53 protein-coding genes (1 of these 53 only partly in view) are annotated in these 56,364 nt (G+C 71.0%); 29 read left to right on the top strand and 24 right to left on the bottom strand.

Annotated elements, in window-relative coordinates; translation table 11 throughout:
* Positions 1–904: the 5' portion of a LacI family DNA-binding transcriptional regulator gene (locus SOM35_RS07525; protein WP_320514947.1), read on the bottom strand. 95 nt of this gene lie to the left of the window's left edge; only the first 904 of its 999 coding nucleotides appear in the window; it begins with the start codon at positions 902–904; the stop codon falls past the left edge of the window.
* A gap of 166 nt (positions 905–1,070) precedes the next feature.
* On the opposite strand from SOM35_RS07525, the gene SOM35_RS07520 reads away from it, so the two are divergent.
* The 4 genes from SOM35_RS07520 to SOM35_RS07505 all read left to right on the top strand — a co-directional run bounded on the left by SOM35_RS07520 (position 1,071) and on the right by SOM35_RS07505 (position 6,392).
* Positions 1,071–3,080 (top strand): glycoside hydrolase family 127 protein, encoded by a 2,010-nt coding sequence (locus tag SOM35_RS07520; protein ID WP_320514946.1) that lies wholly within the window; start codon positions 1,071–1,073, stop codon positions 3,078–3,080.
* Between the two features lie 4 nt (positions 3,081–3,084).
* Positions 3,085–4,392 carry an ABC transporter substrate-binding protein gene (locus SOM35_RS07515; RefSeq protein ID WP_320514945.1) on the top strand — a complete coding sequence of 436 codons (1,308 nt, stop codon included), beginning with the start codon at positions 3,085–3,087 and terminating at the stop codon, positions 4,390–4,392.
* Between the two features lie 76 nt (positions 4,393–4,468).
* Positions 4,469–5,434: a carbohydrate ABC transporter permease gene (locus tag SOM35_RS07510; protein ID WP_221852307.1), complete on the top strand. Its 966-nt coding sequence runs from the start codon at positions 4,469–4,471 to the stop codon at positions 5,432–5,434.
* Between the two features lie 4 nt (positions 5,435–5,438).
* On the top strand, positions 5,439–6,392 hold the full coding sequence (locus SOM35_RS07505) for a carbohydrate ABC transporter permease (RefSeq protein ID WP_320514944.1): 954 nt from the start codon (positions 5,439–5,441) through the stop codon (positions 6,390–6,392).
* Between the two features lie 75 nt (positions 6,393–6,467).
* On the opposite strand, the gene SOM35_RS07500 is transcribed toward SOM35_RS07505, so the two are convergent.
* Entirely contained in the window at positions 6,468–7,526 is a 1,059-nt protein-coding gene (locus SOM35_RS07500) for a LacI family DNA-binding transcriptional regulator (RefSeq protein WP_146248131.1), read from the bottom strand.
* Between the two features lie 185 nt (positions 7,527–7,711).
* On the opposite strand from SOM35_RS07500, the gene chvE reads away from it, so the two are divergent.
* The 3 genes from chvE to mmsB all read left to right on the top strand — a co-directional run bounded on the left by chvE (position 7,712) and on the right by mmsB (position 11,678).
* The gene (gene chvE / locus SOM35_RS07495) at positions 7,712–8,845 is read left to right on the top strand and encodes a multiple monosaccharide ABC transporter substrate-binding protein (protein WP_320514943.1); all 1,134 of its coding nucleotides are present in this window, start codon (positions 7,712–7,714) and stop codon (positions 8,843–8,845) included.
* 114 nt (positions 8,846–8,959) lie between these two features.
* Positions 8,960–10,510, top strand: a complete 1,551-nt coding sequence (gene mmsA, locus SOM35_RS07490) for a multiple monosaccharide ABC transporter ATP-binding protein (RefSeq protein ID WP_320514942.1) — start codon at positions 8,960–8,962, stop codon at positions 10,508–10,510.
* Positions 10,497–11,678 carry a multiple monosaccharide ABC transporter permease gene (mmsB, locus tag SOM35_RS07485; RefSeq protein ID WP_111074771.1) on the top strand — a complete coding sequence of 394 codons (1,182 nt, stop codon included), beginning with the start codon at positions 10,497–10,499 and terminating at the stop codon, positions 11,676–11,678. Before mmsA ends, mmsB begins: the two co-directional genes overlap by 14 nt.
* 111 nt (positions 11,679–11,789) lie before the next feature.
* On the opposite strand, the gene SOM35_RS07480 is transcribed toward mmsB, so the two are convergent.
* Complete coding sequence (locus SOM35_RS07480) at positions 11,790–13,154, bottom strand: alpha-amylase family glycosyl hydrolase (protein ID WP_320514941.1); 1,365 nt, start codon at positions 13,152–13,154, stop codon at positions 11,790–11,792.
* Positions 13,155–13,246: 92 nt separating this feature from the next.
* Between SOM35_RS07480 and SOM35_RS07475 the strand changes: the two genes are divergently transcribed.
* Positions 13,247–13,645 (top strand): DUF3253 domain-containing protein, encoded by a 399-nt coding sequence (locus SOM35_RS07475; protein WP_221852294.1) that lies wholly within the window; start codon positions 13,247–13,249, stop codon positions 13,643–13,645.
* Positions 13,646–13,782: 137 nt separating this feature from the next.
* Entirely contained in the window at positions 13,783–13,959 is a 177-nt protein-coding gene (locus tag SOM35_RS07470; protein ID WP_221852292.1) for a CsbD family protein, read from the top strand.
* Between the two features lie 106 nt (positions 13,960–14,065).
* Here SOM35_RS07470 and SOM35_RS07465 read toward each other — a convergent pair whose 3' ends face one another.
* The gene (locus tag SOM35_RS07465; protein WP_320514940.1) at positions 14,066–15,139 is read right to left on the bottom strand and encodes a spore photoproduct lyase family protein; all 1,074 of its coding nucleotides are present in this window, start codon (positions 15,137–15,139) and stop codon (positions 14,066–14,068) included.
* Between the two features lie 60 nt (positions 15,140–15,199).
* Between SOM35_RS07465 and SOM35_RS07460 the strand changes: the two genes are divergently transcribed.
* The 3 genes from SOM35_RS07460 to SOM35_RS07450 all read left to right on the top strand — a co-directional run bounded on the left by SOM35_RS07460 (position 15,200) and on the right by SOM35_RS07450 (position 16,530).
* A complete protein-coding gene (locus SOM35_RS07460) occupies positions 15,200–15,511 on the top strand; it encodes a biopolymer transporter Tol (RefSeq protein WP_320514939.1) in 312 nt (103 codons plus the stop codon).
* Positions 15,508–15,969 (top strand): hypothetical protein, encoded by a 462-nt coding sequence (locus SOM35_RS07455; RefSeq protein WP_320514938.1) that lies wholly within the window; start codon positions 15,508–15,510, stop codon positions 15,967–15,969. The genes SOM35_RS07460 and SOM35_RS07455 overlap by 4 nt, the downstream gene beginning before the upstream one ends.
* 258 nt (positions 15,970–16,227) lie before the next feature.
* Positions 16,228–16,530 carry a hypothetical protein gene (locus tag SOM35_RS07450; protein ID WP_320514937.1) on the top strand — a complete coding sequence of 101 codons (303 nt, stop codon included), beginning with the start codon at positions 16,228–16,230 and terminating at the stop codon, positions 16,528–16,530.
* Between the two features lie 78 nt (positions 16,531–16,608).
* Here SOM35_RS07450 and SOM35_RS07445 read toward each other — a convergent pair whose 3' ends face one another.
* The 4 genes from SOM35_RS07445 to SOM35_RS07430 all read right to left on the bottom strand — a co-directional run bounded on the left by SOM35_RS07445 (position 16,609) and on the right by SOM35_RS07430 (position 21,993).
* Positions 16,609–18,504 (bottom strand): glycoside hydrolase family 35 protein, encoded by a 1,896-nt coding sequence (locus SOM35_RS07445; protein ID WP_320514936.1) that lies wholly within the window; start codon positions 18,502–18,504, stop codon positions 16,609–16,611.
* Between the two features lie 94 nt (positions 18,505–18,598).
* Entirely contained in the window at positions 18,599–19,933 is a 1,335-nt protein-coding gene (locus tag SOM35_RS07440) for an ABC transporter substrate-binding protein (RefSeq protein WP_111074780.1), read from the bottom strand.
* Positions 19,934–20,086: 153 nt separating this feature from the next.
* The gene (locus SOM35_RS07435; RefSeq protein WP_111074781.1) at positions 20,087–21,049 is read right to left on the bottom strand and encodes a carbohydrate ABC transporter permease; all 963 of its coding nucleotides are present in this window, start codon (positions 21,047–21,049) and stop codon (positions 20,087–20,089) included.
* Positions 21,046–21,993: a carbohydrate ABC transporter permease gene (locus tag SOM35_RS07430; RefSeq protein WP_111074782.1), complete on the bottom strand. Its 948-nt coding sequence runs from the start codon at positions 21,991–21,993 to the stop codon at positions 21,046–21,048. The genes SOM35_RS07435 and SOM35_RS07430 overlap by 4 nt, the downstream gene beginning before the upstream one ends.
* A gap of 306 nt (positions 21,994–22,299) precedes the next feature.
* On the opposite strand from SOM35_RS07430, the gene SOM35_RS07425 reads away from it, so the two are divergent.
* A complete protein-coding gene (locus tag SOM35_RS07425; protein ID WP_320514935.1) occupies positions 22,300–23,280 on the top strand; it encodes a LacI family DNA-binding transcriptional regulator in 981 nt (326 codons plus the stop codon).
* An 832-nt stretch (positions 23,281–24,112) separates the two neighbouring features.
* On the opposite strand, the gene arfA is transcribed toward SOM35_RS07425, so the two are convergent.
* A complete protein-coding gene (gene arfA / locus SOM35_RS07420) occupies positions 24,113–25,615 on the bottom strand; it encodes an arabinosylfuranosidase ArfA (protein WP_111074784.1) in 1,503 nt (500 codons plus the stop codon).
* A gap of 231 nt (positions 25,616–25,846) precedes the next feature.
* On the opposite strand from arfA, the gene SOM35_RS07415 reads away from it, so the two are divergent.
* Genes SOM35_RS07415 through SOM35_RS07405 form a run of 3 tightly spaced genes read left to right on the top strand, consistent with a single transcriptional unit; the run spans position 25,847 to position 29,136 of the window.
* Positions 25,847–27,208 (top strand): extracellular solute-binding protein, encoded by a 1,362-nt coding sequence (locus SOM35_RS07415; protein WP_320514934.1) that lies wholly within the window; start codon positions 25,847–25,849, stop codon positions 27,206–27,208.
* A 45-nt stretch (positions 27,209–27,253) separates the two neighbouring features.
* Entirely contained in the window at positions 27,254–28,219 is a 966-nt protein-coding gene (locus SOM35_RS07410; protein WP_221850850.1) for a carbohydrate ABC transporter permease, read from the top strand.
* A gap of 2 nt (positions 28,220–28,221) precedes the next feature.
* A complete protein-coding gene (locus SOM35_RS07405; RefSeq protein ID WP_111074787.1) occupies positions 28,222–29,136 on the top strand; it encodes a carbohydrate ABC transporter permease in 915 nt (304 codons plus the stop codon).
* A 111-nt stretch (positions 29,137–29,247) separates the two neighbouring features.
* Here SOM35_RS07405 and SOM35_RS07400 read toward each other — a convergent pair whose 3' ends face one another.
* From SOM35_RS07400 to SOM35_RS07390, 3 genes are all read right to left on the bottom strand, one after another.
* Positions 29,248–29,631, bottom strand: a complete 384-nt coding sequence (locus SOM35_RS07400; RefSeq protein ID WP_320514933.1) for a VOC family protein — start codon at positions 29,629–29,631, stop codon at positions 29,248–29,250.
* Positions 29,632–29,685: 54 nt separating this feature from the next.
* Entirely contained in the window at positions 29,686–30,486 is an 801-nt protein-coding gene (locus SOM35_RS07395) for a hypothetical protein (RefSeq protein WP_320514932.1), read from the bottom strand.
* Positions 30,487–30,572: 86 nt separating this feature from the next.
* Positions 30,573–31,397: a siderophore-interacting protein gene (locus SOM35_RS07390; RefSeq protein WP_320514931.1), complete on the bottom strand. Its 825-nt coding sequence runs from the start codon at positions 31,395–31,397 to the stop codon at positions 30,573–30,575.
* A gap of 28 nt (positions 31,398–31,425) precedes the next feature.
* Here SOM35_RS07390 and SOM35_RS07385 point away from each other — a divergent pair, with 28 nt between their 5' ends.
* The 4 genes from SOM35_RS07385 to SOM35_RS07370 all read left to right on the top strand — a co-directional run bounded on the left by SOM35_RS07385 (position 31,426) and on the right by SOM35_RS07370 (position 35,587).
* The gene (locus SOM35_RS07385; RefSeq protein ID WP_320514930.1) at positions 31,426–32,505 is read left to right on the top strand and encodes a FecCD family ABC transporter permease; all 1,080 of its coding nucleotides are present in this window, start codon (positions 31,426–31,428) and stop codon (positions 32,503–32,505) included.
* A complete protein-coding gene (locus tag SOM35_RS07380; RefSeq protein WP_320514929.1) occupies positions 32,502–33,653 on the top strand; it encodes a FecCD family ABC transporter permease in 1,152 nt (383 codons plus the stop codon). The genes SOM35_RS07385 and SOM35_RS07380 overlap by 4 nt, the downstream gene beginning before the upstream one ends.
* Positions 33,650–34,501 carry an ABC transporter ATP-binding protein gene (locus tag SOM35_RS07375; protein ID WP_320514928.1) on the top strand — a complete coding sequence of 284 codons (852 nt, stop codon included), beginning with the start codon at positions 33,650–33,652 and terminating at the stop codon, positions 34,499–34,501. The genes SOM35_RS07380 and SOM35_RS07375 overlap by 4 nt, the downstream gene beginning before the upstream one ends.
* A 69-nt stretch (positions 34,502–34,570) precedes the next feature.
* On the top strand, positions 34,571–35,587 hold the full coding sequence (locus SOM35_RS07370; RefSeq protein ID WP_320514927.1) for an ABC transporter substrate-binding protein: 1,017 nt from the start codon (positions 34,571–34,573) through the stop codon (positions 35,585–35,587).
* Positions 35,588–35,696: 109 nt separating this feature from the next.
* On the opposite strand, the gene bla is transcribed toward SOM35_RS07370, so the two are convergent.
* On the bottom strand, positions 35,697–36,665 hold the full coding sequence (gene bla / locus SOM35_RS07365) for a class A beta-lactamase (protein WP_320514926.1): 969 nt from the start codon (positions 36,663–36,665) through the stop codon (positions 35,697–35,699).
* A gap of 145 nt (positions 36,666–36,810) precedes the next feature.
* Here bla and SOM35_RS07360 point away from each other — a divergent pair, with 145 nt between their 5' ends.
* The 5 genes from SOM35_RS07360 to SOM35_RS07340 all read left to right on the top strand — a co-directional run bounded on the left by SOM35_RS07360 (position 36,811) and on the right by SOM35_RS07340 (position 42,317).
* Entirely contained in the window at positions 36,811–37,446 is a 636-nt protein-coding gene (locus tag SOM35_RS07360; protein ID WP_221850868.1) for a TetR/AcrR family transcriptional regulator, read from the top strand.
* Between the two features lie 79 nt (positions 37,447–37,525).
* A complete protein-coding gene (locus tag SOM35_RS07355; protein ID WP_320514925.1) occupies positions 37,526–40,237 on the top strand; it encodes an MMPL family transporter in 2,712 nt (903 codons plus the stop codon).
* 202 nt (positions 40,238–40,439) lie between these two features.
* Positions 40,440–40,883 carry a MarR family winged helix-turn-helix transcriptional regulator gene (locus SOM35_RS07350; RefSeq protein WP_111074796.1) on the top strand — a complete coding sequence of 148 codons (444 nt, stop codon included), beginning with the start codon at positions 40,440–40,442 and terminating at the stop codon, positions 40,881–40,883.
* A gap of 61 nt (positions 40,884–40,944) precedes the next feature.
* A complete protein-coding gene (locus SOM35_RS07345; RefSeq protein WP_111074797.1) occupies positions 40,945–41,157 on the top strand; it encodes a hypothetical protein in 213 nt (70 codons plus the stop codon).
* A 41-nt stretch (positions 41,158–41,198) separates the two neighbouring features.
* Positions 41,199–42,317, top strand: coding sequence for an alkene reductase (locus SOM35_RS07340; protein ID WP_320514924.1), 1,119 nt, complete (start codon positions 41,199–41,201; stop codon positions 42,315–42,317).
* A gap of 77 nt (positions 42,318–42,394) precedes the next feature.
* On the opposite strand, the gene SOM35_RS07335 is transcribed toward SOM35_RS07340, so the two are convergent.
* From SOM35_RS07335 to uraD, 4 genes are read right to left on the bottom strand one after another with little or no spacing between them, the layout of a single operon-like run.
* Positions 42,395–43,069: a nucleotidyltransferase family protein gene (locus SOM35_RS07335; protein ID WP_320514923.1), complete on the bottom strand. Its 675-nt coding sequence runs from the start codon at positions 43,067–43,069 to the stop codon at positions 42,395–42,397.
* 9 nt (positions 43,070–43,078) lie between these two features.
* Positions 43,079–44,044, bottom strand: coding sequence for a factor-independent urate hydroxylase (gene pucL, locus SOM35_RS07330; RefSeq protein WP_320514922.1), 966 nt, complete (start codon positions 44,042–44,044; stop codon positions 43,079–43,081).
* A gap of 5 nt (positions 44,045–44,049) precedes the next feature.
* A complete protein-coding gene (uraH, locus tag SOM35_RS07325; RefSeq protein WP_320514921.1) occupies positions 44,050–44,403 on the bottom strand; it encodes a hydroxyisourate hydrolase in 354 nt (117 codons plus the stop codon).
* Positions 44,400–44,942 (bottom strand): 2-oxo-4-hydroxy-4-carboxy-5-ureidoimidazoline decarboxylase, encoded by a 543-nt coding sequence (gene uraD / locus SOM35_RS07320; protein WP_320514920.1) that lies wholly within the window; start codon positions 44,940–44,942, stop codon positions 44,400–44,402. The genes uraH and uraD overlap by 4 nt, the downstream gene beginning before the upstream one ends.
* Positions 44,943–45,158: 216 nt before the next feature.
* On the opposite strand from uraD, the gene SOM35_RS07315 reads away from it, so the two are divergent.
* Genes SOM35_RS07315 through SOM35_RS07305 form a run of 3 tightly spaced genes read left to right on the top strand, consistent with a single transcriptional unit; the run spans position 45,159 to position 49,818 of the window.
* Positions 45,159–46,013 (top strand): FAD binding domain-containing protein, encoded by an 855-nt coding sequence (locus tag SOM35_RS07315; RefSeq protein WP_320514919.1) that lies wholly within the window; start codon positions 45,159–45,161, stop codon positions 46,011–46,013.
* Positions 46,013–48,820: a molybdopterin-dependent oxidoreductase gene (locus SOM35_RS07310; RefSeq protein WP_320514918.1), complete on the top strand. Its 2,808-nt coding sequence runs from the start codon at positions 46,013–46,015 to the stop codon at positions 48,818–48,820. Before SOM35_RS07315 ends, SOM35_RS07310 begins: the two co-directional genes overlap by 1 nt.
* Positions 48,820–49,818, top strand: coding sequence for an XdhC family protein (locus SOM35_RS07305; RefSeq protein WP_320514917.1), 999 nt, complete (start codon positions 48,820–48,822; stop codon positions 49,816–49,818). The genes SOM35_RS07310 and SOM35_RS07305 overlap by 1 nt, the downstream gene beginning before the upstream one ends.
* Before the next feature lies 1 nt (position 49,819).
* Here SOM35_RS07305 and SOM35_RS07300 read toward each other — a convergent pair whose 3' ends face one another.
* From SOM35_RS07300 to SOM35_RS07290, 3 genes are all read right to left on the bottom strand, one after another.
* Positions 49,820–50,299 (bottom strand): NUDIX hydrolase, encoded by a 480-nt coding sequence (locus SOM35_RS07300; RefSeq protein WP_320514916.1) that lies wholly within the window; start codon positions 50,297–50,299, stop codon positions 49,820–49,822.
* A 78-nt stretch (positions 50,300–50,377) separates the two neighbouring features.
* Complete coding sequence (locus SOM35_RS07295) at positions 50,378–51,931, bottom strand: sensor histidine kinase (protein WP_320514915.1); 1,554 nt, start codon at positions 51,929–51,931, stop codon at positions 50,378–50,380.
* Positions 51,928–52,611, bottom strand: coding sequence for a response regulator transcription factor (locus tag SOM35_RS07290; protein WP_320514914.1), 684 nt, complete (start codon positions 52,609–52,611; stop codon positions 51,928–51,930). The genes SOM35_RS07295 and SOM35_RS07290 overlap by 4 nt, the downstream gene beginning before the upstream one ends.
* A gap of 144 nt (positions 52,612–52,755) precedes the next feature.
* On the opposite strand from SOM35_RS07290, the gene SOM35_RS07285 reads away from it, so the two are divergent.
* Entirely contained in the window at positions 52,756–53,364 is a 609-nt protein-coding gene (locus tag SOM35_RS07285) for a hypothetical protein (RefSeq protein WP_320514913.1), read from the top strand.
* A 77-nt stretch (positions 53,365–53,441) separates the two neighbouring features.
* Here SOM35_RS07285 and SOM35_RS07280 read toward each other — a convergent pair whose 3' ends face one another.
* From SOM35_RS07280 to SOM35_RS07265, 4 genes are all read right to left on the bottom strand, one after another.
* On the bottom strand, positions 53,442–54,122 hold the full coding sequence (locus tag SOM35_RS07280) for a hypothetical protein (protein WP_320514912.1): 681 nt from the start codon (positions 54,120–54,122) through the stop codon (positions 53,442–53,444).
* Between the two features lie 135 nt (positions 54,123–54,257).
* On the bottom strand, positions 54,258–54,776 hold the full coding sequence (locus tag SOM35_RS07275; RefSeq protein WP_320514911.1) for a hypothetical protein: 519 nt from the start codon (positions 54,774–54,776) through the stop codon (positions 54,258–54,260).
* Between the two features lie 210 nt (positions 54,777–54,986).
* Entirely contained in the window at positions 54,987–55,217 is a 231-nt protein-coding gene (locus SOM35_RS07270; RefSeq protein ID WP_320514910.1) for a hypothetical protein, read from the bottom strand.
* A 193-nt stretch (positions 55,218–55,410) separates the two neighbouring features.
* Positions 55,411–55,980, bottom strand: a complete 570-nt coding sequence (locus tag SOM35_RS07265; protein ID WP_221852686.1) for a manganese efflux pump MntP — start codon at positions 55,978–55,980, stop codon at positions 55,411–55,413.
* Positions 55,981–56,364: the final 384 nt, after the last annotated feature.

The raw sequence follows: 56,364 nt of genomic DNA, 5'->3' as shown, positions 1-56,364 counted from the left end.
CGGCGACCCGGCCGAGCTCCTCGAGCCGCAGGTCCACCGTGGTCAGCGGCGGGCGACTCGCCAGGGCCATCACGTCCCAGTCGTCGAAGCCGGTCACCGCGACGTCGCCGGGTACGGACCGTCCGGTCTCCCGCAGTCGGTCGCACACGCCACGGGCGATCTGGTCGCTGCCGCAGACGATCGCGTCGACGTCGGGCGCCTGGCGCGCGAGGACGTCCACGGCCTGTCGCCCCCAGCGCTCGGACCACTCGCCGAAGAGCGGCGGTGTCACCAGGTGCGACCCGAGCACCGACGACGCGCCGTCCGTCCGGCGCACCGCGGACCGGTGCCGTCCGGGTCCGGTGACGACGGCGACCCGCTGGCGTCCGAGTGAGCGGACGTGTGCGGCCACGAGCGCCGAACCGGCGGCGTCGTCGAGGGTGATCGAGACGTCGGCGTCGTCGGTGGAGGGCGTGAAGGCGTAGACGACCGGCATCGACACGTCGATCGGGGGCCGGGCGTCGGCGGAACGGCCGGTCACGATGACGCCGTCGACGCCCCGGGCCGCCAGGGAGCGCAGGTAGTGGGCCTCGCGCACGTGGTCGTCGCGGGTGTCGCAGAGCAGCACGGCCATCTGTCCGGCGGACAGGGCGTCCTCGGCACCGAGCAGCACCGGGATCGAGAACCGACCGAACGAGTCGGTGGTGATCATGCCGACCGTGTAGGTCCGCCCCGAGGACAGCGCTCGGGCCCGGGCGTCACCGACGAACCCGAGCTTCTCGGCGGCGTCCTTCACGCGCTGCCGGGTGGTGTCACGCAGCTGTCCGGTGCCGTTGAGCGCCTTCGACGCGGTGCCGATCGACACCCCGGCGAGCGCGGCGACGTCGGTGATCCGGATCGGCTGACCGGTGCGTTCGAGCGTCACGGCAACCACCTTTCCGAGGTTCTGGACGTTCGAATGATCATACGCAAGCCGGTGCACGAAGCCCTTGCGCGCCTCCCGTCCGTGTCGTAACGTCCACCGCAGAAAGCGTTTTCCGTCCCGCGACGATGCAGTCCGGACGGCACCAGTCACATCGCAAGGAGGCGACATGACCACCACGCTCGCGACCGACCGCGGCGCGCACACCGCGACCCCGGTCCTCCCGACCGCCGAGGCGCGCCTGACGCTCCGGCCGCTGCCCACCGGTGACGCGCGGATCACCGGGGGCTTCTGGGCGCTCCGACAGCAGCGCAACGGCCGCGACGCGATCCGCGGCGCCCACGCCCTGCTCGAGGCCGCCGGGAACTTCCGGAACCTCCGGATCGCCGCCGGGCTCGAGGAGGGCGAGGCGGTCGGGCCGGTCTTCATGGACTCCGACGTGACGAAGTGGCTCGAGGCAGTGGCGTGGGAGTACGGCCGCGCCCCGTCGGACGACCTGCTGGCGCTGCAGCGCGAGGTCACCGCCCTGTACGCCCAGGCGCAGGCCGACGACGGCTACCTCGACTCCGTGCAGCAGATCCGGGGGAAGGGCGAGCGGTACACGGACCTCAAGTGGAGCCACGAGATGTACTGCGCCGGGCACCTGTACCAGGCGGCCGTGGCCCAGCACCGCGCCACCGGGGACGACGCGCTGCTCCAGGTCGCGATCCGGAACGCCGACCACCTGGTCCGCACGTTCGGCGACGGCACCGCACCGGACGGCACGCCGAAGACCCGCGACGTCGACGGCCACCCCGTCGTCGAGATGGGCCTGGTCGAGCTGTACCGCGAGACCGGCACCCGCGCCTACCTCGACCTGGCGCACTGGTTCGTCGACGCCCGCGGGCACGGCATCATCGAGCGGGCCGGCGGCGAGCCGACGTACTTCTCCGACCGGGTGCCGACCCGGCAGGCCACGACGGTGGAGGGCCACGCGGTCCGTGCCGTGTACCTGGCGGCCGGTGCGGTCGACGTCGCGATCGAGACCGGGGACACCGAGCTCCTCGCGGCGAGCGAGCGGCAGTTCGCGGACATGATGGCGACGAAGGCGTTCATCACGGGTGGCCTCGGCGCACGCTGGGACTGGGAGGCGTTCGGCGACCCGTACGAGCTGCCGACCGACCGCGGTTACGCCGAGACCTGCGCGGCCATCGGCGGGGTGCAGTGGGCCTGGCGCCTGCTGCTCGCGACCGGCAAGCCCGCCTACGCCGACGCGATCGAGCGCCTGCTGTACAACGCGTTCCTCGCCGGCGTGAGCCTCGGCGGCACCGAGTACTTCTACGTCAACCCGCTGCAGCAGCGCGACCACGCGCACCAGGACGAGAACCGCTCCCCCGCCCACGGCCGCCGCGGCTGGTTCGACTGCGCCTGCTGCCCGCCGAACATCATGCGAACCTTCGCCAGCCTCGACGGGTACCTGGCGACAGCGACCGACGGCGGGCTGCAGGTCCACCAGTACGCGACCGCCTCGCTCGGCGTCGTCGAGGTCGAGACCGGGTACCCGCACGACGGCCGGGTGCGCATCACCGTCACCGAGGACGGACCACTCGCCCTCGGACTCCGGATCCCCGCCTGGTCGGACACCACGACCGTCACCGGCCCGGACGGCCCGGCGAGTCAGGCGAGTCCGTCGGCCGGCACCCTGCACGTCATCGACCGCGAGTGGTCGGCCGGCGACACCGTCGAGCTCACCTTCGACACGACGCCGCACCGCTACGTCGCCGACGCGCGCATCGACGCCGCCCGCGGGCAGGTCGCCATCGAACGCGGTCCGCTCGTCTACGCCGTCGAGCAGGCGGACCAGCAGGGCTTCACGGTCGACGACCTGACGGTGGACCCGGCGGCGCCGATCACCGAAGAACACCGCGACGACCTGCTCGACGGGGTCGTCACGCTACGGGTCCCGGGGCACGCACCGGCCGAGCACGTGCAGCCGGCGTGGCCGTACCGGCGGCTGGACGGGCCGGGAGGGACAGATCGCGCGGGCGAGGCGACCAGCGTCGACGACGTGGCCGGGTCCGACGACCGCGCCCCGCGCCTCCCGGCCGGATCACCGGTCACCGCGACGGCCGTCCCGTACTACGCCTGGGCGAACCGAGGGGCCGCGCCGATGCGCGTCTGGCTCCCGCTGGCACGGTGACGTCGTGGACCGCAGGTCGTTCCTCGTCGGCGGGGTCGCCGGTGCGGCAGCCTTCGCCCTGGCCGGGTGCTCCGGCAGCCTGCCGAAGGTCGTCGCGAAGCCGGCCGTCTTCGGCAAGGGCGCGACCGGCACCGTGCAGGTCTGGTGCCGGTCCGCGACCCAGGCCGGTCTGACCTCGGCCGTCGCCGGGTTCAACCGCGCGAACCCGGGGTTGCAGGTGCAGCTCACCCCGGTGCCGGACGCGCAGTACGTGACGAAGCTCGCGACCGCGATCCGTGGCGGGACGCCCCCGGACGTCGTCGACATCGACGACATCAACTCGCAGCTGTTCATCTTCCGCGACGCGTTCGCCGACCTGACCGACGTGGTGCAGGACCTCGACTACGTCGATGCGATCTCGCCCGGCCACCTGCGCCTGCTCGAGTACCGCGGCCGGTACTACGGGTTGCCGTACCTGGCGGACAACTCGCAGCTGTTCGTGAACACCGAACTGTTCGAGCGGGCTGGCCTCGACGTCCAGGAGTCGACGAAGGACCTGTCGACGCTGCTCGACGCGGCGAAGGCGATCCGGAAGACCGGCGACGACGTGTACGGCTGGTCGATCTCGGGCAACGCTGCTGGCATCATCGGCTTCGTCACCCAGCCGCACGTGTGGGCGACCGGCGTCGACATGATGTCCGGCGAGGTCGGCTCGCAGCGGGCGAACATCATCGGCAACGAGGCCCTGGAACGGATGCTCGAGTTCTACCGGCAGCTCTGGGAGGACGGGGTGCTGTCGAAGGCGACCTACTCCGATGCCGGCACCACGTGGGGCGCGGACTTCCGGGCCGGCAAGGTCGGCATCTTCCCCACCTCGTACGGGGCCACCGTGCCCGCGGCGACGAAGGCGATGCGGGCGAAGATGCAGACCGTGCTCATCCCGTCGTGGGACGGCAAGCGGTCGTTCTTCGACGGCGGCGACAACATGTGCATCCCGAACGGGGCGGCGAACCCGTCCGGGGGTTGGGCGTTCATGCAGTACGCGAACGGGCTCCGGCAGCAGCAGGCGCTGCCGGACGGCGGGTACTTCCCGACCCGGTCCGACGCCGCCACGCCGGAGTACCGGAAGCGGTTCCCGCTGGCCTCCGGGCCGCTGGACTCCTTCGAGAAGGGCTACGCGCCGCGGACGCTGGCGTACAACCTGCTCAACAACCAGCCGTCGTCGCCGTACTTCGCGATGTTCCGCGAGGCCGTGTTCGGGTCGGGGAGCGCTGCCGCCATGCGGACGGCGCAGTCCGACTACCAGCGGATCCTCGACCAGGTCCAGGCCTGAGCCTCCTCGTCCTGCTCCCGCTCGTCTCGCTCGTCTCGCTCGTCTCGCTCTCGTTGATGCACAGAGAGGTGCACGCATGTCGACCATCTCCACCCGGCGCCCCGCCGGCCGGACCGGCGTCGGCCGTCCCACCGTGGGCCGCGGCCCCGGTGGCGGCCCGGCTCGGCCCCGCAACTCACTCACCCACCCGCCCCGGACCGGCGCGGTGCTCGTCGCGCCAGCGATCCTGTTCGTCGCCGTCTTCGTGCTCGCGCCGCTCGTGTTCGCGCTGTACATCTCGTTCACGAACTGGCCGCTGATCGGGTCGTACCGGTTCATCGGGTTGCAGAACTACCTGACGCTGTTCCAGGACCCGACGTTCGTGCACGCGATCCTGTACACGCTGCTCTACACGGCGATCGTGACCCTGCCGATCCTGGCGCTCGGGTACTTCCTCGCCGTGCTCGTCCGGGCCCGCCGCCGTGGCAGCACCGTGCTGCGGACGGTGTTCTTCCTGCCCTACGTGGTCGGGCTGACGACGCTGTCGTTCATGCTCGTCCTCGAGGCGCAGCCGAACTCGGGCGCCGTGAACCTGGTGCTCCGCTGGCTCGGGATCACCGACGGCAGCACCGCGTGGCTCGTCAACGGCCCGCTGGCGACGGTGCTCATCTGCGTGCTCGTGGTCTGGGCGGTGTCCGGGCTGACGATGGTGCTGCTCATGTCGGCGATGCAGGGCGTCCCCGACGAGGTCTACGAGTCCGCGCAGCTCGAAGGCGCGTCGTGGTGGCAGACCGAGCGGCTCATCACCATCCCGATGATCCGCTCGACCATCGCGCTGAGCGTCATCATCTCGGTCATCGGGTCGCTGCTGGCCTTCAACCAGTTCTACATCCTGACCCAGGGCGGGCCGGGCACCGAGACCACGACCATCGTCAACGCGATCTACAACCGCGGGTTCGTGAACCTGCAGCTCGGGGCCGCGACCGCCCAGTCGATCGCCCTGGTCGTGGTGATCGCCGCCGTCACGGTGGTCCAGTTCTGGGCACTGCGAGAGAAGGACTGACGCCATGAGCACCACGACCTCCCGTGCCGCCCTCGGGGCGCCGGACCTGTCCACGCGCACCCTCACCACCACCGGCGACGGGCGTCGTCGCCGCCACCAGCAGGGCAGCGTCCAACACCCGCGCGACACCGCGGTCAAGCGCACCCTCTACGCGATCGCCGGCGTCGGGTCCGCGCTGGTGTTCGGCGTCCCGCTGCTCTGGTCGATCCTGCGGGCGTTCCAGTCCGAGGCCGTCATCACCCAGGCACCCGACCCGGCGACGTTCTTCCAGCTCGGGTGGCAGAACTTCGCCGCCGTGTTCTCGTCGTCGTCACACCTGCTGACCGGTGTCGTCAACTCGCTCGTCGTGTCGATCGTCACGGCGGTGCTCACCGCGGTGATCGCGACGATGGCCGGGTACGGGTTCGCGCGCTTCCGGTTCCGCGGGTCCGGTGTCGTGTTCGGGCTGGTGCTGCTGACGATGATGGTGCCGTTCCAGGCCATCCTGACGCCGCTGTACCTCGAGCTGAACGCGATGAAGCTCACGAACTCGCTGCTCGGGCTCGTGCTCTTCTACACGACGGTGAACCTGCCGTTCGGGGTGTTCGTGATGCGGAACGCCTTCCAGTCGATCCCGACGGAGCTCGAGGACTCCGCCTTCGTCGACGGGGCCTCGCGCTTCCGGGTGGTCGTCTCCGTGCTCCGCCCGCTGCTCCTGCCCGGGGCGGCGACCGCGGCGCTCTACGCGTTCCTGGCGTCGTGGACGGAGTTCCTCGGAGCGCTGACGTTCCTGACGAAGGACTCGCTGTACACGCTGCCGGTGGCGCTGCTCAACCTGCAGACCGGGGCGTACGGGCAGGTGTCCTACGGCAACCTCGTCGCCGGGTCAGTCGTGGCGATGATCCCGTGCATCGCGCTCTACGTCGGACTGCAGCGGTTCTACGTCGCCGGGTTGTCGTCGGGCGCGTTGAAGGGCTGACGACCGGGCCGGCGAGACCGGTCGGACGAGCAGCAGGGGCGGGCACCGGTCGGTGTCCGCCCCCGCTGCGTGCGCTCACGTGCTGCGCCGGACCACCAGCTCGGGCTGCAACAGGGCGTCGTCGTGCTGACCGCCCTCGAGCAGCGCCCGCGCCGAGGCGAGCACCCGCTCCCCCATCGCCTGGAAGTCCTGGCGGACGGTCGTCAGCGGCGGGGTGAAGTGCGCCGCCTCCGGCACGTCGTCGAAGCCGATCACCGCGACGTCGTCCGGCACCCGCAGTCCTTCTTCGGCGAAGGCGTGCAGGACGCCGAGCGCCATCTGGTCGTTCCCGGCGAACACCGCGTCGACCGCGGGGACGTCCATCGCCCGGCCGGCCGCGAAGCCACTCGCCGGGGTCCAGTCGCCCTCGAACACGACCGGGGTCAGGCCACGGGCACGCATGGTCCGGTCGTAGGTCGCACGACGCACCTCGGCCTCCTGCGAGACGGTCGGCCCGGCGATGTGCACGATCCGGCGGTGCCCCAGGGCGAACAGGTGCTCCAGCGCCAGGGTCGCACCCGCGGCCTGGTCGATGGCGACCGCGGAGATCGTCGCTCCGCCGCTGCCCGGCACGACCAGGTCGGTCGGCAGGGCGTCGCGCTGGACGGCGTTCGCGACGACGACGGGCACCGTCACCGGCAGCGTCAGCGACGCGAGGGCGTCGAGCACCCGGTTGTCGGCGGCGACGAGGACGACCGCGGCGACGTCCTGCGCCAGCAGGGTCGACAGCGCTTCGGAGAGGTCAGCGGGCTTCGGGTCGTCCGGCAGGGTCGAGAGGAGCACGTGGTACCCGGCTGTCCGGGCGGCGCGTTCGAAGCCGATCGCGGTGCTCGACGGTCCGTAGAGCGCATCGCCCGCGCTGACCAGTCCGAGGGCTCGGCTACGGCCGCCGGCGAGGGCCCGGGCCGCTGCCCGGGGTCGGTAGCCGAGGGCGGTGACGGCGTCGGTGACCTTGGTCCGGAACTGCTCCCGGACGGTCGGGTCCCCGTTGATCACGCGGGAGACGGTCTGGTGGGAGACGCCGGCCCGTTCGGCGACGTCGAAGATCGTCGGGGCCTTGCGTCCCCTGCCGTTCGGCGTCGCGGTCGTCGTCATCCGGTCACCGTACCGCGACACCAGTTCGGGGACACGACATCCCGATCCGGTCTCGACGAGTTGACACCGCTCGGCGGAGACCACATGATGTGAGCGCTCACTTGGAGCATCACATCCCCAGCGGGACACAGCAGCCCCGCACCTGAACGCGTCGATGTCGACGCGAGAGGAACAGAGGTACTTCGATGAAGAAGCGCAGGATCGTCGCGGGCGTCGCAGCCCTCGGCCTCGCTCTCTCCCTGGCCGCTTGCTCCGCCGGCGGTGGTCGTTCCGCGACCGGCGACGGTGGCAGCAGCACCGACAACAAGGGCGCCCTCGTCGGCGTCGCGATGCCCACGAAGGTGTCGGAGCGCTGGATCAAGGACGGCAACGCCGTCAAGAGCGACCTCGAGAAGAAGGGCTACAAGGTCGACCTCGAGTACGCAGACAACAAGATCCCGCAGCAGGTCCAGCAGGTCAGCAACATGATCACGAAGGGCGCGAAGGTCCTCATCGTCGCGTCCATCGACGGTGGTTCGCTGTCCGACCAGCTCGACGCCGCTGCCAAGGCCGGCATCAAGGTGATCTCCTACGACCGCCTCCTCACCGGCTCGAAGAACGTCGACTACTACGTCTCGTTCGACAACGAGAAGGTCGGCGTCGACCAGGCCACCTCGCTCCTCACCGGGCTGGGTGTGCTCGACGCGGACGGCAAGAAGACCGGCAAGAAGGGTCCGTTCAACATCGAGGTGTTCGCCGGCTCGCCCGACGACAACAACGCCACGTTCTTCTTCAACGGCGCGATGAAGACCCTCAAGCCGTACATCGAGGACGGCACCATCAAGATCGGCTCCGGCCAGGACGGCTTCACGCAGGCCGCCACGCAGCAGTGGGACCCGGCGACCGCCAAGGCCCGCATGCAGAACCTCGTCGCGAAGTCCTACTCGGGCGGCACCACGCTGAACGGCGTGCTCTCCCCCTACGACGGCATGTCGATCGGCATCATCTCGGCACTGCAGGGCGCCGGCTACGGCACCAGCAGCCGTCCGCTCCCGACCATCACGGGTCAGGACGCCGAGGCCGCGTCGGTCAAGTCGATCATCAACGACCAGCAGTACTCGACCATCTACAAGGACACGCGCAAGCTGGCGACCGAGTCCGTGAAGATGGCTGACGACCTGCTGACGGGCAAGAAGCCCGAGGTCAACGACACCAAGAGCTACGACAACAAGGTCAAGGTCGTCCCGACCTACCTGTTCCAGCCGACGGTCGTCACGAAGGACAACTACAAGAAGGTCCTCGTCGACTCCGGCTACTACAAGGAATCCGACCTCCAGTAGGTCGCACCCCTCTGACGGACCGGAGGCGCGGCGCGGTCCCGCACCGCGCCTCCGGTCTGTCCTCCCCCTATCACTTCGAGCGCGCACCAGCGCGCGGAACGGAAGGCGGTCGACGTGGCGGACACCATCCTCGAGATGCGCGACATCACCAAGACGTTCCCCGGTGTGAAGGCGCTGCAGGGCGTCTCCATCGAGGTCGAACGCGGCCAGGTCCACGCGATCTGCGGCGAGAACGGCGCCGGCAAGTCGACGCTGATGAAGGTGCTGTCGGGCGTCTACCCGGCCGGCACGTTCGACGGCGAGATCCTCTTCGAGGGCCAGCAGGTCCGGTTCTCGAACATCAACGACTCCGAGGAAGCCGGCGTCGTCATCATCCACCAGGAGCTCGCCCTGAGCCCGTTCCTGTCGATCGCCGAGAACATCTTCCTCGGCAACGAGCGGTCCAAGGCCGGCTTCATCGACTGGAACAAGACGAACCTCGCCGCGGCCGAACTGCTCAAGCGGGTCGGTCTCAAGGACAACCCGATCACGAAGATCGTGGACATCGGTGTCGGCAAGCAGCAGCTCGTCGAGATCGCGAAGGCGCTGTCGAAGAAGGTGAAGCTCCTCATCCTCGACGAGCCGACCGCCGCCCTCAACGACGACGACTCCGCGCACCTGCTCGAGCTCATCAAGTCGCTGCAGGCCGAGGGCATGACGGCGATCATCATCAGCCACAAGCTGAACGAGATCAAGGCGATCGCGGACAAGGTCACGATCATCCGCGACGGCCAAACGATCGAGACGCTCGACATGCACGCCGACGAGATCTCCGAGGACCGCATCATCCGCGGCATGGTGGGTCGCGACCTGTCCAGCCGCTACCCGGAGCACGAGTCGAACGTGGGCGAAGAGCTCCTCCGCATCGAGGACTGGAACGTCCACCACCCGCTCGACGCCTCGCGCCAGATCATCCACGACGCGAACCTCATGGTCCGCGCCGGTGAGATCGTCGGCATCGCCGGCCTGATGGGCGCCGGACGCACCGAACTCGCGATGAGCGTCTTCGGGCACTCGTACGGCACCGGCATCAGCGGCACCGTCTACAAGCGCGGCGTCCCGATCAAGACGAACACGGTGTCGGCGGCGATCGACAACGGCATCGCCTACGCCACCGAGGACCGCAAGCGCTACGGCCTCAACCTGATCGACGACATCAAGCGCAACGTGTCGGGCTCAGCCCTCGGCAAGCTCGCCAACTGGGGCTTCGTCAACAGCTCCGAGGAGACCACGGTCGCCCGCGGCTTCCTCAAGAACATGAACATCAAGGCCCCGACGGTGAACGCCGTCACGGGCAAGCTCTCCGGCGGCAACCAGCAGAAGGTCGTCCTGTCGAAGTGGATGTACGCCGACCCGGACGTGCTGATCCTCGACGAGCCGACCCGCGGCATCGACGTCGGCGCGAAGTACGAGATCTACACGATCATCAACGCACTCGCCGACCAGGGGAAGGGGATCATCGTGATCTCCTCCGAACTCCCTGAACTGCTCGGCATCTGCGACCGCATCTACACGCTCTCCGAGGGTCGCATCACGGCGGACGTCCCCCGCTCCGAAGCGACGCCCGAGACCCTCATGCAGTACATGACCCAGGAACGGGAGACCCCAGTCAATGAACGCGCTTAAGTCCGCCGCCAGCTACCTCACCGGGCAGCTCCGACAGATCGGCCTGTTCATCGCGCTGATCGTCATCGTGATCTTCTTCCAGGCGACGACCGGCGGGATCACCCTCGCGCCGATCAACGTCTCGAACCTGGTGGTGCAGAACAGCTACATCCTGATCCTCGCCATCGGCATGGTGATGGTCATCATCGCCGGCCACATCGACCTGTCGGTCGGTTCCGTCGTCGCCTTCACCGGTGCGATGGCCGGCGTCATGATCACCCAGTGGCACATCCCGTGGCCGATCGCGGTCGTCCTCTGCCTGGTCCTCGGCGCCCTCGTCGGTGCCTGGCAGGGCTTCTGGATCGCCTACTTCGGTATCCCGGCGTTCATCGTGACCCTGGCGGGCATGCTCGCCTTCCGCGGTGCCGCCCAGATCGCCCTGCAGAACCAGCAGATCTCGCCGTTCCCGGAGGGCTTCCGCTCCCTGGGCTCCGGCTTCCTGCCGGCCTTCGGCACTTCGGGCTACGAGCCGCTCACGATGATCCTCGGTCTCGCCGCCTCGGTGATCCTGGTCATCACGGCGTTCCGTGGTCGCGCGACCCGTCGCAAGTACCAGCTCGAGGACGAGCCCTTCGCCTGGTTCATCACGAAGCTCGTCTTCACCATCGCGCTGGTCATGTTCGTCGCGGTGCTGCTCGCCAGCTACAACGGCACCCCGATCGTGCTCGTCATCCTCGGCGTCCTGGTCATCGTGTACTCGATGGTCATGCGCAGCTCGGTGTTCGGCCGTCACATCTACGCGATCGGCGGCAACCCGCTCGCCGCGCAGCTGTCCGGCGTCAAGACGAAGCGCGTCACGTTCCTGCTCTTCGTGAACATGGGCGTCATCGCGGCCCTGGCTGGTGTGGTCTTCACCGGTCAGCTCAACCTGGCCTCGCCGAGCGCGGGCAACGGGTTCGAGCTCGACGCCATCGCGGCCGTCTTCATCGGTGGCGCTGCCGTCACCGGTGGCATCGGTACCGTGCCGGGCGCGATCGTCGGTGGTCTGATCATCGGCATCCTGAACAACGGCATGTCGATCCTCGGTGTCGGCACCGAGTACCAGCAGCTCATCAAGGGCCTGGTGCTCCTCGCTGCCGTCGCGTTCGACGTCTTCAACAAGCGTCGCGCGGCCAGCAGCCGCAAGTAGCAGTACCGCCGCCGAGACTCGGGCTGGGCGACAGGACGCGCATCATCTGATGCGCGGAACGTCGCTCAGCCCGAGTCTCGTTTCTGTCCGCGCTTGCGTTCGCGTCTCCGGTCAGCGGGTCAGGACGGCCCAGCCGGCGGCCGGGAGACGCACGGTCCCGTCGCGCAGGTCGCCCGCGCCCGCCTCCACCCGCGTCGCGTCGGCGGCGGGCAGCACCACCGGATCAGGCGAGAGGTTCAGGGCGGTGACCACGGCCTCCCGGTCGGTGGCGGTGCGGAGGACGAGGGCCGTGTTGTCCAGGTGCACCACGTCGGTGTGGGCGCGGTGCAGCCACGGGTGCCGGCGGCGGAGCGCGACGAGCGTCTGGTGGGCGTGCAGGACCTCAGCGGCCGTGCCGCTGACCTGCGGCGGGCCGGGCGGGAAGGTCGGACGGACGGCGTCGTCGCCGCCCTCACGGTCCTCCTTCACGCCGGTCCAGGCGAACTCGTCACCGGCGTAGACCGACGGGGTGCCGGCGACCGTGAAGAGCACCGCGATGGCGTGGCCGACGAAGCGCTCCCCCACCGCCGAGGCGATCCGCGTGACGTCGTGGTTGCCGACGAAGGTGCTCGGTGCGAAGGTGGCGAGCAGTTCGTCGTGGCGCTCGATCGCGTGCGCGAGCTCGTAGCAGTTGCGGTCCGCGATGCCGTGCCAGATGCCCTGCCACAGTTCGTACTGGGTGGTGGAGTCCATCGTCGACTCGCGGACGATGCGCGCGGTGTCGCCGTGGATGACCTCGCCCGAGAACCAGGCGTCCGGGAACCGCTCGCGGACGCGGGGCAGCACCGTCGCCCAGAACGCCGGCGGCACCGCGTAGGCCGCGTCCAGCCGCCAGCCGTCGACGCCGCGCTCGAGCCAGTGCGTCATGACCTGGACGACCAGGTCCTCGGTCGCGGCCGCGGTGTGGTCGAGCGCGACCAGGATGTCGTGCCCCTCGAACGACCCGACGGGGACCGGCTGCCCGGGCTGCCACCCGGACCAGTCGACGGCGAAGAGCGGAGCGGTCTCGGCGTCGGGCCCGTGCTCGGCGAGGGCCCGGAAGGCAGGGTGCTCGCGGCCGACGTGGTTGAAGACACCGTCGAGCAGGACCCGGATGCCGCGGTCGTGGGCGGCGGTGACGAGTCGGTCGAAGTCGTCGTCGTCGCCGAGCCGCGGGTCGATCCGGAAGTGGTCGACCGTGTCGTAGCCGTGCGTCGAGCTGGCGAAGACCGGACCGAGCAGCAGGCCGTTGAGGCCGAGGTCGACGACGTGGTCGAGCCACCCCTCCAGATGTCCGAGGCGGTGCTCCACCGGGCGGTCGGCGCCGCTGTCGGTGCTGCTGTCGGTGCTGCTGCTCGGGCGGATCTCCGCTCCGACGAAGCCGAGCGGGTAGACGTGCCACCACATCACGTGCTCGACCCAGGCGGGCTCGGGAGTGCGGTCGACGTCGTGGTCCATCCCTGCATGCTGCCAGCCGGGCCTGGCCGGAACCGCGGATCGGGGTACCACCAGCCTGGAAGCGCGTCGGTGACGAGGACGATCATGGGTGCATGGGACGAGCCATCCGCACCGAGGACGACGCACGCCGACTCGACGCCGCACATGCCGAGCGCACCTGCGCCTCGTGCGGCCGCCGGATGCCGGACTCGGCGAGCCCGGACGCGAAGTGGTGCTCCGACGCCTGCCGTCGGCACAAGCTCGACGACACCGACCGGACCCTCGAGCGCACCATCGACGAGCTGCTCGACGCCCGTGCCGCGACCTCGAGCATCTGTCCCTCGGACGCCGCCCGTGCGATCGGCGGTGACGACTGGCGGGACCTGATGGAACCCGCCCGCCGCGCTGCCCGACGCATGGTCGCCCGCGGCGAGGTCGAGATCACCCAGGGTGGGAACGTCATCGACCCGTCCACCGCCAAGGGGCCGATCCGCATCCGCCGTCCGCGCTGAACGACCATCCTGCGCCCGGCGTCAGCGCCGCCGGGGTACACGACCCTCGGCCCCGGCCGTGAGCGGCGGGATCGAACGGATTACCGTCAGCAGCACGCGCCGGGGACCCTCGGCGGATCCCCGCAGGAAGGAACACCATGTCGCTCGCAGACAAGGCCAAGGACGCCACCCAGAAGATCGTCGGCAAGGCCGAAGAGGCCGTCGGCAAGCACACCGACGACGCCGAGCTCACCGCCCAGGGCCACAAGGACCAGGGCATGGGCGAAGCTCGCATGGAGACCGAGAAGGCCAAGGACGCCGTCGACGGCAAGTGACCGCCGGCACCACCACGTGACGCCCGTACCGCTCGCGGTGCGGGCGTTCGTCGTTCCCGGGCTTGTACCGCGGATCGGTACACGTGTACACGGATCGTGTACACCGTCAGAAGGCGTACCGGATTCGGCAGGACGGCAGGTTCTCGGCGACGAGCTGCCGGAAGCGTTCGAGGTGCCGCGCCTTCATCGCCGCGCGGTACCGGATGTTGACCGCACCGTTCTGGGACAGCTTCTGCTCCTGCAGCTCCGGACGCCAGAGCAGGTCCTCGGCCTTCGGGTGCCAGCCGAGGTTCACCTCGTGCAGTTGCTCGTTGTGCGTGAGGAAGATGACCTCGGCCGCCAGCTGGGCCTTCGCCGCGGGCGACAGGACGTCGTCGACCTCCCGCAGCATCGCGGCCCAGTCGGCTTCCCACGTCGGGGTGAGGATGACGGGCGAGAAGTTCAGGTGGACCTCGTACCCGGCATCGACGAAGTCGTTGACGGCGGCGATCCGTTCGGCGATCGGCGAGGTGCGGATGTCCGTCACCTTCGCGGTCTCGTGGGGCATGAGCGAGAACCGGATCCGGGTGCGTCCCATCGGGTCCCAGTCGAGCAGGTCCCGGTTGACGTACTTCGTCGCGAACGATGCCTTCGCGGTCGGGGTCATCCGGAACAGGTCGCAGAGGTCGCGGACGTTGTCGCTGAGCATCGCGTCGACCGAGCAGTCGCTGTTCTCGCCGATGTCGTACACCCACGCGTCGGGATCGCACTGGTTCGGTTCGGTCTTCGGACCCTGCTTGTGGATGTTCCGGGCCAGGTGCTTCGTGATCTGCTCGATGTTCGCGAAGACGGTGATCGGGTTGCTGTAGCCCTTGCGCCGCGGGACGTAGCAGTACGCGCACGCCATCGCGCAGCCGTTCGCGGTCGAGGGCGCGATGAAGTCGGCGGAGCGACCGTTGGGCCGCGTGACGATCGACTTCTTCACACCGAGCACGAGCGCCTCGGTCTTGATCCGGACCCACCGCGCGACGTTGCGCTCGTCGCCGTGCACCTCGGGGATCTGCCAGTGCGACGCGACCGGGACGATCTCGGCGTCCGGCCAACGCCCGATGATCTCCTGGCCCCGCGGCAGTTCGAGGGCGGCGTCTTCGGCGTAGATGCGTGTGACGTCGAGCAGCGGGCGCATGCGGGAGTCGGTCATCGCAGTCCGTTGTACCCGCCACCACCGACAGCTCTGACCTCGCTCGGGCAGACTCGGGGCATGACCGCTGGCGTGGAGGACGACCACTTCTTCGTCGTGAACGGACGACGGTGGCGGCGGACGGACCCGGCGCTCCCCGAGGACGTCGCTGCTCGGCTCCGGTCCCACCTCCGCCGCGGGCGGAACGGGGTGAAGCTGGCGAAGCGGGCCGGGGACGAGGACGCCGTCGCGCGGGCCCGACACCGGAACGGCCTCGCCAAGCACGGGCTCGGCGAGCGGGGGCCGGAGTGGTGGACCCGACCCGAGCCCGAGCGGCTGACCCAGGCCGAGCAGGCCCTCGCGGACCTCGACTGGCTCGACGAGTCGCCGTGACCGACGACGAGGTCATCCGTGCTCCCGCGTGGGAGCGGAGCGCGAACACCGCCGCACTCGGTCCCCTGCAGATCGTGGTCGGCGCTGTCCTCATCGCGGTCGCCTTCGTCCCGGAAGCGTCGGCTCGCGTGTTCATCGTGGCCCTCGGGGTACTGATGGTGGGCTTCGGCGCGTGGACGACCGCTCGTGCTCGGCGGGTCGCGGTGCGCCTGGGCGACCAGGAGCTCCGCTACGACGGGTACGTCCTGAGCTGGTCGGTGCCGCGCGCGCAGATCACGACCGTGCTCGACGACGGGTACGTCGAATGGGTGGACGAGACCGGGCACCAGCGCCGCCGACAGATCGGGCTCCTGACGAAGGCCTACGAGGACGACGGCACGAAGTTCGCCCCGTACTGGATCTGGCGTCGGGAGGGCCTCCTCCGCGTCCGGGAATGGGCCGGCGCCCGGGCGTTCTGACGCAGTACCCGTCAGCCGAGGTCGCACGTTCTGCCGCCCGGGGACCGCCGACCCGGCCGGTCGTGCGACTTCAGCGACCGGGCGACGGCGCGTCGTGCAACCTCGGCGCCCCCGCGCGGCAGCCACGGCGCACCGCGCCCCCGGCTCACCCGTCCGATGGACGCGGCTCCGGCGATTCCCCACCTTCCGGATGAGGTGCGAGCGATCCTCGCCGCCGTAGGCTCGTCGCGGCGAGGACGCCGAGGACCGAGGGGGACCATGAACGACATCACGCACACGGGCGCACTGGTGGGGCTGCGCACCGGCACGACGACGGCCGAGGGACCGGCCGGCGCCCGGGTCGGCGTGCTGCTCGAACTCTGCTCCGAGGACGCCGCGGGCGTCCGCCGACCGTGGGAGCTCCTGGTGACGCCGGCGCAGGCCGCCGCACTCGTCGAAGCCGAGCGGACCGAGCCCGGGGTGCTCGTCCGCTTCGCCGGTGAGCGTCTCGGCGACCGCAGTGGCGTCCCGGTGGTGCGGGTCGGCCGGATCGCGGTGCTCGTGCCGGAACCGACCTGCTGACGACGAGCGACTGCGCACCACACGACGAACGGCCCCGGGCATCCCGGGGCCGTTCGTCGTGCGGGCGGGTCAGACCACTCAGCCCTCGGTGTGCCCGAGTGACGGTTCGACGCACAGGCACACGGTGCGCGCCGCCGAGGCGTGCACCTCGAACACGACGACCTCGTTCCGACCCGCCCGGAGCACCGGCCCCGGCACGGCCAGCGTGCGCTGCGGCCCACGCGACCAGTACCGGCCCAGGCAGAAACCGTTGACCCAGGCGACGCCCTTCCGGAACCCGTCGAGCGCCAGGTAGCGGTCGAGGTCCGCGCCGCGCTCCGGCAGCTCGAACGAGCCCATCGCGAACACCGGACCGGCGAGGGTCTCCCCCGTCGACACACTCGACACAGCCGACACAGCCGACACAGCCGACACACTCGACACCGGTGCGGTCCGCAGCGCGTCGAGCGCCGCCTCCGGCACCGGGTCGAGCGCCAGGGGCGACACGGTCCAGCGCGACAGCACGTCGCCGCCGATCCGGACGGCGCCGATCAACCCCTTCGGCTCACCGATCCGGGGACCGTAGTCGACGCGGCCCTGGTCCTCGACGAGCAGTTCCAGGAGGCCCGTCACCGGTGGCAGGGCGATCGCACGGTCGTGGTGCTCCCGCTCCAGGACGCCGACGGTCCGACCGTCGACCCGGACGAGCACGCGGTCGCGGACCTCCTCGGCGACGGTCAGCACGCCACCGGTGGGCAGGTCGACCTCCGTCCGGTACAGGACGAACCCGGAGGCCGCGCCCAACTGGTCGAAGGTCGGTGGCGTCTCGTGGGTGGTCCAGCTGGTGATCGTCGGCAGCAGGTCGACGAGCGGCAGGACGTGGTCGAGGCGGACGGCGACGTCCGCGGCGGGGGTGGGTCGTGCCTCCAGGCCGTCAACCGACGAGGACGCGAGCCCGGAACCGGACGCGAGCCGACCGGACCCGCCGGGCTGCATCGACGCCGGCAACTCCGGGACGGGCGCGTACCGGGCGATGACGTCACGGAACGCGTGGAACTTCTCGGTGGGGCGGCCGGCCTCGTCGAGCGGGGCGTCGTAGTCGTACGACGTCGCGATCGGCCGGTACACGCCCTTGTCGTTCGCGCCGTTCGTGAAGCCGAAGTTCGTGCCGCCGTGGAACATGTAGACGTTCACCGAGCCGCCGGCGGCGAGCAGGTCGTCCAGGTCCGAGGCCGAGGCGGCGGCGGAGGTGGTGTGGTGGTGCTCGCCCCAGCTGTCGAACCAGCCGTCCCAGAACTCCGAGCACATCAGCGGCCCGGTCGGCTGCGCCTGCCGCAGCCGTGCCAGGCGCTCGGTGGAGCGGGACCCGAACGAGCCGGTCTTGTGCAGCGACGGCAGAGAGCCCTCCTCGAGCATCGAGTCCATCGGCTGGTCGACGCTCGTGAAGGGGACGGTGAGCCCGATGTCGCGGTGCATGCGCTCGAGCTTCTCGAGGTACACCGGGTCGGAGCCGTAGGCGCCGTACTCGTTCTCGACCTGCACGAGCACGATCGGGCCACCGGCGTCGATCTGCCGGGGCACCAGGATCGGGGCGAGGGCGTCGAGGTAGCGGCCGACGGCGGCGAGGAACTGCGGTTCGTCGCGGCGGATGCCGACCGTGCCGTCGGTGAACAGCCAGAACGGCAACCCGCCGTTGGTCCACTCGGCGCAGATGTAGGGGCCGGGGCGGACGATGGCGTGCATCCCCTCGGCGGCGACCAGGTCCAGGAACCGGCCGAGGTCCAGCCCGCCGGTGAAGTCGAAGGTGCCGGGGGTGGCCTCGTGCGCGTTCCAGGCGACGTAGGTCTCGACGGTGTTCAGGCCCATGAGCTTGGCCTTGCGGATCCGGTCGGCCCACAGGTCGGGGTGGACGCGGAAGTAGTGGATCGCACCGGAGAGCACCCGGTGCGGCTGCCCGTCGAGCAGGAAGTCGGTGTCGCCGATGGCGAAGCGCATGTCGTTGCTTTCTGTGGGAGCACGTCGGTGCCGACGCGTCTCGTGGGAACGCGGCCGTGCGGAGAACCCGCACGGCCGCGTCGATGTGGTGGGACTACTTGGTCGAGACCGTGAAGCCCTGCTGCTTGCCGTACTTCGCCAGGGCGTCCTGCCAGGCCGACAGACCCGACTCGAGCGACGTGCCCTTCTCGTACGACTGCCCGACGGTGTCGGCGTAGACGCTGTTGGCGTACACCTGGTACGGCAGGTAGGTGAAGTCGTTGTCCGACGCCTTGGACGCGTCGACGAGCACCTTGTTGATCTGCTGGCCACCGAAGTAGTCCGGCTTCTCGTCGAGGAACGCGGACGACTCGAGGTCGGCGGTGGTGGACGGGAACCCGCCGGACTCCATGAAGACCTTGGTGGAGGCCTTCGACGAGTTCAGCCACTTGAGGAAGCCGGCGGCGAGGGCCGGGTTCTTCGACTGCTTCATGACGACCTCGGCGCTGCCGCCGTTGTTCGCGGTGGCCGCGGTCTGGCCGTCGTAGGTCGGCATCGGGGCGACGCGCCAGTCACCCTTGGCGTCGGCGACGCTGGCCTCGAGGTTGCCGGGCATCCAGGCGCCGGTGATCAGCGTGGCGATCTGGCCGTTGCCGAGCTGCTTGTACCAGTCGTCGGTCCAGCCGACGGTCTTCGCCAGCAGACCCTGCTCGACGAGCTCGTTCCAGGTCTTGGTCCACTTCTTCGTGCCGGCGTCCTGCAGGTTGATGGTCACCTTGTCACCGTCGGTGGTGAACGGGGTGCCGCCGGCCTGGGCGATCATGCTCGTGGTGAAGCCCGCGTCGCCGGAGTCGGCGGCCAGGTACTTCTCGGGGTCGGCTTCGTGCAGCTTCTTGGCGGCTGCAACGTACTCGTCCCACGTCTTCGGCACGGCGATGTCGTACTGGTTGAAGACCTTCTCGTTGTAGAACATGGCCATGGGGCCGGAGTCCTGCGGCAGGCCGTAGACCTTGCCGTCCATCGAGACCGACTTCCAGGTGCTCGCGGCGAACTTGCTCTTCAGGTCGCCGAAGCCGTAGTCGGACAGGTTGAGCAGTGACTCGGACAGGGCGAACTGCGGCAGCGCGTAGTACTCGACCTGGGCGACGTCGGGAGCGCCCGAGCCGGCCTTCACGGTGTTCTGCAGCTTGGTGTACTGGTCGGCGCCGGTGCCGGCGTTGACGAGCTTGACCTTCACCTTGGGGTAGGCCTTCTCGAACGCGGCGACCTGGTCCTTGGCGGACGGGGTCCAGGACCAGTAGGTCAGCGTGCCGCCCTGCTCGAGGGCCTTGTCGATGTCGGAGGCCGAGCCGCCGGAGCCGGAGCCGCCGGACGCGCAGGCGGCGAGGGCCATCGCGGCGGTGACGCCGATGGCGAGGGCGCTGAGCCCGCGCCGGAGACGCTTCTGCATGGTGGTGCCTTTCACTTCATCGTGAAGAAGGTGCTTCTTCGTGGAGGGACTGCTGGTTGCTGGTGGTGGGACTGGTCGGTGCGGTCCGTTGCGGGGCCGCTCCGTGCCTCCCGGCCGGGGTCCGGTGCTGCTGACCGGGGCCGGAGGGCGGGATCAGGCCTTGACGGAGCCGGCCGCGAGGCCGGACTGCCAGAAGCGCTGGAGGAAGAGGAACGCGACCACGATCGGGATGATCGTGAGGAGCGAGCCGGTGACGACGAGGTTGTAGATCGGCTGCGCACCGGAGCCGGTGGCCTGCGCGTTCCACTGGTTCAGGCCGACGGTCAGCGGGTACCACTTCGGGTCGCTCAGCATGATGAGCGGCAGGAAGTAGTTGTTCCAGGTGGCGACGACCGCGAACAGCAGGACCGTGACGACACCGGGTGCCAGGAGCTTCAGCGCGATGGTGAAGAAGATCCGGAACTCGCCGGCGCCGTCCATGCGGGCGGCCTCGATGAGTTCAGTGGGGATCGCCTCGACCGCGTAGGTCCAGATGAGGTACATGCCGAACGGGCTGATCAGGGACGGCAGGATGATCGACCACGGGGTGTTCGTCAGGCCGACCTGCGAGAAGAGCAGGAACGTCGGGACCGCAAGAGCCGTGCCCGGAACGGCGATCGCACCGAGGACGATGGCGAAGACGGCGCGACGGCCGGGGAACTGGAACTTCGCCATGCCGTAGCCGGCGACGGTCGCGAGCAGCGTCGCGCCACCCGCGCCGACGACGACGTAGAGCAGCGTGTTGCCGAGCCACTGCACGAAGATGCCGTCGTTGTAGGTGAGCGTGTCGACGATGTTCTGCCAGAGGTTGAACTTCCCGCCGAACCAGAGGCCGAACGTGGACAGCAGCGACGACTGCGTCTTCGTGCTGTTGACCAGCAGGTAGAAGAGCGGTGCGAACGAGTACACGACGAAGACGACCATGACCGCGGTCAGGAGACCGGAGCGCTTCACCTTGCGTCCGTCGACGGGCTTGGCCGCCTTCCGGGAGGCACGGGTGCGGCGGTCACGCGGGTCACCCTGGGTGGTGGTCGCTTCGGTGACGGTGAGGGGGGCGGGACCCTGCAGGGTGCTCATCGGTTCTCCTGTCGGGTACCGCGGACCTGCACGACGTAGGCGATGACGGCGGTGATGACGCCCATCACGATCGCGACGGTGGCGGAGTAGTTGAACTGCTGGCCGCTGAAGGACAGCGAGTAGGCGTACATGTTCGGTGTGAAGGCACTGCCGATGACGTTCGGGGCGAGGGTCTTCAGCAGGTTCGGCTCGTTGAAGAGCTGGAAGCTGCCGATGATCGAGAAGATCGTGGCGATGACCATCGGGCCGCGGAGGGCCGGGAGCTTGATCGAGAAGACGGTGCGCATCGGGCCGGCGCCGTCGAGCTCGGCCGCTTCGTACAGGTCGCCCGGGACGGTGCGGAGGGCGGCGTAGAAGATCAGCATGTTGTAGCCGAGGAACTCCCACGTGACCACGTTGCCGATGCTCGTCAGGACCCAGCTCGGGCTGAACGGCTGGAGCAGGTCGATGCCCATGGCGTCGTTCGCGGCTCCGGTCAGGCCGAACTGGTTGCCGTAGATGAAGCCCCAGATCAGGGCGGCGACGACACCGGGGACCGCGTAGGGCAGGAACACCGCAATGCGGAAGAACCCGGTGCCCCAGAGGCGGGCGCTGTCGAGGGCCAGGGCGGCGACGAGGGCCAGGCCGAGCATGATCGGCACCTGGACGACCAGGAAGATCGCGACGCGGCCGAAGCCGGACCAGAACTTGGCGTCCTGGAAGAGCTGCACGTAGTTGGCGAACCAGACGAACTGGTTGCCGCCGATGAGCTGGTCGCGGAACAGGCTGAGCCAGAGCGCGTACCCGATCGGCACGATGAGCATCAGCACGAGGACGGCGACGAACGGGCCGACGAACAGCCAGCCGGTCATGCGACCCCGCGGCTTCCCACGGCGACGCGGTGCGGGCGTGGTGCCCGTGCGTCGCGGCGCGGCCTCGGGGCTCCGCGCGGTGAGCGTGCTCATGTGACTCCTTCGTCGTGTTCCGGGCTGACGTCGATGGGACTCTCAGCGCCGACGGTCGTGCTGCGACCGGCGCTGATGTTGACGTCAACATCGAACGGTGGCGACCATAGCATGGCAACGTCAACATGCGCTAGCGTCAGCAGGAGTGGCCGCGCACCGACGCCGGTCCACCGGCCGCGAACCGGTGCCCGGCCCAGGCTGCGCACCCGTCCCGGCCCCACACCGTTCGCATGGAAGGGGGCGTGGACCATCTCGACGACCACCGACGCCACCGCAGTCCCCCGCCGCGCGCCGTCGCTCGCTGCCGTGGCCGACGCCGCCGGGGTCTCGATGCAGACCGTCTCCCGCGTGGCCCGCGGGTTCGACAACGTCAGCCCCGAGACCCGCACCCGCGTCCAGCAGGCGATGACGGACCTCGGCTACCGGCCGAACCGCGCCGCCCGGGCACTGCGCTCCGGACGCTTCCGGACCATCGGCGTGATCATGTTCACGCTTGCCTCGTACGGCAACATGCGCACGCTCGAGGCGATCGCCGACGCAGCGGGGGTCGCCGACTTCACCATCACGCTGCTGCCGATGGCCTCCCGCACCGAAGAGGGCGTCCGGTCCGCCTTCTCCCGCCTGCACGAACAGGCCGTCGACGGGGTCGTCATCATCATCGAGTCGCACGTCATCGACACCGCCGAGGTCGAACTCCCCGACGGCGTCCCCATGGTCGTCGTCGACTCCACCGGCACCACCGAGCACCCGGCGATCGACACCGACCAGGCCGACGGCGCCCGCCTGGCGACCCAGCACCTGCTCGACCTCGGCCACGACACCGTCTGGCACGTGGCCGGACCGGCGTCCTCGTACTCGGCAGCCCGGCGGCAGGCGGCCTGGAGCGCGACCCTCACCGCCGCCGGACGCACGGTCCCGCCGGTGCTCGGTGGCGAGTGGAGCACCGAGTCCGGCTACCAGGCCGGTCTCGAGATCGCCCGCCGCCCCGAGATCACCGCGGTGTTCGCCGCGAACGACCAGACCGCGCTCGGCGTCCTCCGCGCCTGCCACGAACTCGGTCGCGCCGTGCCGTCCTCGCTCAGTGTCGTGGGCTTCGACGACTCCCCCGAGTCCGACTCGTTCTGGCCGCCGCTGACCACGGTGCACCAGTCCTTCGACGAGGTCGGGCGCCGCGCGGTCGCCACACTCCTGACGCAGATCGAGGGCGGTGCCGCCACGGCGGCGACGGACCTCGTGCCGGTGCGGCTCGTCGTGCGGGCGAGCACGGCGTCGCCGCCGGCGCGGTAGCGGCGGGCGGCGGGCCGGCGACCACGCGAGGTTCGCGCTGCGCGACAGGCCGCGGGGCGGCGGCCGCGAGCGGTGTCGCCCAGCGCGAAACGCGCCGAGGCTCGGCCCCGCGGACAGAACGCGCCGCGCGCACACCGCAACATGCCCGCCCAGCCGAGGCTCGGCAGACGGGAGGCACGGTGCGGGCCCGCCACGCGCCTCCCGGCCGCACGAGACTCGCGCCCGGCGACAGTCCGCGGGGCGGCCACCGCGAGCGGCGTCGCCCAGCGCGAACCGCGCCGAGCCTCGGTCACGCGGACAGAACGCGCCGCACGCACACCGCACCATGCCCGCCCAGCCGAGGCTCGGCCCCGGGAGGCAGGGTGCGGGCCCGCCACGCGCCTCCCGGCCGCACGAGACTCGCCCCCGGCGACAGACCGCGGGGCAGCGGCCGCGAGCGGCGTCGCCCAACGCGAACCGCGCCGAGGCTCGGCCACGCGGACAGAACGCGCCGCACGCACACCGCACCATGCCCACCCAGCCGAGGCTCGGCCCCGGGAGGCACGGTGCCGGCCCGCCACGCGCCTCCCGGCCGCACGAGACTCGCGCCCGGCGACAGGCCGCGCGGCAGCCACCGCGAGCGGTGTCCCCCAGCGCGAAACGTGCCGAGCCTCGGCCATGCGGACAGAACGCGCCACGCGCACGCCGCAACATGCCCGCCCAGCCGAGGCTCGGCCCGCGCCGCCCCCGCCACCCGCCGCGCGCCCGCACAGAGAAGGACGCCGGGCCCCCGAAGGGACCCGGCGTCCTCTGCTCACTCGACGCTCGCCGCACGCAGCGTGCGCCGAGGCGACTACCCGATCGAGAGCGCCGTCCAGGAGACGGGCGGCAGCTCGATCGTGATCGTGTCACCCTCGCGGCGCACGGACTCGTTGGTCCGCAGGCCGACGCGGGAGGTGTTCGACAGGTCGTTCACGGCGTGCAGATCATCGTCCCAGATGCCCTCCGCGTGCACGTCCCCGTCGACGTCGAGGCCGGACAGGTCGATCGTGACCGTCGTGCTCTCGGACTGGTGGCGGTTGACGAGGAACACCGCGGCGCGGCCGTCCTCGACCGTGGCCGCCGAGTCGACGACCGGCACGGTGCCGTGCTTGCCGCCGTCGATCGTGTCACCCGAGGCCACGACGTTGAGCGACGTACCGTGCGCCAGGCGCGAGGTGACCGAGAACGGGAAGAACGTGGTCTGGCGCCAGGCCTCGCCACCGGGCTCGGTCATGATCGGGCCGATCACGTTGACGAGCTGCGCGATCGACGCGGATGCGACGCGGTCCGCGTGGCGCAGGAGCGAGATGAGCAGACCGCCCAGGACGACGGCGTCGGCGACGGTGTAGACGTCCTCCAGGAGGCGCGGGGCGACCGGCCACTCGTCGAGCGTGAACGTCTTCTGCTGGGCCTCCCACTTCGTGATCGACCAGACGTTCCACTCGTCGAACGAGATGTCGATCCGCTTGTCGGAACCCTTGTGCGCCTGCACGTGGTCCGCGGCGGTCGTCACCGTCTTGATGAAGTGGTCCATGTTGGCGCCGGAGGCCAGGAACGAGGTGAGGTCCTGGTCCTCCTCGTAGTAGGCGTGCGCCGAGATGTAGTCGACGTCCTCGTAGGCGTGCTCGAGGACGGTGCGCTCCCACTCACCGAACGTCGGCATCGACGCGCCCGAGGATCCGCACGCGACGAGTTCGAGGTCGGGCTGGATCTGCCGCATGGCCTTCGCGGTCATGGCGGCGAGCTTGCCGTAGTCCTCGGCGTTCTTGTGGCCGAGCTGCCACGGGCCGTCCATCTCGTTGCCGAGGCACCACATGGTGATGCCGAAGGGCTCTTCGCGGCCGTTCGCCTTGCGCTCCTCGGAGCGGGCGGTGCCACCCGGGATGTTCGCGTACTCGAGCAGCTCGATGGCCTCGGCGGCCCCGCGCGTGCCGAGGTTCACGGCGAGCATGAGCTCCGAGCCGACGGAGTCGAGCCACTGCTGGAACTCGTGCAGGCCGACCTCGTTGGTCTCGGTCGAGTGCCACGCCAGGTCGAGCCGGCGGGGACGCTGCTCGACCGGGCCGACGCCGTCCTCCCACTTGTAGCCGGAGACGAAGTTGCCGCCGGGGTAGCGGATGGTCGTGACGCCGAGCTCCTTGACGAGTTCGATGACGTCCTTGCGGAAGCCGTGCTCGTCGGCCGACTCGTGGGCGGGTTCGTGGATGCCGTCGTAGACGTGGCGGCCGAGGTGCTCGACGAAACCGCCGAACAGTCGGCGCCGCACCGGGCCCACCGTGAACGCGGAGTCGAGGACGAGGTGTGTGCGGGGCATGGATCTCCTTCGATCAGGCTGTGCGTCGAGCACGAGTGTTCCGCAGGGTCACGGAAGTGAGCGCTCACCTGCAGGAAACGCTATCGGGTGTCGACACGGGACGGAAGGGCTGGTGCGTACGTCGGCGCGGCGCTAATGTGAGCGCTCACGGGGCACCGACGCCCCGCGATCGGGACGTCGTTCCTCCCCGGATGACCGTCCCGCTTCGGCCCGTCCCGATGGAGTGATGCCATGCCGAACCGATCCGTCCCACCCCTCCGCGGGTCCACCTTCACCCGGAGGAGCCTGCTCGCCGCCGGAGCTGCGGCCGCCACGGTCCTGCCACTCGCCGCCTGCTCCAGCCCGCTCTCCGCCGGACTCGCCGGCAGCGCGCTCAACCCCGAGACGCTCGTCTTCTGGAACCTCTTCGGCGGCGGCGACGGTGTCCGCATGCAGACGATGGAGGACGGCTACGCCAAGCAGCACGGCGGCTCGTCGTCCCTGCAGGCGACGACCTTCGCCTGGGGCAACCCGTACTACTCCAAGCTGACACTGGCGACCGTCGGGAACAAGCCGCCGGACGTCGCGATCGCCCACCTGACCCGGGCGAAGCCGCTCTGGGACGGCGACCTGCTGGACCCGATCACGGCGGACGACCTGGCCGGCGTCGGACTCAAGGCCAGCGACTTCAACCAGAAGGCGTGGGCCGCGCAGAAGACCGACGGCGCCAACATCGCCATCCCGCTCGACACCCACCCGTTCGTGCTGTTCTACAACGTGGACGTGTGCAAGAAGGCGGGGCTGCTCGACGGTAATGACGAGCTCAAGAACCTGGACGGCATGGACGCGTTCGAGAGCGCCCTGGCCGCCGTGTCGAAGGTCACCGGCGGGACCGCGCTCAACGTCGCGAACGTCGTGCCCGAGACCGCGACCCCGTGGCGCTTCTTCTGGACGATGTACAACCAGATCAACGGTGCGACGCCGTTCATCAGCGACGGCGGCGCGAAGCTCACCGTCAACGAGGACGCCTACAACGAGGTCACCAACCGCACCCAGAAGTGGGTGAAGCAGGGCTGGATGAACAAGGCCCTGGACTACGCCACCGCGCAGTCGCTGATGTTCGACGGCAAGGCCGGCTTCTTCATGCAGGGCGAGTGGGAGATCAGCACCGCCCAGTCGATCAAGGGACTGAAGTTCGGCATGGCGCCGATCCCGACGCTGTACGACAAGCCCGCCACCCAGGCTGACTCGCACACCTTCATCCTGCCGAAGAAGGACCGTACGCCGGAGCAGAAGAAGGCGGCGCTGCTCTTCATCAAGCAGATGCTCGAGCAGAGCCTGACCTGGGCCGAGGGCGGGCACGTGCCGGCCTACATGCCGACGTTCGACAGCACGAAGTACAAGGAGCTCAAGCCGCAGTCGAACTACGCCGCCGCCGCCGAGACCGCGGTCTTCGACGACGCCGCCTGGTACGGCGGATCGGGTTCGACGTTCGAGGGCACCGTCGGCGCGCAGCTCGCCCTCGTGCAGCAGGGCAGCTCGAGTCCCGCGCAGGCACTCAGCGCGATCAAGAGCCAGCTGGCGACCTACCTCAACACCCCGAGCCCCCTGTGAACGGGCACGCGACCACCGTGAACACCGCGCGAAAGGCACGATGACGTGACCACAGCACCTGTCCTCGACCGCCCCACGGACGCGGCCGCCGCGCCCCGACGACTCCGCACCTACAAGAGCAGCCTCACCCGCGGCCAGGGCCGCAGCGGGTGGCTGTTCCTCGCCCCCTTCGGCCTGTTCTACGTGGCCTTCCTGCTCGGCCCGACGGTCTGGATGATCGTCACGAGCTTCTTCAACACCTCGACCGTCCGCACCGGCCTCGGCAGCTTCGCCGGGTTCGCGAACTACGCCGAGATGCTCGGGCGCTCCGACTTCTGGTCGTCGCTCTGGCACACCCTGCAGTTCACGCTCTACACGACCCCGCCGCTGGTGGTCCTGGCGTTCGTGTTCGCCGTGCTGACGAACCGCATGAACAAGGGCCAGTGGTTCTTCCGCCTGGCGTTCTTCCTGCCGTTCATCCTGCCGTCGGCGACGATCTCGCTGATCTGGGTGTTCATCTTCACGCCGGCCACCGGCCTGTTCGCCACGATCCAGTCGGCGATCGGCCTGACCCCCGGCTCCGGCATGCTGTCCAGCCCGAACACGGCGATGATCGGTGTCGCCATCGCCACCGTCTGGTGGACGCTCGGCTTCAACTTCGTGCTGTACCTGGCCGGCCTGCAGGAGATCCCCCGCGAGCTGTACGAAGCAGCCGCCGTTGACGGGGCCTCGAACTGGCAGCAGATCAAGTCGATCACCCTGCCGCTGCTCGGCCGCACCACGACGCTCGTCATCCTGCTGCAGATCATCGCCAGCCTGAAGATCTTCGACCAGGTGTACCTGATGACGAACGGCGGCCCGGGCATCTCCACCCAGGTCTCGCTGCAGCTCATCACCGGCGTCGGCTTCACCGACAACCGACTCGGCGCCGCCTCGGCCGCGTCCGTCCTGCTGTTCATCGTGATCGTCGCCATCGCGATCATCCGGCAGCTCGTCGAGCGCGCTGCCGCCAAGCGTGAGATCGGAGCCTGATCATGACCGCCACCGAGAGCATCACCACCGGCCGCACCAAGCTCCGCACCGGCGTCTCGTCGGCCGCTCCCACGAGCGCCGCGAAGATCGGCGTCAGCGGCCGCGGCTTCACGATCGCGTCGGCCGTCGTCCTGACGGTGTTCGCGATCATCTGGCTCATCCCGAGCCTGTTCGCGCTGAAGACCTCGCTGTCCGACAACGGCGTGGCCGCACTCGGCGCGAAGTCGATCCTGTCGAACTGGAACCCGACGCTGCACTCCTACGCGTCGCTGTTCCAGTCCGGCGACATCTGGAACTGGTACCTGGCGAGCGGTGTCACGAGCGTCGTCACCGCGGTGCTCACGGTGATCTTCGCGTCGATGGCGGCCTTCGCGCTGTCGCGGCTGGTGTTCCGTGGCCGGAACATCGCGTTCCTGCTCATCATCCTGGGCATCATGATCCCGACGCAGGTCCTGATCATCCCGATCTTCCAGGAGCTCAACGCGGTCAACCTGCTCAACACCTACTGGTCGGTGATCTTCCCGCAGGTGCCGGCCGTGATCGCGGTCTTCATCTTCAAGCAGTTCTTCGACGGCATCCCGAAGGAGCTGGAAGAGGCCGCGCGCATCGACGGCGCCGGCATCTGGAAGATCTACTGGTCGGTCATCCTGCCGCTGTCGCGTCCGGTGATCGCCGCGGTGACGATCCTGACGTTCGTCGGGGTCTGGAACAACCTGCTGCTGCCGCTGTTCGTGCTGTCGAACCCGGACCTCATGACGATCCCGGTCGGGCTCGCCACGGTCCAGGGCAGCTTCGGTCAGCGCTACGCGGACATCCAGGCGGGTGCGATCCTGGCGGCGTTGCCGCTGATCATCCTGTACCTGATCTTCCAGCGGCAGATCGTCGAGGGTGTCACCGGCTCCGGCCTGAAGGGCTGACGCCCGGTCCGGCAGTCCGGTCCGGACCACGTGACGGACGGGAGGCTCCCCACCAGCTGGTGGGGAGCCTCCCGTCCGTCATGGGTGCGGTCCGCACCCATGGAGCGCCCTTCAGCCGGCGAGCGGCTCGAGCCGCGACCGGAGGAGGCAGAACTCGTTGCCCTCCGGGTCCTGGAGCACGTGCCAGGACTCGTCGCCGGTCTGGCCGACGTCCGCCGGTCGCGCCCCGAGCGCGAGGAGGCGTTCGAGCTCGGCGTCCTGGTCGCGGTCGACCGGGTTGACGTCGAGGTGCAGGCGGAGCGGCTGCGTCTTCGCGTGCGGCACCCGGGACAGGACGATCGTCGGGGTCGCGCCGCCGAAGCCGGAGGCCGGGCCGATCTCGATGCCGTCCTCGTCCTTGCCGAGTTCGACGTAGTCGAGGACGGCGCACCAGAAGCGGGACAGGGCCTCGGGGTCGTCGCAGTTGAGGACCAGTTCACTCAGTCGGCAGCTCATGGCGCGAGGCTACCCGCGGGGCACCCGACCGGGTCCTGGGGAGACGCCGACCGGTCAGGGTGTCGGGGTGACGGTCCACTTGCCGTTCGTGGCGATCGCGAGGATGCCCGGCAGATCGGCCTCGAAGGTCTCGGAGAACGCCTCCGTGTCGCCGTAGATCCGGGTGGCGTCCGAGGTCGTGAAGACCCGGAGGCCGAAGCGGTCGTCCGCGCTGGCCGGCGTGTAGTCGACCTTCACGTGCCCGACGTCGTCCGAGAAGAACAGCACGGCCGGCCCGGTGCCGGACTGCGGCCCGGACACGGTGGCCAGGTCGTTCCAGCTGCTCAGCGTGAGCGACCAGGGGCCGTCGGCCTCGATGATGAGCATCTGCTGCTTCGGGTCGTTCTTCAGGACGCTGGTCACGAACGACGCCTTGAGGGGTGCCCGAGCGGAGCCGAACGGCGACATCCGCCCGGGTGCCGTGATGGTCGCGGTACCGGTGCACCCCGAACAGTCCAGGGCGGCGATGACGCCGAAGTCCCCGCGGACCCGGAACGCGATGTCCGAGGGGCCGGTGCCGGAGACGGTCCCGGGAGCACCCTCGGCGACGTCCCCCGCGTCGAGCGTGACGCCGGTGAGCTCGGCGACCGGCGGTGTCGTCGGCGTGGGGGTGGGGGTCGGGGTGGGCGTCGCACGCGGAGTCGTCGTCGCGCCGGCGGAGGAGCGATCGCTCGACGCCGTGTCGGCGCTGCCCGAGCCGCTGCCGGGGATCAGGGAGCAGCCGGTCACCAGCAGGACGGCGGTGAGGACCACCCCCACCAGGCTCGCTCGCCGGGTGCGCCCCCGGCGCGGGTCGGTCGTCCGTCGTCCCCCCATGCGGACAGCGTGCCACAGGCGGACGCCGCGCGGCCAGGCGATCCGAGCAGTCAGGTGATCCGAGCAGTCAGGCGGACGCCGCGCGGTCAGGCCATCGCGGGCTGGCGGGCCTCGTGTTTCCAGAACCCCGAGAAGGTGATGCGCGACTTCGGCAGTCCGGCGCGGTGCAGGTGGCGGCGCCCCTCGGTGGCCAGGCGGGACTCCCCCACGACGAACGCGTAGCCGCGGTCGTCGGACGGCACGTGCCGCTGCAGTTCGGCGAGCGCCGCGCGTCCGGGGACCGCATGGACGTCACCGCGGACGAGCCAGGTGACGGTGACGCCGACCGGGGCGTCGAGGTCGCGGATGTCGAGCGCCGACGGGACCTCCTGGATGATGCGGCCGATGGTGTCCCGCGGCAGGGAGCGGGCGATGCCGACGACGGCGGGCAGACCGGTCTCCTCGGCGGCGATGACGACCTCGGTGGCGTCGTCCGGGCAGTCGAAGATGCAGCCCTGGTCGAGGAGCGCGAGTTCGTCGCCGGGGCGGGCACCGCAGGCCCAGATCGCAGCGCGGCCCTCGAGCTGGCCGTCGGCGCCGGTGTGCACCACGAAGTCGATGTCCATCTCGCCGAGTTCGGGGCGGTGTCCAGCGACGGTGTAGTTCGCGCAGTGCGGTCGGGCGTCCTCGGCGATGCGGAGGTACTGCGGCCACCACTTGGCGCCGTCGAGCTCGGGCATCACGAACGCGTCCTGCTCGGGGCGCTGCAGGAACAGGCGGAACCAGTGGTCGAAGCCGAGGAACGGGAAGTCGCGGATCTCGTCGCTCGCGATGGTGACGCGGTGGATCGACGGGGTGTGCCGTTCGGTGCGGACGACACTCGCCCGGAACAGCCGCGGGTTCTCGGGCATCAGCCTCGGGATCTTCGCCATGAGGGAAGGCTAACCTAATATGGCTTCCGTGCCACCCCCTCCCCTCGCCGTCCCGACCGCGCCCGCCGCCCTGCCCGGAGCGGTGATCGGCGCCTCCGGTGTGCACCGCCGGACCGCCCGACGTCGGGTGGCGGTCCTGCTCGGGCTGGCCGTGCTGGTCGTGGTGGCAGCGGTCGCGAGCATGCTCCTCGGCAGCAACCACATCGGTGCCGACCGGGTGTTCGCCGGGCTGATGCGCAGCGGTTCCGGGACCGACGAGGCGATCGTCTGGGGCTCCCGTGTCCCCCGCACCCTGATCGGCGCGAGCGTCGGCGCGGCCCTCGGGATCGCCGGACTGCTCATGCAGGGGCACACACGGAACCCGCTCGCCGACCCCGGCCTGTTCGGCGTCTCCGCCGGTGCCGGTCTGGCGGTCGTCCTCGGGGTCTTCGTCTTCGGCGTCACGAGCACCAGCGCCTCGGTCTGGTTCGCGCTGGTCGGTGCGGTCGTCGCGAGCGTCGTCGTCTTCTCGGTGACCGTCGCCGGCAGCGGGACCGCCAGCCCGGTGCCGCTCGCCCTGGCCGGAGCCGCGGTGTCCGCCCTGCTCGGGGCACTGACGTCCTTCATCGTGCTCACCGACCAGGACTCCCTCGACGCGTACCGGCTCTGGGTCGTCGGGTCCCTGTCCGGCCGGCAGCTCGACGTGCTCGCTGCCGCGTGGCCGTTCATGGCCGTCGGACTCGTGCTCGCGATCTGGAACACCCGCGCACTCGACGCACTCGGGCTCGGGTCGGAGCTGGCGAAGGGCCTCGGCGAGGACCTGCTCACCGCGCGGCTCGTCGGCCTCGGTGGCATCACCCTGCTGGCCGCCGGTGCCACCGCCGCGGCCGGTCCGATCGCCTTCGTCGGGTTGACCGTGCCGCACGTGGCCCGTGCCGTCGTGGGCACCGGGCACCGCTGGACCCTGCCGGCGTCGGCGCTGCTCGGGGCCGTGCTGGTCCTGGTCGCGGACGTGGTCGGTCGCCTGATCGGCGGGTTCGCCGAGGTCGAGGTCGGCATCGTCCTGGCCGTCATCGGTGGTCCGGTGTTCGTCGCCGTCGCCCGTCGCCGATCGCTGGTGTCCCTGTGAGCGCCACGACGCGGGTCGACACCGACCGGCCGACCGACGGGCCCGCCGGACAGCCGTCACCGACCAGCACGGGGACCACCGCGGGCACCACCACCGGCCCCCGCCGCGGCGTCCGCATCGGCCCCGTCGGTCTCGCCTGGCGTCCCCGCGTCCTCACCACCTCGGTCGTCGCGGTCGTCGCCGCCCTGCTGCTCGTCGTCCTCGGCGTCGCGATCGGGTCCACGTTCATCGCCCCGGGCACCGTCGTCCGTGCGCTGCTCGGCCTGGAGTCCGGGCCGGACCAGTTCATCGTGACGACCCTGCGCCTGCCCCGTGTCCTGACCGGCGCGCTGGTCGGGGTGACGCTCGCGGTCGCCGGCGCCCTGACGCAGACGTTCACCCGCAACCCGCTCGGCACGCCGGACATCATCGGCGTGACCTCCGGCGCGAGCGTCGGCGCGGTGGCGGCGGTCGTCCTCGGCGGCGGTGGTTCCTCGGTGAGCGCGCTGGTCCTCGGCGGCGGCATCCCGGTCGCCGCGACGATCGGTGCTCTGGTCGCGGCGACGATCGTCTACGGGCTCGGTTGGCGCGGCGGCGTGCAGAGCCACCGTCTGATCCTGGTCGGCATCGGGGTCAGCGCGACCCTCGACGCCGTCACGAGTTACCTGCTCGTCCGCGCGAAGATCACCCAGGCCACCGCCGCGTCGCAGTGGCTCGTCGGCAGCCTGTCGAGCACCTCGTGGACGACGGTGTGGCCGCTGCTCGTCATCGCCGCCGTCGGCGTGCCGCTCGCCCTCGCCACCTCCGGCGCGCTCGGCATCGGCCAGCTCGGCGACGAGGTCGCCACCGGCGTCGGACTGGGTGTCCAGCGGCACCGGCTGCTCGTGATCGGCCTGGCGGTCGTCCTGACGGCCGCCGCGGTCGCCGCCGCCGGCCCGGTCGGCTTCGTCGCCTTCGTGGTGCCGCAGATCGCACTGCGGATCGCGGGGACGAACCGGCCACCGCTGCTGCTGTCGGCAGCGCTCGGCGCGGTGCTGGTCCTCGGCGCGGACCTGCTCGCCCGCTCGGTCTTCCCCTGGCAGGTGCCGGTCGGCATCGTCACCACCGTGATCGGCGCCCCGTACCTGATCTGGCTCCTCATCCGTCACCGCAAGGAGATGTCCCGATGACCACGACGACCCACCCGGTCCCGACCGAGATGCCGGCCGCCGCCCTCGAGCACACCGCGCCCGTCCTGGAGGCCCGTGGCCTGTCCGTCGGGTACGACCGGACCCCGGTCATCCGCGACCTCGACCTGACGATCGAGCACGGCACCGTGACGACGTTCCTCGGCGCGAACGGCTGCGGCAAGTCGACGCTCCTCAAGGCGCTCGGACGGGTGCTCAAGCCGCAGGCCGGCGAGGTACTGCTGGACGGCAGGCCGATCCGGAAGGAACCGAACCGGGCAGTCGCGCGGCAGCTCGCGATCCTGCCGCAGTCGCCGCTCGCCCCGGCCGGCACGAGCGTGCTCGACCTGGTGATGCGCGGCCGGAACCCGCACCAGTCGTGGGCCCGTCCGTGGACGGCGGAGGACGCGGCCGTCGCCGAGGACGCCATCGCGGCGACCGGCCTGACCGAGGTCGCCCACCGTGACGTCGCGAGCCTGTCCGGCGGGCAGCGTCAGCGTGCCTGGATCGCCCTGGTCCTGGCGCAGCGGGCGGACACGCTCCTGCTCGACGAACCGACGACCTACCTGGACCTGGCGCACCAGCTCGACGTCCTCCGGCTCGTCCGGCGGATCAACCGCGAGCAGGGCTCGACCGTCGTGATGGTGCTGCACGACCTGACCCTGGCCGCGCGGTACTCGGACCGACTCGTGGTGCTGCACGACGGCGGGGTGGTGGCCGACGGGACGCCCGCCCAGGTCCTCACCCCGGCCGTCCTCGCGCAGGCGTTCGGTCTGCACGCCCGTGTCGTGCCGGACCCGGTGACGGGGGCGCCCATGGTGGTGCCGGAGGCCGACGAGCACGACGTCTGACACGCCTCCCGGCCCGGGATCCACCACGGAACTGGTGCATCCATTCGGGTTAGGTTAGGCTCACCTAACGTGAACACTCTCCGCCGCGGCACGGTCCGTGCCGCCCTCCTGACCGCCGTCACCGCGACGGCCCTCATCCTGACCGGCTGCTCGAGCACCGGCGGATACGACGACGCCGGCGACGGCACGAGCGCGTCCTCCCGCGCGTGGTCGTACGAGGACGCCACCGGAGCGACCGTCAAGGTCGACCACACCCCGAAGCGCGTCGTGGTCCTCAACGACATCGCGATCTCGTTCATCGAGTACGGCCTGCGCCCGGTCGGCACCTTCGGGCAGCTGACCATGGCGAAGGACCAGCGCTTCACGGATCTCGACAAGGACGGCATCACGCAGCTCGGCAACGGCTACGGCGACATCGACCTCGAGAAGCTCGCGGCACTGAAGCCCGACCTCGTCGTCACGTCGGTCTACCCGACGGACGCCAAGGGGACGCTCGACACCAGCCAGCCGGCCTACGGCTTCAAGGACAAGGAACAGCAGCAGCAGGTCGCGGCCATCGCACCGATCGCCCAGGTCAAGTGGGGCGGCGAGGGCGAGGACGTCATCGAGCACATCGCCGACCTCGCCGAGTCCCTCGGGGCGAAGGAGAACCGGGTCGAGGCCGCCGAGAAGGACTTCGACACCGCCAAGGACGCGCTGCAGAAGGCCGTGAAGGGCAAGGACCTGTCCATCGTCTCGATGTACGCGGACGGCGACGGCGCCTACGTCACCCGCCCGTCCGACGAGCCGACGCTGCAGATGTACACCGACTTCGGCGTCGACTTCGTCGTCCCGAAGCCCAAGGGCTGGTACTGGGGCATCTACAGCTGGGAGAACGCGGGCCAGATCACCGGCGACGTGATCCTGCTCTCGCAGCAGGGGTACCAGGTCGCGGACCTCGAGAAGCAGCCGACGTTCGCCGACAACGCCGCCCTCGCGGCCGGCCAGGTCCACAGCTGGACCTTCCCCGCCCTCGACTACGCCTCGCAGGCCGACTACATGACGAAGCTCGCGGGCTGGATCGACGAGAGCAAGCCGGTCTCCTGACACGACCGCCAGACCAGCGGAACGGCACGGCCGGCGCGACGGCACGACGAACGGGAGGCTCCCCACCAGCTGGTGGGGAGCCTCCCGTTCCGTCGTCTGCCTGCGCCGGTCAGCCGGGCAGGGCGGCCACGGTCACCTTGGCCGCCGCCGCGACGAGCGCGTCGACCGGCGCCGCGTCCGCCCGCGACCGACTGGTCATCACGACGAGGACGATCGGCGCCCGGCCCGGCGGTGTGACGATCCCGACGTCGTTCCGCACCCCGTAGGAGCCGGTGCCGGTCTTGTCGGCGACCGACCAGCCCGTCGGGACACCGGCGCGGATGGTCCCCGCACCCGTGGTGGTGCCGGCCATCGTGTCGACGAGCATCTTCCGGTCCTCCGGCCGCAGCGCGTCGCCGAGCAGGACGGTCCGCAGGTCCGCCGCGAACTGGGCCGGTGTGGTCGTGTCGCGCTCGTCGCCGGGGGCGGCCTCGTTGAGGTCGGGCTCGACCCGGACGACCTGGGTGACCTGGTCGCCGATCCCCCGGAGCCACTGCTGCACGACCGACGGGCCGCCGACCCGTTCGACGAGCAGGTTCGCCGCCGTGTTGTCGCTCGAGCGCAGCATCGCGTCGAGCAGCGCTCGGACGGTCATACCCGAGCCGACGTGTTGCGACGTCACCGGGGCGTACGACAGCAGGTCGCGCTGCTCGATCGGCACGACGGCGTCGAGGTCGCCCGACCGGGCGTCGTCCAGGACTGTCGCGGCGATGAACACCTTCGCAGCCGACGCGAACGCGAACCGCTCCCCCGCCCGGTGTGTGACGGTCGCCCCGCTGCCGGTGTCGATCGCCACGAGGCCCAGGCGGGCGTCGTCGCGGCGCTCGAGCGCGTCGAGCGCCTGGGTGGTGGCGGCGCTCGTCGTGCTCGCCGGGGTCGGTGCCGCAGGGGTCGGCGCGCCCGCGTCCCGGCGCGTCCCCGCGCTGGGTGCGGTGCTCGGGAGCCCGACCGGCACGGTCACCGACTGGCAGCCGGACAGCGCGATGGTGGCCGCGACGAGGAGCACGGTCGCGATGATCACCCTCGTCCGGTCCGGCATCGTCACACGATAGTGCGGCGATCCTGCCTGTCCCCGAGTGCGCCTGCGGGCTCCCGCAGGTCCGCTCCCGCTGGTCGGGGGACGAACCTGGGGATCATCTCCAGGAAGGTGCACCGAGTGCATCGATGCACTTAGTGTCTTCTCCGTGACCCTCTCACCCGACCGCCGTGCTGCCCTCAAGGCACGGCACCGGGCAGCGATCCTGCAGGCCGCTCGCGACCTGATCGACGAGCGCGGCGGCGAGTTCAGCGTCGACGAGCTCGCCGCCCGCGCCGACGTCGCCCGACGCACGGTGTTCAACCACTTCGCGTCGCTCGATGAGATCCGCCTGTCGGTGTGCGAAGAGGTGCTGTCGGTGATCATCGACCAGTTCCTCGCCGAGATCGCGAACACCCCGGTCGGCGACGGCAGCCGTGCCGCGATGTTCGACGAGCTCGAATCCGCCGCCCGCGGCACCGACCTGCCCGGCGCGATCGTCCAGCTGTACGGCATCCTCGGCGAGCCCGAAGACGACGACCCGAAGGCGGCCGCCCTCACGCAGACCGCGTTCGCCCGCGTGACCGGGCGCCTCCGCAGCGAGGTCGCCCGTCGGCACCACGCAGCTGATGCCCTGGACACCGCACTCCTGGTGGACTCGCTGATGAGCGGCATCGTCGTCATCGCCGACCACTGGATCTCGACCACCGGCCCCCGCCTGGACGACCAGGCCCGGGACGACTGGGACGCCCTGCTCGGACGGCTCGTGCACAGCGTCCGCAGCGGGTACCTGCCCGAACACTGACCACTCGACGTCCTCCCAGGGGTCCACCGGCGCACCCCGTTCGACAGCACCACCCCCGACGAAAGGAACGGAGCCCAGCATGGCCGGCCTCCTCTACCGCCTCGGTCGCTTCGCGGCCCGCCGACACTGGACGGTGATCATCGCCTGGATCGTCCTCATGGCGATCGCCGGTGTCACCTTCAGCCTGTTCGCGGGCACCATCTCGTCCTCGATCACGATCCCGGGCACGAAGACCAGCCAGGTGCAGGACGAGCTGGCCGACAAGTTCCCGAGCGCGAACGGCGGCAACGGCACGCTGGTCTTCCAGACGACCGACGGCAAGGCCTTCTCGGACAGCCAGAAGGACGGGGTGAAGTCGTTCCTGACCGACCTCGAGGACCTGCCCGGCATCAAGGGCACCACCGACGGCTTCGCCACCCAGCAGCAGCTCGACGACCAGCGGCAGAAGATCGTCGACGGCCGCAAGGAGATCTCCGACGGCCGGAAGAAGATCGAGGACGGGCAGAAGGAACTCGACGCGCAGAAGACCCAGCTCGAGTCCGGCCAGCAGCAGATCACGGACGCCCAGGCGCAGCTCGACGCTCAGAAGGCCCAGGCACAGGCGCAGGCACAGGCCGCCGGGGCCGCCGCGGCCGCCAGCGCCGCCGCACAGGCCCAGGCGCAGGCCGGCCAGCAGCAGCTCGCCCAGGCGCAGGCACAGATCGACGCCCAGAAGCAGCAGCTGACCGCGGGTGAGCAGAAGACCGCCGACGCGCAGAAGACGATCGACGCGAACACGACGAAGCTCGCGGACAACGAGCGCGACCTCGAGCAGGGCTCCGACCTGCTCGACCTGTCGAAGGACATCCGCTTCGTGTCCTCGAACGACTCCGCCGCCATCGGCACGGTGCAGTTCACGAAGTCGACGTACGAGGTCCCGCAGACCACGAAGCAGGAGATCTCCGACCGGGCGGACGCGGCGAAGATCAGCGGCGTCGACGTCTTCGTCTCGAACGACATCGCGCAGGGCGTGCCGTCGATCCTCGGACCGGGCGAGATCATCGGCGTCATCATCGCCGCCCTCGTGCTGTTCCTCATGCTCCGCACCGTGATCGGCGCCGCGATCCCGCTGCTCAGCGCCGTGCTCGGTGTCGGCGTCGCGACCCTCGCCTCACTGTCCTTCTCCGGCCTGGTCGAGTTCATCTCGGTCACGCCCGTGCTCGGGGTGATGCTCGGGTTGGCGGTCGGCATCGACTACTCGCTGTTCATCCTCAACCGCCACCGGACCCAGCTGAAGCAGGGCATGGGCGTCCACGAGTCGATCGGGCTCGCGAACGGAACGTCCGGCAACGCGGTGGTCTTCGCCGGCACGACGGTCATCGTGGCGCTGCTCGCACTGAACATCACCGGCATCCCGTTCCTCGGCCTGATGGGCACGGTCGGTGCGGTCGCGGTCCTGTTCGCGATCCTCATCGCCACGTCCTTCACCCCGGCGCTGCTGTCGCTGCTCGGCCTGCGGATCCTCCGGAAGAAGGAGCGCCAGCAGATCGGGCACACCGGCTCGGTGCAGGTGCCGAACAAGCCGATGTCGACCTGGCGTGCCGTGATCACCCTCGTCGCGGGCGTCGCCGTCCTCGGCACGATCGCACTCCCCGCCACGCAGATGCGCCTGGGCCTGCCCTCCGGCTCGTCCGAAGCGGTCGAGTCCAGCCAGTACAAGGCGTACAAGACGCTCGAGAAGGAGTTCGGTGCCGGCCAGAACGGCCCGCTGCTCGTCGTCGCGACGCTGCCGAAGGCCGTCAGCAAGGACGACGTCACCGGCACCGAGGTCACGATCGGTCAGGCACTGTCGAAGAACGACGACGTCGACGCGGTCCTGCCGATCGGCGCGTCGAAGGACCGCTCGATCATCGCGTTCCAGGTGAAGCCGAACGGCGGCCCGGACAGCGTCTCCACCGAGACGCTCGTCAAGGACCTCCGCGCGCAGAGCGTCTCGACCGACGACGGCAAGGTGGAGCTCGGCGTCGCCGGCAACGCCAGCGCCAACATCGACGTGTCCGAGAAGCTCGCGAACGTCCTGCCGCTCTACCTGGCGGTCGTGGTCGGTCTGTCGCTGATCATCCTGATCATCGTGTTCCGGTCGTTCCTGGTGCCGATCACGGCGACGGCGGGGTTCATCCTGTCGGTGCTCGCGTCGTTCGGTGGTCTGACCGCGATCTACCAGTTCGGGTGGCTCGGCAGCGTGTTCGGCGTGCACGACCCGGCACCGATCCTGAGCTTCCTGCCGATCATCGAGATCGGGATCCTGTTCGGGCTCGCGATGGACTACCAGCTCTTCCTGGTCTCCGGCATGCGCGAGGCGTACGCCCATGGGGCCAGCGCGAAGGTCGCGGTCCAGCGTGGTCTGCACGCCGGTCGTGCGGTGGTCACGGCGGCCGCGATCATCATGATCTCGGTGTTCGCCGGGTTCATCTTCTCGGACTCGTCGACCATCAAGCCGATCGGCTTCGGGCTGGCGTTCGGCGTCCTGCTCGACGCGTTCGTCGTCCGGATGCTGCTGATCCCGGCCGTGATGCACCTGCTCGGCAAGAGCGCCTGGTGGATCCCGAAGTGGCTCGACCGGATCCTGCCGGACGTCGACGTCGAGGGCGCCAAGCTCGAGCGCATGCAGCAGGCGACGCAGCACGCGTCCTCCGGTACGGCGGGCGAGGGCAACGGCGACGGCAACGCACACCACGGCTCGCATGCCGCTCCGGCGGAGCCGGACGCGCCGACCCACGACTCGGGTCACTCGCCCTCGCACCGCGCGTAGGCACCAGCGTCACCGACGGGAGGCCCGGTGCCGGTCCACGAGACCGGCCCCTGGCCTCCCGTCCGTCGTCCACCCCGCGCCACCCCCGCGGAACACCGGTGTTCGTCGAACACATCGCGCAAATGCGCGGCGCAACAGACGAACACCGGTGTTCCGCCGTTGCGATCACCGCTGCTTCGTGCACGAAGGGTACGGTGGGCGCATGCTCCACACCGAGACCGACCCGCTCTCCCTCGACCGGCAGCTCTGCTTCGCCCTCGCCGCCACGAGTCGGAGTGTGGTCGGGCTCTACCGCGAGCACCTGGAACCGATGGGGCTGACGCACCCGCAGTACCTCGTGATGCTCGCGCTCTGGGAGCGCGACCCCCGCTCGGTGCGCGAGATCGCGGGAGAACTCCGCCTGGAGTCGGCGACGCTCAGTCCGCTGCTCAAGCGACTCGAAGCGTCCGGCTACGTCCGCCGCGGCCGCAGCACCGAGGACGAACGACAGCTCGCGGTGTCCCTGACGACAGCCGGTCGGGCCCTCCGCGACCGCGCCGAGGCCGTCCCCGTCGCGGTCGCGGCCCAGCTCGGGTGGCCGGTGGCCCGGCTCGAGGCGCTGAAGGACGAGTTGACGGCACTCCTCGAGGTCGTCGACCACGCCTGACCCGCGCAACGCACCAGACAGCGCGTACACTAACGATCAGGGCACGAATGGAAGGGTGACCATGGGACGCTTCGCGCAGTGGTACGAGCGCTGGAATACCACGCTGATCAACAAGATGGGGCCGTCCCAGATCGGTGCCGGTCACCCCGAGGGCCTCGACGACCGCACGGTCGACCGCGGCTGCCCGATCTGCCACCAGCCACTGTCCCTGCACACCGTGATCCGTCCCGAGGGCCAGGTCCGCTCCTCCACGCTGGTGTGCCCGCGACCCTGAGCGCGAGAACCGGACAGCGTGACCGAGTTGGAATAGGCAACATGGTGTCGGCGTTCCCGCTCGGCGTGAAGCTCTTCGAACCCACCGCCCTCGGCGCACTCCGACTCAGCAACCGCATCGTCATGGCCCCGCTCACGCGCACCCGCGCCGGTGAGCACGGGATCCCGAACGACCTGCTCGTCGAGCACTACGCGCAGCGCGCGAGCCTCGGCATGATCATCACCGAGGGCACCTGGCCCGTGCAGGAGGGCCGCTCCTACCCCGGCCAGCCCGGCATCGAGACCGACGAGCAGATCGCCGGCTGGCGTCGCGTCGCCGACGCCGTCCACGAGCGTGGCGGCACGATCGTCATGCAGCTCATGCACGGTGGCCGCGTCTCGCACACCGACATCTCGCAGACCCCGCGCATCGTCGGCCCGAGCGCCGTCGCCGCCCCGGGTCAGACGCACCTGGCCGACGGCTCGAAGGCCGACATGCCGGTCCCCCACGAGCTGACCACCGACGAGGTCGCCGAGGCCGTCCAGGGCTTCGTCCAGGCCGCTCGCAACGCGATCGCCGCCGGCATCGACGGTGTCGAGGTCCACGGCGCCAACGGCTACCTGGTGCACGAGTTCATGTCGAGCCACTCGAACACCCGCACGGACCAGTACGGCGGCTCGGCCGAGAACCGTGCCCGCTTCGCCGTCGAGGTCGTCACGGCCGTCGCCGAGGCCGTCGGCGCGGACCGCACCGGCATCCGCCTGTCGCCGGAGCACGGCATCCAGGGCGTCATCGAGGACGACGCCGCCGACGTGCGCGCCGTCTACTCCGCGATCGCCGAGGGCCTGGCGCCGCTCGACCTCGCCTTCATCGACGTCCTGCACGCCGAGCCGGCCGGTGACCTCGTGCAGCACATCCGCCGCACCGCGGGCGCCCCGTTCGTCGTCAACTCGGGCTTCAGCGCGATGACCACGCGCGACGAGGCGATCGCCGTCATCGACGAGGACGTCGCCGACGCCATCGCCGTCGGTCGTCCCGCGATCGCGAACCCGGACCTCGCCGAGCGCTGGGAGCAGGACGCGGAGCTCAACGAGCCCCGTCCCGAGCTCTTCTACGGCGCGACCGCCGAGGGCTACACCGACTACCCGACCCTCGCCGAGGTGCGCACGTCGGTCGCGTAGTCCGCACCACGTGACGGGAGGCCCGGTGCCAGCTGGCACCGGGCCTCCCGTCGTGTCCGGGTCAGGTCACATCCGACTCAGGCCACACCCGACCGTGCCCGACACGACGGGGCCCGACCCGACAGGGGCCGGTCCTGGTCGGCTCCGTCCCAGAGGTCGCCGCACTCGACCGGCTGCGCCCCCGCCGACCGGAGCCAGGGGCCGGCACCACGGTCTGCGTCCGCCACCGCTCCCGGACCGAGCGCAGCACCGAGCGCGGCACGGAGCGCGCGCCAGTGGTCACGCCCGAGGAGCACCGGGTGTCCGGGTCGGCCGTCGTGGACCGCCCGGCGGAGTGACCCGCGGTCGGGCGCCGTCCGTCCGCCGTCGTCGAGCACCCGCCGGACCGCCGCGTGGGGCAGCCCGGGCAGGTCCACGAGCGTGACGAGCGCCGCGGTGACGTCCGGGTCCTCCGCTGCCGCCGTCAGGCCGGTCAGCAGCGAGGCGGACGGCCCGCGTTCCCAGTCGTCCGCGACCACGATGCGGACCGCCGGACGGTCGGGGACCAGGGCACGGGCCTCCCGGCTGGCGGCACCGAGGACGACGGCGGCCGCGTCGCACCCGCCGTCGAGCAGCGCGGTGACCGCCAGGTCGACCCAGGGTCGGCCGTCAGGACGACGGACCAGTGCCTTCGGGCGGCCCATCCGGGTGCCGGCCCCGGCCGCGAGGACGACGCCGACCACCCGGCCGGTCCCCGCGTCGACGGCCGTCATGTCGGACCGTCAGACGAACCCGGGCACCGCGAGCCAGGCGGCAGGGGCGTCCTCGATGCCGTCCCGGACCACCGTGCCCGAGATGAGGCCGTAGGGGCGGTCCGCGGCGAAGAAGACCTCGCCCGGGTTGTCGAGCCCGAACGGTGCCAGGTCGACCAGGAAGTGGTGCTTGTTCGGCATCGAGAAGCGCACCTCAGCGATCTCGGGGAACGCCTCGATCGCGGTGCGCCCCATCGCGAACAGGGTCTGCTGCAGCGCGAGCGAGTGCAGGTCGGCGAAGGTCTCGAGCATCCGGGCGAGGACCCCGGCGTGGACCACGTCGAAGTCGATGCCGGCGGCGACCGCGTCGGGCAGGTACCGCCAGCGGGCCGTCACCGAGGTCGCCAGGATCCGGTCGTCGGTCTCGGCGAGCGTCGTGTAGCCGTCGCGGGGGAAGCCGTGGAACTCGCTGCCGGTCGACTTCAGCACGGTCAGGTCGGTGACGCCCGCGATCACGTGCACGTCGTCGCCGTCGACCTGCACGACCGCGGTGCGGGTGCCGGCTCCGGCCCGGACGAAGGCGTGGTCGTGCTCGCGGCCGGCGACCGTGATGCGCTCCCAGGTGTGCTGTTCGGCCGACAGGGTCGCGCCGTCGTACCAGTCGAACGCGGTGGTGAAGTGGCGACCCAGGCGGAGCAGGAACTCCTCCGGGCTGTGCACGCCGTGCTCCCGGGCGAAGGCGTAGACGGTGTTCTTCTGCGAGTCCGTCGCCAGGACCTTCGCGTTGTCGCCGTCGGTGTACGAGTCGGCGAGCGCCGTGCCCCGCAGCTGGGTCGTGACGGTGAGGTCCTCGATCTCGTGGCGGTCGGTGTCGCGGGTGACCCGGACCAGGCGGACCTCGGCCTTGCCGTACTGGTTGGCGCCGAGGTGGACGGTCGTGGGCACGCCCGTGGCGCTGGCGGTGGCGGCGTCGGGCGCGGTGCTGGTGTCGGTCATGGGGGTCAGCTCCCTCGGTAGGTGGAGTAGGCGAACGGACTGAGCAGGAGGGGGACGTGCAGGTGCGGCGCGGGGTCATCCGGTGTCGGCCCGTCCGGCTGCTCGGGCACGGTGATCGTCACGGTCACCCGGGGGTGGAACGTGCCGGTGTCGAGTGCCGCCCAGTACGCGCCGGTGGCGAAGGACAGGGTCCACTCCCCCGGTGCGAGCAGGTCCGGTCCGAGACTGCTGATCCGACCGTCGGCGTCGGTCCGGCCGGAGGCGACGAGCACCCCGTCGGCGTCGGTCAGCGAGACCGCGACCCCGGCGGCGGGCCAGCCGTTCGTGGTGTCGAGCACGTGGATGCTGAGGTGGCTCACCGGACGCTCCGCTCGAGTCGGAGGAGGGCGATCTCCCGCAGCTGGCCGGCGACCTCGAGGCGCTCGGTGGCGTCGTCGTTCGTCATCCGTCGGCGGAGCTCGGCGAGCACCTGGTCGGCGCTGCGACCGGCGGCGCGGACGAGGAACACCCGGTCGAAGCGGGTCTCGTAGGCGGCGTTGCCGGCCCGGAGCGCGGCCGCGGTGTCGACGTCGGCATCGGCGGACGCGGCCTGTTCCAGCCGGGAGGCTGCTGCCGCGGCTCCGTCACCCACCGGCCGGTCCCCGATCCGCGGGTGCTCGGCGAGCGCGGCGTCGACCTCGTCGTCGGTCCAGGTCCGGGCGAGCCGGTCGGCCGCGACGGCGAGGGCGTCCGCCGATCCGTACGGGCGGCCGGCGAGGACGGCGTCGGCCCACCGCGGTACGGCGGCCCAGGACGCGACGAGTGCCCGGGCAGCGTCGTCGTCGAGCCGGTCGAACGCGAGCGCGCTGCCGGTGGTCGGGGACGCCCGGGTGGCGGTGTCGGTCGGTGGAACGGTCATGTCCCGGAGGATGGCACCCCCGTGTTTCGGGGAGAGGTCGGGCAGGTCACGGGTCCGCTGCACCGCCCGACCACGGCTGTTCCTTCCCCGTAACGACGCTGAAACACCGGTTCCCTAGCGTGGCTGACATGGCATGGAACCGGGGCATGATCGCGCACGGCCGACGAGTCGGTGCGCTCGTCGACCCCTGCCGCCCTGCCCTGATCGGACCCGTCCATGGACCTCGTCTCCGTCCGCACCGTGCGGACCCCGTCGCACCGCGACGACCTCGCCTTCGCACCCGGTGACCGCCCGCTCGGTGGCGGCACCTGGCTCTTCTCGGAGGAGCAACCCGGCCTGACCGGGCTCGTCGACCTGACGACCCTCGGGTGGCCCGACATCGAACGGACGCCCGGCACGCTGACGATCGCGGCGACGTGCACGGTCGCCGCGCTGCTCCGGGTGCAGCCAGACCCCGACTGGGTCGCCTGGCCGCTGGTGGACCGGTGCGCGAACGCACTGCTCGCCTCGTTCAAGGTGTGGAACGCGGCGACCGTCGGCGGGAACGTGGCGGTCGGGCTGCCGGCCGGGGCGATGACGGCGCTGCTCGTCACACTCGACGCGACCGCGGTGGTGTGGACCCCGGACGGCGGGGAGCGCCGCGTCCCCGTCGAGCAGCTCGTGCTCGGCGTGCAGACGCTGGACCTCGGGCACGGCGAGGTCATCCGGGCGTTCGACCTGCCAGAGGAAGCGCTGCGCGCGACGACCGGGTTCCGCCGGGTGTCGCTCAGCCCGCACGGCCGGTCGGGCTCGCTCGTCACCGCACGGTGGTCGGCAGCGGGCTTCGTGTTGATCGTCACGGCGGCGACCCCGCGGCCGGTGGTGTTCCGGTGGTCCTCGGTGCCGTCGGCCCGAGAGGTCGACGCAGCCCTCGACGCCGTCCTGGGCTCGGACGAGGACTGGTACGACGACCCGCACGGCTCGCCCCGCTGGCGACGTGCGGTGAGCAGCGTGTTCGCACACGAACTCCGCGACGAAGCCGCCGAGGCAGCGGGCGCAGCGGGAACGACCGCAGCGGCGGCGGGCACCTGATGAGGCTCGAGGTGGACGGCACCCCGCTCGAGGTCGCACCACAGCCCGGACAGGTCCTCCGCACGCTCCTCCGCGACCACGGCGTGACCTCGGTGAAGAAGGGCTGCGACGCCGGCGACTGCGGTGCCTGTACGGTCCTCGTCGACCAGGTGCCGGTGCACTCCTGCATCACGCCCGCCCACCGGCTCGAGGGCCGCACGGTCACCACGGCCGCCGGTCTCGGCACCCCGGAGGACCCGCACCCCGTCCAGCGTGCGTTCGCCGAGGCACCCGGGTTCCAGTGCGGCTTCTGCACGGCGGGCTTCGTCGTCACCGCTTCGACGCTGACCGAGGACGACCTGGCCGACCGGCACCGGAAGCTCAAGGGCAACCTCTGCCGCTGCACCGGGTACCGGGCGATCGAGGACGCACTCGACGGCGTCGCGAACACGACCTGTGCGGCACCGGGCGCGGCGATCGGCACCTCGGTCGCAGCCCCCGCGGCCCGGCGCATCGTCACCGGCCGCGAGGAGTACACGCTGGACATCCCCGGCGACGGACTCCGGCGCACCGAGGCGCTCCTGCACCTCGCCGTCCTCGGCAGCCCGCACCCGCACGCCCGCATCACCGCGATCGACACCACCGAAGCCTCGGCCCTGCCCGGCGTCCACGCCGTGCTGACCCACCACGACGACCCCGGCGTGCTGTTCTCCACCGGCCGCCACGAGTCACGGCTGGACGACCCGGACGACACCCGCGTGCTCGACCCGGTGCTGCGGTTCCGCGGCCAGCGCGTCGCCGCGGTCGTCGCCGACAGCGCCCGGATCGCCGAGCAGGCGTGCGCCTTGGTCCGCGTCGAGTACGAGGTCCTCGACAGCGTCCACGACCCCGATGCGGCACGCCAGCCGGGTGCCCCGCTCCTGCACGGTGACAAGACGTCGGCCGAGCACCGGATCGCCGAGCCGGCGCGGAACGTCGTGGCGAGCCTCCACGGCGGTACCGGCGACGTCGAGGCCGCACTGTCCGCGTCGGCCGCGACCGTCGACGGGGTCTGGACCACCGGCCGCGTCTCGCACGCGGCCCTGGAGACACACGCCACCCGTGGGTGGATGGACCCGGACGGGCGGCTCGTGCTCCGGACCGCCACGCAGGTCCCGTTCCTGGTGCGGGACGAGATCGCCCGCGTCTTCGCGCTCGACCCGGCCCGGGTGCGCGTCGTCGCGAAGCGGGTCGGCGGCGGGTTCGGCGGCAAGCAGGAACTGCTCACCGAGGACCTCGTCACCCTGGCGGTGCTGCGGACCGGCCGCACCGTGCAGTTCGAGTTCAGCCGTCGGGACGAGTTCACGGTCGCGCCCACCCGGCACCCGATGCGTGTCCGGGTCCGGCTCGGCGCCGACGCGGACGGCACCCTCACGGCGCTGCACGTCGACCAGACGATGGACACCGGGGCGTACGGCAACCACGGCATCGGGGTCATGTTCCACTCGGTCAGCGAGTCCGTCGCGGTGTACCGGTGCCCGGTGAAGCGCGTCGACGCCGAGTCGGTGTACACGAACAACCTGCCGTCGGGGGCGTTCCGCGGCTACGGGCTCGGGCAGGTGGTGTTCGCGATCGAGTCGGCGATGGACGACCTGGCCCGCGAGCTCTGCCTCGACCCGGTCGAGTTCCGGCGGCGGAACGTCGTGGTGCCGGGTGACCCGCTCGTCGTCACGGACCCGCACGAGCAGAGCGACCTGCAGTGGGAGGGCAGCTACGGGCTCGACCAGTGCCTGGACCTCGTCGAGGACGCACTGGCCGGACCGCTGCCCGAGGTCCCGCGGATGGACGGGCCGGTGCTCGACGGTCCGGGGCTGGACCGTTCTGCCGACTGGGCGTTCGGCACCGGTGTCGCCCTCGCGGCCATCGCCACCATGCCGCCCCGGGGACACCACGCCCACACCTCGGTCGAACTGCTGCCCGGCGGGCGGTACCGCATCGGCGTCGGCACGGCGGAGTTCGGCAACGGCACCACCACCGTGCACACGCAGCTCGTCGCCACCGCGCTCGGCACCACACCCGACCGGGTCGACGTGCACCAGTCCGACACCGACGCCGCGCGCCACGACACCGGGGCGTTCGGGTCCGCCGGGGTCGTGGTCGCCGGCCGTGCCCTGTACGCCGCCGCGCAGGCACTCCGCGACGACCTGACCGCCCGGGCCCTGGCACTCGTCGCAGCCCGCACGCCGCGGACCGCCTCCGGCGTGCTCGGTCCGGCGGTCACCGTCGAGCCCGAGGGCGTCCGCGTCGGCGACGAACTCGTCGGGCACACGGAGCTGCTCGCCGAGGGGCCGCTCGTCGCCCACGCCAGCCACGACGGCACCCCTCGGTCCCTCGCCTTCACGGTGCACGGAGCCCGGGTCGCGGTGCACCGACCGACCGGCGAGGTCCGCATCCTGCAGAGCGTGCAGGCCGTCGACGCCGGCACCGTCCTCAACCCGGAACAGCTCCGCGGCCAGGTCGAGGGCGGCGCGGCCCAGGCGATCGGCTCGACGCTCTACGAGGAGGTCGTGCTCGACGCCACCGGCCGGGTCACCACCGATGCCTTCCGCTCCTACCGGGTGCCGAAGATCTCCGACGTGCCACGGACCCAGGTGCTGTTCGCCGAGACCTCCGACCCGCTCGGCCCCCTCGGTGCCAAGTCGATGAGCGAGGCGCCCTACAATCCCGTCGCCCCGGCCGTCGCGAACGCCGTCCGGGACGCGATCGGCATCCGGCCGTACCGCCTGCCGATGACCCGCGATCGGGTGTGGGCGCTGCTGGCGGACGCGACCGACGCCGGGGGTGCGTGATGTTCGAACTGGCACCGCGCCTCCTGGCCGTGCTCGACGGCGGCCGACCGATCGTCGTCGCGACCGCCGTCGACGTGCAGGGCAGCGCGCCGAGCGGCACCGGCACGTCGATGGCGGTGCTGCCCGGCGGTGAAGTCGTCGGGACGATCTCCGGCGGGTGCGTCGAGGGGGCGCTCTACGACACCGCCGAACAGGTCCTGGCGACCGGCGTCCCCGTCCTGGAACGGTTCGGGTTCGAGGACCCCTCCGACCCCTTGGCCGACTGGGCGCCAGGCCTCCGCTGCGGAGGCCGGGTCGAGGTGCTCGTCCACCGCGTCCTGCCGACCGACACCGTCGTGGTCGACGCGCTCCGTGCCGCCGCTGCCGGGACGCCGACGTCGCTCGGCCTGTCGCTCGACGCGGCCTCGCTCGGCAGCGTCGTGACGGCGTCGGACGGCTGCCGGACCCGCGTCTTCACCGAGTACGCCGGCGGACGGGCGCGGTGCATCGTCGTCGGCGCGGTCGAGTTCGCCGTCGCCGTGACGAACACCGCCGCCATGCTCGGCTACGCGGTGACCGTCGTCGACCCGCGGCCGGTGTTCCTCACCGACCAGCGGTTCCCGGCGGCGCAGGAGCGGGTCGTCGGTTGGCCGCCGCGGGTGCTCGCCGACACCGCGATCGGACCGGACACCGTCGTCATCGTGCTCACCCACGACGACCGGTTCGACGCCGAGGTGCTCGACCTCGCGCTCCGCCGTGGTGCCGGGTACGTCGGGGCGATGGGGTCACGGGCGACGCACGAGCGACGGCTGTCGGTGCTGCGGGACCTCGGCACGCCGGACACCGGGCGGCTGCGCTCCCCGATCGGCCTCGACATCGGCGCTGAGACCCCGGCCGAGATGGCGCTGTCGATCATGGCGGAGGTGGTGGCGGTCCGCCGAGGTGCCTCGGGCGGCGCGCTCGTCGACGGGAGCGGCCCGGTGCACCGGCGGCCGGTGGAGGACGCCGTGTCCCGGTGAGTCAGTGGGCAGACGCCACGAGCCGCCGGAAGAGCGGGTACCAGTGCCGCTCGGCCAGCACCGACCCCGCGCCGCCGTCGAGCCACTCGCCCGGGACGACCGGTGCAGCGTCGGTCGTCCAGACGGCGAACACCGCGACCGGGGTCGGCCACTCGTACTCCGGTGTCGGCACCGTGACCGTGTTGCGGACGGCTCCGACGTACCGGAGTGACCCGGGCTCACCGACCACGCGACGGGCGAGCTCCGCGATCGCGATCGCGCCGTCGTGGTCCTCCGCACCAACGCGCATGGTCGGCAGGTCGACCTTGCCGGACCCGTCGCGGCGTGTGCAGAAGACGCGGTCCCCGTCGGTCAGCAGCAGGCGGACCAGCCCGGTCGGACGGAGCACGGGGCCGCCGAGGACGACGTCCGCGACGCCGCCGGGTGGGAGCCAGGGTGCGTCGACGGTCGACGTGATGACCTCCGGGGCGTCGTCCTGCACCGGACGAGGGTACCGAGCAGACGTACCCGACGGGGCGTCTCGCGTCCGCACCACGCGTCCGCACCACGCGTCCGCTCCTCAGCCGACGGGGGCGAGCCGCGCCTCCCGTCCGTGGTCCGGTACCAGAGTGCCCGCGCCGGACACCGGCAGGGTGAGCACGAACCCCGCGCCGTCCAGGACGAGCGGCTCGGCCGCGACCAGGTCGCCGCCGGACGCCCGGGCGATCCCGCGCGCGATCGGCAGGCCGAGGCCAGCGCCGCCGCTGCGGTCCTCGCGTCCGTCGTCCAGGCGGACGAGTCGGTCGAAGACGCGCTCGCGGTCGGCAGTCGGGATGCCGACGCCGTCGTCCTCGAGTCGGACCACGGCGGTGTCCGCACCGTCGGCAGCCAGGAGCGTGAGGAGCAGGTGACCGTCGCCGCCGGTCGCCCGGGCGGCGTTGTCGGCGAGGTTGCCGAGCACCTGGGCGATCCGGTCCGCGTCGAGCAGTGCCGGTACCGGATGATCCGGCACCCGGACGTCGAGGTGCACGGACGGCAGCCGCAGGACCAGCCGCTCCGCCTCGGCCGTCAGGAACGCGGCCAGGTCCACCGGGCGGCGGTCGAGGTCGATCCCACGGTCCAGCCGCGCCATCGTGAGCATGTCGTCGACGAGCCGGGAGGCGCGCCCCGCCTGCCGCACGACGTGCACCGCGAGCTGCTCCTGCTGCTCCCCCTGCACGCCGGCGCGGATCAGCGTCTCCGCGGCCGCCCGGACCCCGGCGACCGGGGTGCGGAGTTCGTGCGCGGCATCGGACAGGAACGCCCGGAGGCGCAGCTCGGCCTGGACGGCCTGGTCCTCCGCACCCTCCACGGCGTCGAGCATGGTGTCGAGCGCGGTCGCGACGCGGCCGATCTCGGTGTCGTCGCGGTGCGGTCGGAGGCGCCGGCCACGGTCACCGCCGGCGATCGACATCGCGGTCGACGTCACGACGTCGAGTGGTCGGAGCGCCCGGCGGACGACGAGGGTGACACCGACGCAGGCGATGACGAGGAACCCGGCGGAGGCAGCGCCCATCACCCAGCCGAGCGTCGACAGGGTGGACTGGACGTCTCGCGTGCCGGTCGTCAGGGTCAGGACCGTGCCGTCGTCGAGCCGTGACCGGAGGGTCAGGACGCCGTCGTCCTCGGATGTCGTCGAGGACACCACGGACGCGCCGTCCGCGCTGCCGGTGGCGGTGCGGCCGGCGCCGGTGCCCGTGCCCGTGTTCCCGGCAGCAGCGCCCGGGCCTGACCCCGGCGCGGGCAGGTCCCCCGGGTCGGGCGGTCCGGCGCGGAGCTGCTCGGGCGACGGGCCGGCCTGCACCTCGGCACCGTCGGACTGCACGATGCGCACGGACAGGCCCTGCATCGAAAGACGGTCGGCGAGGTCGTCGGCGTCGACGGTCCCGACGAGGGCCGCCGCCGCGGACGCCCGGTCCCGCAGCCGGTCGACGGTCTGGGCGCGGAGCTGGTCGCCGAGCAGGGCCTGCACCGCGACGCACAGGCCGCCGAGCAGGACGGCCAGGAGGAGCACGATCGCCACGACGGTCCGCAGGCGGAGGGACGTGGTGCGGAGCGCGGGCGTGACGGGACCGGCGACGCGGCGGCGGCTCACGCGGCGACCCGCTCGGCGCTCATCCGGTAGCCGAGCCCGCGGATCGTGTGGATCAGGCGTGGCCCGTGCGCCTCCATCTTCCGCCGCAGTGCGCTGAGGTGCACCTCGACGATGTTGGGGTCGATGTCGTCGTACCCCCACACCTGCGTCAGGATCTGGGCCTTCGACAGGGTGCGCCCTCGCCCCTCGGCCAGGAAGCAGAGCAGCCGGAACTCGGTCGCAGTCAGATCGAGCAGCGCACCACCGCGGCGGGCGGTCGCACCGTCTGGGTCGACGACCAGGTCGCCGATCTCGACCACGGTCGGGATCCGTCCCCGCCGCCGGAGGACCGCGGTGACCCGGGCCACGAGCTCCGCCATCGCGAACGGCTTCACCACGTAGTCGTCGGCCCCTTCGGCGAACCCCCGCAGCCGGTCGTCGAGTTCGTCGCGCGCGGTCATCATCACCACGGCCGCGTCCGACACCGACCGCACCCGGGCAGCCAGCACGATGCCGCTCGCACCGGGCAGCATCCAGTCGAGCACCACCAGGTCGGGACGCCCGGAGGCCAGGTCGTCGACGAGGGTGTCGCCGTCACCGGCGGTGCGCACGGCGAACCCCTCGGCTCGGAGGCTCGAGGCGACGGCGGTGCGGATGGACTCGTCGTCGTCGATGACGAGGATGCGGGCGGGGAGGGTCACGCCGGGAACCGTAGGCGTCCACTGCGAGCAAGGAGCATGGAACGACCTGGGCAACGCCTGTGCTTCAGTTCTGCTTCAGGCACGACTTCCAGCGTGGTCCACAGCGAGCCGGACGGGTTCGTCACGACCACGAGGAGCACCCCGATGCACCAGAGCAACCAGCACGACGACCACAACGACCGCAACCGGAACGACCAGCCCACCGAGCAGTACCCGGTGGACCACTTCGCCGCAGCGCCCACCACGGCCCCCGCAGCTGACCGCGCCGCCGGCCGACGACGCTTCGCCCGCCGCGCGGGCATCGGTGCCGCGGTCGCCGCCACCCTCGTCCTCGGCGGGGTCGGCGTCACCGCGGCGATGGCTGCCGGTCCGGGTGACGGTGGGAACAGCAGTGTCACCGCGCCGACGGGGGCGCCGAGCGGAGCGCCGTCGGGGGCACCCACCGGTGCGCCGACGGGAGCGCCGAGCGGTGCGCCGGCAGGTCCGGGGGCAGCTGGCGGGGCGGCCGGAGGCCCGGCAGGTGGTCCCGCCGGTGGTCCGGTAGCCGCCCCCGGAGCCGGTCCGGCCGGCGGAGCCGCCACGTGCGGTCCCGACGGAGCAGCACCGAAGGCCGACGGGAAGGCGCCGACTCCCCCGAAGGGCGACGGCAAGGCGCCGACTCCCCCGGCGACGGACAGCTCGGCGCCGACCCCGCCTGCCCCGGGTGACGCGCCCACCGGTGCTCCGACCGACGCACCGACCTCCGGTTCCTGACGCGACCCGGCCGGGAGGCGCGGTGCGGGTCCGACCCGCACCGCGCCTCCCGGCCGCTCAGGACCGGCCTGATCCGCTCAATCGACCTCGCTGAGGAAGCCGGTTGCCGGGTCGATCTCTGCCAGGAAGGCACGGATGTCCCGCCGCAGTCGCTCGTCATCACCCATCGCCACAGCGATGACCGCCTCGATCGACTCGGGGCTCATCCCGCTCGTACCGGCGAGCATCCCGCTGTAGCCGTAGCCGGCGTTGGGTCCGGTGAGCCACGTGACCTGGTGTGCGGCCCCCTCCACGGAGATACGGAAGTGCTCGCCGTCGACCACCAGCTCGCGGACGGCGGGTACGGCCACGGGGAGGGCTGGCTCATCGGCGTCGCGCCAACCGAGCGGACCGGCCAGCGCGCTCAACCGGGCGTGCTCGACAGGGTCGGTGAGCCGCCATCCGTAGCTCTCCGCGACGACGTGGCTCACGCCGTCGATCATCGTCCTCGCACGGCTCTCGCCGAGGCCGTCGGTGTCCACTTCTTCGTCGATCCAGGTGAGCAGCTGGCCCACCCAGTCCTCGGCGTCCTCCGCAGGTGCATGCAGCCACCACTGCGGCGCACGGGTCGACGGAAGCGCGATCCGGAGGTGTGCCTGCGACCCCGCCTGACTGATCAGCATCGTCATGACGCCGTCAGCTGCGTCGATCTGGGTCACCGAGTACGAGAGGGGGCGTGCCGCTCGGAGGGCGGCGACGAGGGCGGCGTCGGTGAGCACGACGAGATCATCCCACCACGGCCGGCCAGCCGGCCGGCCGGCTGGCGGCGACCCTTCCGGCATTTAGTCACGAATGACTAAATCCAGTCAAGGTGTCTGTAGCCAGATGGGTCGGACTCACCCGAGGACGCGGTGTCAGTCGCTCCGACCGTCTGAGGACTTGCCGCTACGGGACACATGCACCAGCAGAGCAGGCACGGCCGCCAGCACCGCGCCGATCACCCACAGCAGCGGCGACGGTGAGAAGCCGCCGTCGGAGGAATCGCTCGGTCCGGCTCGCATGAAGAGGACGGCGTCGACGACGAGTACCGCGGGGACCACGAGAAGCGCCGTGGTTCCGAGCCAAGCGAACTTCCGCGCACCCGTACCGAGGACCGCGCACACAGCGAGGGCGCCTCCGGTCACCACCGTGACCATCACGAGCACCACCAAGCCCGGCAAGCCCGTCAGCAGAACGGCGACGGCACCGCCGTGGGTGAACTGGGCTGCGACGGCGCCGACTGCAGCTGCCAGCAGCACATGCGGCCACGGTCCCGCCCCGGTGCGTCCGCTTCCGTCGGTGTCCCCACGAGTCACGGCCTGATCCTCGCATGGACAGGCAAGGCCAGTTCGATCGCGAGTGGATCGCCGCCCGAGCCGTCTGATGCGCAGCACGGTCCATCGGTGAGAACTACGACCGATCTGAGTTCCTGGGCGAGCTCGTCGGGTACACGCACGCTGCCACGCTGAGCGTCGCGGACGAATGGCTCGAAGACCCCGAGTACGAGTCTTGATGCTTCGGGCGGGAACGCTCGGCCGCGGTACCTGCGTGAGGCTCCCGGCTTCCAGATCAGCGGTAGTCGTCAGGGCTGGTGCAAGCCCCGCTCAGATGCCTCGCTTGGCCATGAAGCGGTAGACGAAGAAGAAGACCACCCCGAGCGCGATCAGGCCGATTCCTGCCCACAGGAGCACCGGCGTGCGGTGCATGACGGCGAGCAGTACCCCGACCACCACGGCTGCCCACGGCATGACGAGACGCACGGGTCCGTATCGCCACTGGTACCTGCTCGGGCGCTGGCCGTCGCGGGGTTCCGTGTCCTCGGTCGGAGTGCCCATGTCGACCTTCCTCGGGGGGAGTACCTGGTGGAGTGAACCGGCGATCGCCCCGCTTGCCCGGAGCCCACCGACAACGAACACGCTGGCGGACTGCCCATCAGTCACTCTTGCTGCCCGTGCTTGCCCGTCCGCGCGGAGTGGGGCTGCGCCGTTCGGAGCGATCCTCTCATCAAGGCCAGCGTTCACGACGGACTCAGCCGAGGACACCGGTGTGCTCGAGGACGACCTGCACGCCGATGAGGATGAGCACCACACCGCCCGCGATCTCGGCCGGCTTGCCGAAGCGGGCGCCGACCCGGCGTCCGACGGCGACGCCGACGAAGCTCAGGACCGCGGTCGTGATGCCGATGAGCAGGACCGCCCAGCCAATCGACACCGGCAGGAACGCCAGCGTGACGCCGACCGCGAGGGCGTCGATGCTCGTCGCGATGGCCAGCACCAGCAGTTCACGGATGCGCAGCCGGTCGGTGTCCTCGTCGGTGTCCTCGTGCCCGCGGAACGCTTCCCACAGCATCTTGCCGCCGACGAGCGCGAGCAGCCCGAACGCCACCCAGTGGTCGTAGGCGGCGATCGACCGGGCGAACGTCGTGCCGAGCAGCCAGCCGAGCAACGGCATCAGCGCCTGGAACAGACCGAAGACGACGGAGATCACCACGGCCTGCCGGACGTTGAACCGCTTCATGTGCAGGCCCTTGCCGAGCGCGACGGCGAAGGCGTCGGCGGAGACGCCGAGCGCGATGAGGAAGAGGGCCCAGAACGACATGGGGTGGCGCCTTTCGAGATGACAGCGGAGACACCGTCGTCTCGGAACTCGTCGATCCTGTCATGTCGGGAACGCCGTCCAGAGCGAAAAAGGCCTGATCAGACGGATTCGGGACGACGAATTCGAGCGTTCGACGGCCCGCCCCGAGAACCCGGCGTGTCACAGAACGGTAACGAGGACAAACCCACCCAAACCGGTTCGCGACCGGCCCCGAATCACTGTCACAAGCCGGGAAACACCCGCAAGCGCTCACCAGCAGCTCACCGCTGGTTCTCCACCCCCTCAGCCGGGGTGTGTTCGGCGCGCTGTCACCAACCGCGCCGAGCGCGTTCAAGCAAAGGAATGAAGACATGCGCAAGTCCCTGAAGAACACGATCACCCTCG

The organism is Curtobacterium sp. CFBP9011, from assembly GCF_034045095.1.
In the GTDB taxonomy this organism is placed as follows: domain Bacteria; phylum Actinomycetota; class Actinomycetes; order Actinomycetales; family Microbacteriaceae; genus Curtobacterium.
The sequence above is the reverse complement of the archived record's forward strand: the minus strand, read 5'-3'. Positions and strand labels throughout refer to the sequence as shown.

Excerpts from the sequence above, each read along its gene's own strand:
- SOM35_RS07390 (WP_320514931.1), bottom strand. The coding sequence starts at position 31,397 with ATGGCGAAGATCCCGAGGCTGATGCCCGAGAACCCGCGGCTGTTCCGG.
- SOM35_RS07415 (WP_320514934.1), top strand. The coding sequence starts at position 25,847 with ATGCCGAACCGATCCGTCCCACCCCTCCGCGGGTCCACCTTCACCCGG.
- SOM35_RS07520 (WP_320514946.1), top strand. The coding sequence starts at position 1,071 with ATGACCACCACGCTCGCGACCGACCGCGGCGCGCACACCGCGACCCCG.
- SOM35_RS07500 (WP_146248131.1), bottom strand. The coding sequence starts at position 7,526 with ATGACGACGACCGCGACGCCGAACGGCAGGGGACGCAAGGCCCCGACG.
- uraD (WP_320514920.1), bottom strand. The coding sequence starts at position 44,942 with ATGACCGTTCCACCGACCGACACCGCCACCCGGGCGTCCCCGACCACC.
- SOM35_RS07480 (WP_320514941.1), bottom strand. The coding sequence starts at position 13,154 with ATGGACCACGACGTCGACCGCACTCCCGAGCCCGCCTGGGTCGAGCAC.
- SOM35_RS07440 (WP_111074780.1), bottom strand. The coding sequence starts at position 19,933 with ATGCAGAAGCGTCTCCGGCGCGGGCTCAGCGCCCTCGCCATCGGCGTC.
- SOM35_RS07435 (WP_111074781.1), bottom strand. The coding sequence starts at position 21,049 with ATGAGCACCCTGCAGGGTCCCGCCCCCCTCACCGTCACCGAAGCGACC.
- SOM35_RS07505 (WP_320514944.1), top strand. The coding sequence starts at position 5,439 with ATGAGCACCACGACCTCCCGTGCCGCCCTCGGGGCGCCGGACCTGTCC.
- SOM35_RS07310 (WP_320514918.1), top strand. The coding sequence starts at position 46,013 with ATGAGGCTCGAGGTGGACGGCACCCCGCTCGAGGTCGCACCACAGCCC.
- SOM35_RS07350 (WP_111074796.1), top strand. The coding sequence starts at position 40,440 with ATGCTCCACACCGAGACCGACCCGCTCTCCCTCGACCGGCAGCTCTGC.
- SOM35_RS07315 (WP_320514919.1), top strand. The coding sequence starts at position 45,159 with ATGGACCTCGTCTCCGTCCGCACCGTGCGGACCCCGTCGCACCGCGAC.
- SOM35_RS07345 (WP_111074797.1), top strand. The coding sequence starts at position 40,945 with ATGGGACGCTTCGCGCAGTGGTACGAGCGCTGGAATACCACGCTGATC.
- SOM35_RS07340 (WP_320514924.1), top strand. The coding sequence starts at position 41,199 with ATGGTGTCGGCGTTCCCGCTCGGCGTGAAGCTCTTCGAACCCACCGCC.
- SOM35_RS07470 (WP_221852292.1), top strand. The coding sequence starts at position 13,783 with ATGTCGCTCGCAGACAAGGCCAAGGACGCCACCCAGAAGATCGTCGGC.
- SOM35_RS07460 (WP_320514939.1), top strand. The coding sequence starts at position 15,200 with ATGACCGCTGGCGTGGAGGACGACCACTTCTTCGTCGTGAACGGACGA.
- SOM35_RS07400 (WP_320514933.1), bottom strand. The coding sequence starts at position 29,631 with ATGAGCTGCCGACTGAGTGAACTGGTCCTCAACTGCGACGACCCCGAG.
- SOM35_RS07405 (WP_111074787.1), top strand. The coding sequence starts at position 28,222 with ATGACCGCCACCGAGAGCATCACCACCGGCCGCACCAAGCTCCGCACC.
- SOM35_RS07335 (WP_320514923.1), bottom strand. The coding sequence starts at position 43,069 with ATGACGGCCGTCGACGCGGGGACCGGCCGGGTGGTCGGCGTCGTCCTC.
- SOM35_RS07285 (WP_320514913.1), top strand. The coding sequence starts at position 52,756 with ATGCACCAGAGCAACCAGCACGACGACCACAACGACCGCAACCGGAAC.
- SOM35_RS07270 (WP_320514910.1), bottom strand. The coding sequence starts at position 55,217 with ATGGGCACTCCGACCGAGGACACGGAACCCCGCGACGGCCAGCGCCCG.
- SOM35_RS07475 (WP_221852294.1), top strand. The coding sequence starts at position 13,247 with ATGGGACGAGCCATCCGCACCGAGGACGACGCACGCCGACTCGACGCC.
- SOM35_RS07465 (WP_320514940.1), bottom strand. The coding sequence starts at position 15,139 with ATGACCGACTCCCGCATGCGCCCGCTGCTCGACGTCACACGCATCTAC.
- SOM35_RS07265 (WP_221852686.1), bottom strand. The coding sequence starts at position 55,980 with ATGTCGTTCTGGGCCCTCTTCCTCATCGCGCTCGGCGTCTCCGCCGAC.
- pucL (WP_320514922.1), bottom strand. The coding sequence starts at position 44,044 with ATGACCGACACCAGCACCGCGCCCGACGCCGCCACCGCCAGCGCCACG.
- SOM35_RS07395 (WP_320514932.1), bottom strand. The coding sequence starts at position 30,486 with ATGGGGGGACGACGGACGACCGACCCGCGCCGGGGGCGCACCCGGCGA.
- chvE (WP_320514943.1), top strand. The coding sequence starts at position 7,712 with ATGAAGAAGCGCAGGATCGTCGCGGGCGTCGCAGCCCTCGGCCTCGCT.
- mmsB (WP_111074771.1), top strand. The coding sequence starts at position 10,497 with ATGAACGCGCTTAAGTCCGCCGCCAGCTACCTCACCGGGCAGCTCCGA.
- SOM35_RS07430 (WP_111074782.1), bottom strand. The coding sequence starts at position 21,993 with ATGAGCACGCTCACCGCGCGGAGCCCCGAGGCCGCGCCGCGACGCACG.
- SOM35_RS07445 (WP_320514936.1), bottom strand. The coding sequence starts at position 18,504 with ATGCGCTTCGCCATCGGCGACACCGACTTCCTGCTCGACGGGCAGCCG.
- SOM35_RS07450 (WP_320514937.1), top strand. The coding sequence starts at position 16,228 with ATGAACGACATCACGCACACGGGCGCACTGGTGGGGCTGCGCACCGGC.
- SOM35_RS07355 (WP_320514925.1), top strand. The coding sequence starts at position 37,526 with ATGGCCGGCCTCCTCTACCGCCTCGGTCGCTTCGCGGCCCGCCGACAC.
- SOM35_RS07375 (WP_320514928.1), top strand. The coding sequence starts at position 33,650 with ATGACCACGACGACCCACCCGGTCCCGACCGAGATGCCGGCCGCCGCC.
- SOM35_RS07305 (WP_320514917.1), top strand. The coding sequence starts at position 48,820 with ATGTTCGAACTGGCACCGCGCCTCCTGGCCGTGCTCGACGGCGGCCGA.
- SOM35_RS07510 (WP_221852307.1), top strand. The coding sequence starts at position 4,469 with ATGTCGACCATCTCCACCCGGCGCCCCGCCGGCCGGACCGGCGTCGGC.
- bla (WP_320514926.1), bottom strand. The coding sequence starts at position 36,665 with ATGCCGGACCGGACGAGGGTGATCATCGCGACCGTGCTCCTCGTCGCG.
- arfA (WP_111074784.1), bottom strand. The coding sequence starts at position 25,615 with ATGCCCCGCACACACCTCGTCCTCGACTCCGCGTTCACGGTGGGCCCG.